Origin of the sequence: Pseudomonas sp. 1D4 (genome assembly GCF_001728925.1) — a bacterium.
GTDB classification, from domain to species: Bacteria; Pseudomonadota; Gammaproteobacteria; order Pseudomonadales; family Pseudomonadaceae; genus Metapseudomonas; species Metapseudomonas otitidis.
Genome location: NZ_LXJQ01000007.1, coordinates 1 through 56,743, shown reverse-complemented (window position 1 = coordinate 56,743; position 56,743 = coordinate 1). Strand labels below are relative to the sequence as shown.

The following is a 56,743-nucleotide window of genomic DNA, read 5'->3' as shown; positions in this document are numbered from 1 at the left end:
GGGGTGTGGGGGCTTCCTGTGGGGCGGCGGGCCGTATCAGCTTCCGGGGCGGCGCTGCAGTCGCAGCGAGCCCGGCGGCGGCTCGTTGAGCACGGCCCAGAACACGCCGAGGTCGGAGATGGCGGCGACGAATTCCTTGAATTCGACCGGCTTGACCACATAGGCGTTCACGCCCAGCTCGTAGGCGCGCTGCAGGTCCGGCTCCTCGCGGGAGGAGGTCAGCATGACGGTGGGAATGCTGCGCAGCTCGGGGGTCTCGCGCACCACCTTGAGCACTTCCAGGCCGTCGACCTTGGGCAGCTTCAGGTCCAGCAGCAGCACGGCGGGGTTGCCGTCGTTGGCCAGCTGGCTGCGCTCCAGGGCGACCAGCGTGAGTTCCAGGTCGTGGGGGTTGTCCTCGACCAGCAGGATGGGTTTGAGCATGGGTAATCACTCAGTGGGTAGGTGACTGTGCTGCGCCCTCAGGGGCAGTGCGAAATGAAATCGGGCGCCCTTGCCCACGCGGCCCTCGGCCCATACGCGGCCGTCGTGGCGTTCGATGATGCGGCGCACACTGGCCAGGCCGATGCCGGTGCCCTCGAACTCTTCCATGCGATGCAGGCGCTGGAACACGCCGAACAGCTTGCCGGCGTAGGCCATGTCGAAGCCCACGCCGTTGTCGCTCACCGTCACCACCACTTCGTCGCCCTCGGTGCGGGCACTGACCTCGATCACCGCCGGGTCGCGGTCGCGGCTGTACTTCACGGCGTTGGCCAGCAGGTTGCGCATGGCCAGGTGGAGGAAGGCGGCATCGGCGATGAGCGTGGGCAGACCGGCGATGCGCCATTGGATGGTGCGGCCCACCAGGTCCGGCTCCATCTCCTTGAGGATGGCGTCCACCAGGGCCTGCAGGTCCACGTCGGAGAAGCGCAGGGCCGCGCGGCCCATCTGAGAGAAGCTCAGCAGGTTGTCCACCAGGGTGCCGGCGAGGCGTGCGGACTCGCCGATGTGGTCAAGGAAACGCAGCCCCCGTTCGGACAGGCGACTGCCTTCGAATTCCCCCAACAGCTCGGCGTAGCCCGCGATATGCCGCAACGGTGCGCGCAGGTCGTGGGACACGCTGTAGGAGAAGGCTTCCAGTTCCTTGTTGGATTTCTTCAGCTCGCTGGCCAGCGCAGCCATCTCCTCGGCCTTGCGCAGGACGATGCCGAGCACGGCGGTGCGCAGCTCCCAGACGCCCTCGATCTCCAGCGGGTCCCAGGGACTCGAGTAGCCGCGCACGGTCTGCTGCCAGCGTTCGAAGCTGTGCCGCGGGCTGAGGCCACCGCTGGGGTCGATGGCCTTTTCCGGGCGCCCGGCCCATTCGACGGTGCGCGCCCGCTCGGGCTTGAACCACACCAGGTAGTGGGAATGGATCTGCGAGATGGCCACGGCCAGCACGCCCGCAGCATGTCGGGCGAGCTCGGGCAGCTCGTCGATGTCGCGGCCGACGTTGTCGCTGTGGAACACGGTGATGCCAGGGCGCTGGGCCAGCCAGTGCACCAGCGCCGTCACCTGGGCCAGGGGCGGCGTCTCGCCCACCAGGTCGCAACGGGCGGCGGAGATGATCGCTGCGCCGCTGGCTCTCGCGAAGCCGAGGAAGGTCTCCGGCTGGGCCAACAGGCCGCCGCTGATGCTGTCGCGGTCGGCCATGGCCGAGAGCATCTGGACGATGTGCTGGCGCAGGCCCAGCAGGTGTTCGGTGCGGTCGTGGGCCTCGCGGCTCTCGATCTGCAGCGAGAGCACGCTGCCGAGCATTTCGCAGGCGGTGCGGGTCTGGAAGCCCACGCCCCGGGGGTGCAGGTCGTGGCAGGAGATCAGTCCCCACAGCTCGCCACGCACCACGATGGAGACGGACATGGAAGCCTGGGTGCCCATGTTGCGCATGTACTGCAGGTGCACCGGCGAGACGCTGCGCAGGGCGGCGAAGCTGAGGTCCAGCGGGCGCCCGGTAAGCGGGTTCTGCGCCGGGTACAGCGGCGAGGGCGTGTAGTGGGCGTCCTCGATCACGCGGATGCGGTTGGCCCGGTACAGCGCACGGGCCTGGGCCGGGATGTCGGAGGCCGGGAAGCACAGGCCGAGGTAGCGCGGGTAGCCCTCGTCGGCCTCTTCGGCCAGCACCAGGCCGTTGCCCTCGGTGTCGAAGCGGTAGGCCTTGACCCGGCCGAAGCCGGTGATGCGCTTCATCTCCTGCACTGCGTGGCGGCACAGCTCGTCGACGTTGTCGGCGTCCTGCAGGCGGGCGATGAAACTGCGCACCAGCGGGTAGAAGTTGCCGTAGGCGGCGATGGCGTCGCTGGCCGGCTCGAACTCGGCGATCAGCACCTGGTCGTGGCGGTGCACCATCATCGCCACCGGGAGCGAGCACTCCTGGCCGATGGCGAAGCGCACGTCCCCGAGGTGGAAGGGATTGGGGTCTTCCAGTGCCAGACCCTGCAGGCGGCCCTGGAGCACGGCGGCGTGCTCGAAGAGGCGCTCGAACGGGAGGCCGATCAGTTCTCCGGCGGGCAGGCCGAGCCAGTCCTGGACGTTCTCGCTGGCCTGCACCACGCAGCCGCGGCCTTCGTCGAAGACCAGCATGAAACCGTGGGGCTGGATGCTGCCCGGGATGTGGATGGGCTCTTTGGCACAGGCTTCGGTCGCAGCCGCCAGGTCCTCGGTGCTGTCGATGGGTGTCACAACGCGATCTCCTTTCGTGCTCTCGCGGCGGGGGAAACCCATACGAATCACCGGGGAATAGACCGGATCTGACGTGAACGAGGGCACAAACTATCAGAACCTCTACCAGCAGTCGTTGCTGGCAAACGATTCTTCCGACGGGCTTCGGAATGGTGGAGTACGGAAATCGCGAAAAATTCCCCCTCAGCGGACCGGCGTCATCACCGATCCGCTGCGCCGGGCCTCAGTTGGCCACAGCGCGACGGTTGAGCAGTTCCAGGCGGCGGCGTTCGACCAGGGTCTTGGCGGCGGTGATGTGGATCGGGCCACCGCAGAAGGTGGGCAGCTCGCGGTCGAGCCAGGTGTCGCCCTCGCCCTTCCAGGTCACTTCGCCGGAGGCCAGCTTCATTTCCCGCTGCATCTCACGGATCACCCTGCGCACCCGCTCGGTGCAGAACACCGCATCGCTCGGGATGGCCTTGCGCAACGGCTCATCGCCGTCCTTGCCCAGGGTCAGCAGCAACATGCCGTCCGGACGCGGGCGGATGGACACTTCGTAACCGGGAAAAGCGTCGAAGAATTCCTTGATGGCGATCTGCATTGTTCGGCTCCCTGTCAGTGGATTGGGCTTTTGGACCCAAGCATTTGCAGGGCGCATGCCAGCCGAACGATAAATCTATCTGTTTGATTTAAAAGGGATTTATTTGTAATGAAGGCAGTTTGATATATGCAGCCTGCACGATGGCACGTTGATCGCCTTGCAAAATGCAAGATCGAACCCACGCCTTGGCGCATCCAGATAAGCGCCTGCTCATCGCCGCCTCCCAGAATCAGGCAACACCTCGGCGGCAAGGTTTCAGCAATGTGATGGCCAGACGGCAATTCGCAGCCTGGGCTTCAGCCCAGGGAAAACGGTGCGGGGCATCCCCGGACTGAAGTCCGGGCTACAGGCAGCACTCGCCCCCGTAGCCTGGGCTTCAGCCCAGGGAAATGGTGTGGGGCATCCCCGGACTGAAGTCCGGGCTACAGGCAGCACCTCGCCCCCGTAGCCTGGGCTTCAGCCCAGGGAAATGGTGTGGGGCATTCCCGGACTGAAGTCCGGGCTACAGGTAGCACCTCGCCCCCGTAGCCTGGGCTTCAGCCCAGGGAAATGGTGCGGGGCATCCCCGGACTGAAGTCCGGGCTACAGGCAGCACTCGCCCCCGTAGCCTGGGCTTCAGCCCAGGGAAATGGTGTGGGGCATCCCCGGACTGAAGTCCGGGCTACAGGCAGCACCTCGCCCTCGTGCCTGGGCTTCAGCCCAGGGAAATGGTGTGGGGCACTCCCGGACTGAAGTCCGGGCTACAGGCAGCACTCGCCCCCGTAGCCTGGGCTTCAGCCCAGGGAGATGGTGAGGGGCATCCCCGGACTGAAGTCCGGGCTACAGGCAGCACTCGCCCCCGTAGCCTGGGCTTCAGCCCAGGGAAATGGTGTGGGGCATCCCCGGACTGAAGTCCGGGCTACAGGCAGCACCTCGCCCCCGTAGCCTGGGCTTCAGCCCAGGGAAAACGGTGTGGGGCGTTCCCGGACTGAAGTCCGGGCTACAGGTAGCACCTCGCCCCCGTAGCCTGGGCTTCAGCCCAGGGAAAACGGTGTGGGGCACTCCCGGACTGAAGTCCGGGCTACAGGCAGCACCTCGCACCCGTAGCCTGGGCTTCAGCCCAGAGAATTGGTGCAGGACATCCCCGGACTGAAGTCCGGGCTACAGGCAACACCTCGCTCCCTAACGCTCCAGCGCCTGCCGCACCACGTCGGCGATGGCCAGGCTGGAGGTGAGGCCGGGGGACTCGATGCCGAACAGGTTCACCAGCCCGGCGATGCCGTGGTCCTCGGGGCCGCTGATGCGGAAGTCCGCTGCGGGCTCGTCGGGGCGGCTGATCTTCGGGCGGATGCCGGCGTAGTCCGGCTGCAGCGCGCCGTCGGGCAGGCCCGGCCAGTAGCGGCGGATGGCGGCGTAGAAGCCGTCGGCGCGGCGTGGGTCGACCTAGTAGTCCTCGGTATCCGTCCATTGCACGTCTGGGCCGAAGCGGGCCTGGCCGCCCAGGTCGAGGGTCATGTGTACGCCCAGGCCGGCGGCTTCCGGCGCGGGGTAAACCAGGCGGCTGAACGGCGCCCGTCCGGCGAGGCTGAAGTAGTGGCCCTTGCACAGGTAGCCACGCGGGACATGGGCGGCCGGCAGCCCGTCGATGCGGCCAGCAAGGCCTGGGGCGCCAAGGCCGGCGGCGTTGACCAGCAGGCGGCAACCGAGGGTGGTCGGGCTGGCGCCGCCTACCGTCAGCTGGAAGCCGTCGCTCTGCACCTGCGCCGACAGCAACGGCGAACCCAGGGCCAGGGCGGCGCCGGCGGCCTCGGCGTCGCCGAGCAGCGCCAGCATCAGGCCGTGGGAATCGACGATGCCGGTGGACGGCGAATGCAGCGCGGCCACGCAATGCAGATCGGGTTCCAGCGCCTGGGCCTGGTCGCGGCTCAGCAGGCGCAGGTCCTCCACGCCGTTGGCCAGCCCCCGCGCCAGCAGGGCCTGGAGCGGGGCCACATGGGCGTCATCGGTGGCGACGATCAGCTTGCCGAGCGCTTGCGCGGCCACGCCGTGGCTGCGGCAGAAGGCCAGGAGCCGATGGCGACCGTCGACGCACAGGCGCGCCTTGAGACTGCCCGGCGGGTAGTAGATGCCGGCGTGGATCACTTCGGAGTTACGCGAGCTGATGCCGGTGCCGATGGCATCGGCCGCCTCGATGATCACCACCTCGCGCCCCGCCTGGGCCAGCGCGCGGGCCACGGCCAGGCCGACCACGCCGGCCCCCACCACCACGCATTCGATATCCACTGCCATCGCTTCGCTCCCTGTCAGGCGGCTGCCCGGCGACGCTGTGCCGGGGCTGGCGCAGCGTGCCAGAGGCGCGGGCCGGACGTCGAGCGCATCGGAAGGCGCCGCCCGAAAAACGAAGCGGCCTGGATGGCCGCTTCGTGGTGGGACGGGATCAGTTCTTCACCCAGTTCTCGAAACGCGCTTCGAGGTCGGCATGGGCCGCCCAGAACGTGACGTTCATCGGCAGGGCATCGCGGATGTTCTGCGGGGCGGTGGGCAGGGTGGCGGCGATCAGCGGGTTGATCATGGCGATCGCCTTGTTGTTCACCGGGCTGTAGGAGATGCCTTCGGCGAAGGCCTTCTGCTGCTCCGGCTGGCTGACGAAGTGGACGAACTTCTTCGCCAGCTCGCCTTTCCACGAGCCCTTGGGCAGGGCCCAGTAGTCGAAGTCGTAGATGTTGCCGCTCCAGGCCATGGCCAGGCTGCGGGTCTCCTTCTGGGCGGTGGCGATGCGGCCGTTGTAGGCGGAGCTCATGGCCACCTTGCCGTCCTGCAGGGCACGCACCGGCTCGGCGCCGGACTTCCACCAGACGACGCTGGACTTGATCTCGTCGAGCTTGCGGAAGGCTCGGTCGACACCGGCGGGGGTGTCGAGCACCTGGTAGACCTCGTTCGGCGCGACGCCGTCGGCCATCAGGGCGAATTCCAGGTTGTACTTGGCGCCATGGCGCAGGCCGCGCTTGCCGGGGTACTTGCGCAGGTCCCAGAAGTCGGCCCAGCCGCGCGGGGCGTCCTTGATGCGGGCGGCGTCGTAGGCGAGCACGGTGGACCAGACGAAGATGCCCACGCCGCAGGGTTGCAGGGTGCCGGGAACGAAGTCGCTGGGGTTGCCCACCAGGGCCGGGTCGATCTTCTCGAACAGGCCCTCTTCACAGCCGCGTGCCAATTCGGGGGCTTCCACCTCCACCACGTCCCAGGTCACGTGGCTGATGTCGATCATGTGCTTGAGCTTGTCGAGATCGCCGTTGTACGAGCCGTGGACCACGGCGTCGCCGGTGCTGGCCTTGAACGGCTTGAAGAAGGCTTCCTTCTGCACGTCCTTGTTGGCACCGCCGAAGGTGATGACCGTGACGAAATCCGCCGAGGCCGGCAGGCAGGTGACTGCCAGCGCCAGGCCCAGGGCGCGTCTTACCGCAACAACCATGGAAAACTCCCTCTTTTGCTGTTGGTTCGCGGGGCACGGCGCTGTGACCGGTCGCCCCTTTATTGTGTTTGTGATGACGGACCGGATGCCTGGCGTCGCGCAGCGAAGCCACCCTCGGCACCCTTGTCGCCGTTGTGAAACGGGGGCCTGTAGTCTGAACCCATCGCTCACCGAAGGGTATGCACTCCGTCACAGTGACGACTGCTTCACAGGCCCTGACGTGCCTGTTTCACGTTTTACGCAGAAAGGGAGGCAGGCCCCTCAGAGGGCCTGGTAGAGCGCGGGGCGGCGGTCGCCGTGGACGTCGTTGCGGCTGCTGATGCGCTTGTCGTCGGCCTGGGCCAGGTCGAGGGTCGCCAGCAGCAGGCGCTCGCCGCCCTCCACCGGGCCGGCCAGGGGAAAGCCGTCGGCATCGACGATCACCGAGCCCTGCACCCAGTCCTGCCCGCGTTCGTGGCCATGGCGGTCGCAGGCGGCGATGAACATGCGGTTCACTGCGGCGTTGGCCTGCACCCGCACCACTTCCGCCGGGCGTTCGCTCTGGGGACGCGGGCCCAGGGGCCAGTTCACCGGGGCACAGAGCAACTGGGCGCCGGCCAGGGCCGGCAGGCGCACCCATTCGGGGAACTCCAGGTCGTAGCAGATCATCAGCCCCAGGCGGCCGTGGACGGTGTCCACCACCGGCGGCGGCGCGTCGCCGGGGATGAACAGGGCCTTCTCGGCATCCCACAGGTGGGCCTTGCGGTAATGCGCGCGCAGGCCGTCCGGGTCCACCAGCACGGCGCTGTTGGCCAGCTCGCCGTCGTCACGGCGCTCGCAGAAGCCGGCGGCGATGACCACCCCCAGCTCCCGCGCCAGGGCCTGCCAGTGGCTGACGGCCGGGCCGTCCAGGGGCTCGGAAAGCGCCAGGGCCTCGGCCTTGTCGCGGAACAGGTAGCCGCTCTGCACCAGCTCCGGCAGGACGATGATGTGCGCGCCCTCCAGGGCCGCACGGCGGATGGCGCCCTCGGCCAGGGCGCGGTTGTGGGCCAGTTCGCCGATGCGCGGCGCCACCTGGCAGCAGGCGACCTTCACCGGGGCGACGGGGCGGGTGTTCATGGGCGGGGGTCCTCCAGACGTTGCGGGTCGAGGGCGGCGAGGCGTTCTTCCTCGCGGCGGTCCTGGTGGCGGCATTGCAGCCAGTAGGCCAGGCCGGCCACCGGCAGGCCGATGGCGAAGGCGATGTCGGCACCGCCCAGGGCGGTGGCGAAGGGGCCGCTCCAGAAGCTCAGGGACATGAACGGCACCATGGCCAGCAAGCCCAGGCCGTAGGCCACCAGGCCGGGGCGCGACCAGCCGCGGTAGACGCCCTCGGGGTTGAAGATCTCGGCGATGGCGTAGCGGCCCTTGCGCACCAGGTAGAAGTCCACCAGGTTCACCGCCGTCCACGGCACGAGGAAGTAGAGCATCAGCAGCACGAAGGTGTTGAAGCTGCCCAGGTAGCTCTCCGGGATCATCCGTGCCACCAGCAGGATCACCAGCGCCACCACGCTGATGCCGGCCACCCGCACGCCCAGGGTCGGGCGCACGCGGGAGAAGGCATCCAGCGCGCTGAGCCCGGTGAGCATGGCGCCGTAGCAGTTGACCGCCATGATGCCCACCAGCGAGGGCACCGCCACCAACACGATGAGGGTGCCGAAGCCGTCGTGCAGTTGGTTGCCCAGCTCGCGCACGCTGCCGATGGCGTCCGGCGCCGGCAGGGCCGAGGCGAGGAAGGCGCCGAGGGACATCAGCCACAGTGCCGAGGCGCCAGCCCCCAGGTAGGTCCAGAAGATGACCTTGCCGGCGGGGGTTTCCTCCGGCAGGTAGCGCGAGTAATCGGAGACGTACACCGAGTAGCTGATCTGGTAGCCGGCGGCCGCCGAGAGCTGCACGAGGAAGGCGCTCCAGCTGAAGCCGCTGCCCTGCAACGCGGCATCGGCGCTGAGCCGGGTCACGGCGAACAGGGTCAGGGCGCCGAACACCGCGATCATCAGCCAGGTCAGCCAGCGCTGCACGGCGTGCAGCAGGTCATGGCCGACGATGGCCAGCAGCACCGCCAGCCCCACCAGCAGCACGTACCAGGGGGTGCGCGCGCCGGGCAGCACGGTGTTGATGGCATCGGTGGCGAGGATGACGTTGAACACGTTGAAGCCGATGTACACGAACACCACCGCGAGGAACGGCACCACTGCGCCGCGCACGCCGAACTGCGGGCGCGACTGGATCATCTGCGGCAGCCCCATGCGCGGGCCCTGGTTGGCGTGGAAGGCCATGAAGAAGGTGCCGATGCACACCCCGATGAGGATCGCCAGGATCGAACCCAGCGCTCCCAGCCCCAGGGCCGGCCCGGTGAAACCGGTGACCAGGGTGGTGAGCACGAAGTTGCCGGTGAACCAGAACGGCCCCTGGTGCCACACCTTGCCGTGGCGTTCGTGGCGGGGCACGTAGTCGATGGAGCGCACCTCGATCATCGGGCGCGCGTCGTGCTGTTGAGTCATGGGAAATCCTCGTCCGGTAGGGAAGTTGAAGGCGCAGCGACGGGCGCGGATCAGGACGAGGGGACGGGGCGCAGGGCGAACGAGGCGTCAGGCATGGCAGTGCTCGGCGTTGTTGTAATGGTTGTGCGCCGGACTCTAGCCAAGCGGTTGCTCGGGATACATCGGACAGGACAAATACTCAGTTGCGGATTCTGCAAACTATCGCGACACAGCAGGGGTAGGGCCCGTATGTGAGCACAGGAGCAAAGGATCATGCCTCATGGCACCGGCCACTCGCCCCATGCAGGCCCCGCATTCCGTCGCGCACGCCGCGCCCGGGGCAGCGGGACGCGGGCCGGCCGTGCTATCGTTGCGCCCCCGCGTCACCCCTGCTCCGGAGCCTTGCCATGAAGTTCATCCATCAACGCGAACACCTCAACGAAGGCGACCTGGTCGTCATCGAGTGCTCGCAGGTCTGCAACATCCGCCTGATGAGCGATGCCAACTTCCGCAGCTTCAAGAACGGCGGCCGCCACACCTACCACGGCGGCGCCTTCGACCGCTTCCCGGCGCGCATCACGGTGCCCAGCACCGGCTTCTGGAACATCACCATCGACACGGTGACCCGCCGCGCCATCAGCGTCACCCGCAAGCCCACCCTGAAGCACTCCATCAAGTTCGTGCGCCGCTCCAGCTCCCACATGGGCTGAGCCCGGCCGGCGCGGAAACATTTTCTTTCACCTGACCCTGTCGGTTTTTCCGCGCTCATCCGTCCTTACTGTTAGGCACTCCTCTCCATGCATCTGCCGCGCCCTTGCCGGGGCGGGCCGGTGCCGAGCGCCCCTTTGGTCGATCCGCCGCCCGCCACCCTGGCGGGCGGTCTTTTTCATCGCCCCGAACAGTCAGGACCGCGCCCCGCCATGTCCAAGAAGTCCCGCTCGCGAACCTGGTTCCTGGTCCACAGCTGGCTGGCCCTGCCGATCTGGTTCTTCGTCTTCCTCGTCTGCGCCACCGGAACCCTGGCGGTGCTCAGTGAGGAGATCATCTGGCTGGCCAACCCCGACGTGCGCGCCACCCGCCCCGCCGATGACGCCCAGCCCCTCGGCTTCGACCAGGTCGTCGCCGCCATCGCCCGCCAGCAGCCGGATGCCGCCATCGAATGGCTGGCCAAGCCGGAGGAAGACCACTTCGCCCTCACGGCGGCGGTCAGCTACCCCGACACCCGCACCGCTACGCTCTACGTCAACCCGTACACCGGGGTGATCCAGGGCAGCAGCCCGCTGTTCGACTTCCGCCAGTTCACCCGCGCCCTGCACGGCTGGTGGCTGGTGCCCTTCACCAACGGCTACAGCTGGGGCTGGTACCTGGTGTCGCTGCTGGCCCTGCCGATGCTCGCCTCGCTGGTCACCGGGCTGGTGGTGTACAAGCGCTTCTGGCGCGGCTTCCTGCGGCCGACCCTGCGCATCCGCCAGGGCGCGCGGATCTTCTGGGGAGACTTCCACCGCCTGGTGGGTATCTGGTCCATCTGGTTCATCGCGGTGATCGCCGTCACCGGCACCTGGTTCCTGATCCGCGCGGTGCTCTACGACAATCACATCTCCATCTCCAGCGAAGGCCCGCCCACGCTGATCGCCCGCGAGGCACTGCCGCGCCCCGAGCCCGGCCAGCCGGTGCCGCGCATCGGCGTGGACCAGGCGGTGGAGGTGGCGACGCGCACCATCCCCGGCTTCGACGTGAGCTTCGTGACCTTCCCGGCGGACGCCTTCACCCCGCTGGAGGTGGGCGGTCGGGGCTGGTACCCGCTGATGTTCCAGACCGCCGAGGTGAACCCCTACGACGGCACCCTGCTGGGCTCGCACCTGCTCGGCGACCGCACTGCCCTGGAGTTCGTCACCGAGTCCATGCGCCCGCTGCACACCGGCGATTTCGGCGGCATCTGGGTCAAGCTGGTGTGGTTCGTGTTCGGCCTGCTGCTGACGATGATGGTGCTCAGCGGCCTGCTGATCTGGAGCAAGCGCACCGTGCTGGCCACCGCCAAGGCCATGAAACGCCCGCCCCGCCCACGGCCCGCCCCGCGCCCCGCCACCGAGGTGACCGAATGACCGGCCCCGTCCGCTCCCGCCCTGCCCGCCTCTGGCTGCGCTGGCGCTTCCACCTGAGTGCCCTGCTGGTGCTCATCCCCCTCGGCTACATGCCCGCCTACTTCCACGAGGCCAGCCTGGAGCGCGGCCTCCAGGGCCTGGGCGAGCGCCCCATCGGCGAGCTGGCGGTCGGCCCCTGGCGCGTGCGCCTGGCGGAATGGGAACGGGGCGAGCCGGTGCGTGAAGGCAAGGCCGGCTACATGAAGGACTTCAGCCTGGCGTTCTGCCGCGAGTGCGACGCTGCGATCAAGGCGGCCTACCTGCGGGTGGGCAAGCCGCGCTACCTGCGCGCGGCCGGCGCCCTCGCCTCGGGCAGCCCCTACCGGCGCCTGGCGGAAGTGCGCATCCCCGAGAACGCCCCGGCGGACGCCGAGCTGTGGCTGACGGTGGAAGGCTGGGACGGCTCGGTGCACCAGGCCGCCCTGCCCCTCGCCCAGGCCTCCCCCGACGTGGTGGCCTGGCTCGGCAAACGCGGAGGTGGCCGATGAAGCGCTGGCTCGGTGCCCTGCTCCTGCTGGCCGGCGGCAACGCCTGGGGCCACGGGATCTATTGCGAATGCCAGGCCCTGGACGCCACGCAGGTGCGCTGCGTGGGCGGTCTCTCGGACGGCACCGCCACGCCGGGGGCGACCCTGGACGTGCTCGACGATGACGGGCAGGTGCTCATCCACGGCACCCTGGGCGAGGACTCCAGCTTCACCTTCGAACGCCCGACCGGGGCGTTCCACGTCCTGCTGGAACTGGGCCCCGGGCACACGGCGGAAGTGGAGCCCGAGGCGATCCGCCCGCGCTGAGCGCGCGGGCGGGAACAGGGTGCTAGCGCGGAGCGATGTGCACCACCATCAGTTGCACGCTCTCCTGCCCGCGAAACTCGTTCACGTCCAGGCGGTAGGCCAGCTCGGCCCAGCGCACGGAGGGGTTCGGCCAGACGTCGCGGTCGATGTTGAAGGCGATGCCGTCCAACTGCAGCGAGCCGCACTCGCTCTTGAGCACCAGCTTCAGGTGGCGCTCACCCACCAGGCGCTGCTGGGCGATCTGGAACACGCCGTGAAACAGCGGCTCGGGGAAGTGCTGGCCCCAGGGACCGGCCTGGCGCAGGGCGCGTGCCAGTTCGAGGTGGAATTCCTGCAGGCTGAGCTGGCCATCGGAGAGCAGGCGGCCGGTGAGGTCGTCCTCGGTGAGCTGGCGGCGCACCTCGGCGTCGAAGGCGCTGGCGAAGGCGCCGAAATGCTCCACCGGCAGCGACAGGCCGGCGGCCATGGCATGGCCGCCGAACTTGCTGATCAGCCCCGGATGGCGGGCGGCGACGGCGTCCAGCGCATCGCGGATGTGAAACCCCGGCACCGAGCGCGCCGAGCCCTTGAGCAGGCCGTCGCCGGCATCGGCGAAGGCGATGGTCGGGCGGTGGTAACGCTCCTTGAGGCGCGAGGCGAGGATGCCAATGACGCCCTGGTGCCAGTCCGGCTCGAACAGGCAGAGGCCGAACGGCAGGTCTTCCAGGGGCAGGTCCTTGAGCTGGGCCAGGGCCTCGCGCTGCATGCCCTGCTCGATCTGCTTGCGGTCCTGGTTGAGCTGGTCCAGCTCCACGGCCATGTCCTGGGCCAGGGCCTGGTCTTCGCAGAGCAGGCATTCGATGCCCAGGCTCATGTCGTCCAGGCGGCCGGCGGCGTTGAGGCGCGGGCCGAGGATGAAGCCGAGGTCGGTGGAGGTGATGCGCGCCGCCGGGCGGCCGGCCACCTCCAGCAGCGCCTTGAGGCCGGGACGGGCACGGCCGGCGCGGATGCGCGCCAGGCCCTGGTGCACCAGGATGCGGTTGTTGGCATCCAGCGGCACCACGTCGGCAACGCTGCCCAGGGCCACCAGGTCCAGCAGCTCGGCGAGGTTCGGCTCGGCCATGCCGCGCCGGGCGAACCAGTCCAGCTCGCGCAAGCGCGCACGCAGGGCCAGCAGCACGTAGAAGATCACCCCGACCCCGGCCATGGACTTGCTGGGGAACTCGCAGCCCGGCTGGTTGGGGTTGACGATGGCGTCCGCCGCCGGCAGTTCCGGGCCCGGCAGGTGATGGTCGGTGACCAGCACCTTGAGCCCGGCGGCCTTGGCGGCGGCCACGCCGTCGACGCTGGAGATGCCGTTGTCCACGGTCACCAGCAGCTGCGGCTCGCGCTGCAGGGCGACGGCGACGATCTCCGGGGTCAGCCCGTAGCCGTACTCGAAGCGGTTGGGCACCAGGTAGTCGACGTGGGCGGCGCCGAGCATGCGCAGGCCGAGCACGCCGACACAACTGGCGGTGGCGCCGTCGGCGTCGAAGTCACCGACGAAGAGGATGCGCTGGCGTTGCTCCAGGGCCTCCACCAGCAGCGTCACCGCGGCGTCGATGCCCTTCATCTGGGCGTAGGGGATGAGCCGCGCCAAGCCCTTGTCCAGTTCCTCCGCGCAGCTCACGCCACGGGCGGCGTAGAGGCGGGTCAGCAGGGGCGGCAGGTTGCCCAGGTCGGGCAGTGTGGTGGGCAGGGGGCGGGGCTCGATGCGCATGGGAGTCCAGTGTTCAGCAGAGGCTTGCGAGGTGGGCGGCCATCGGGTCAGAGGGAAGTGGCGGCACGGGCGGCCTGGTCGTAGAGACCGGAAAGCGCTCGCAGCATGCCGGCCAGGCGGTGGATCTCCTCAGGATCGATGTTGAGGTTCTCGAACGAGGCGATCAGGCATTCACGCCGAATCTCGGCGTACTCCTTGCAAAGGGCCCGCCCCTTCTCGGTGGTGCGGTAGAACACTTCCTTGCCCTGCTTCTCGCCCTCGACCAGTGCCAGCCTGGCCAGCTTCTTCAGGGCGTAGGTCACCGTGTGGGTGTCTTCGATATTCAGCAGCAGGCAGATATCCGCCTGGCGCTTTGCGCGGTCTCGACTGGTGAGGCTGTGCAGCACCATCACATCCAGGGCACTCATCTCCAGTTCGCCGGCAGCGCGCATGCAACGCCCCATCCAGCGTGAGAACGCGTTGCTGGAAATGATGATGGCGTACTCGAGTTCGGAGAGCTCTTCGGACTGCTCGGCCAGGTGGGCCGAGGCCACGATGGAGGAGCGTTGAGAGCGGACGGATTTGGCGTCGACCATCTTGCGATCCATGGCTGCGGACGGCCACTTGGGTGCCTCTGAAACGTCGGCGAGGCCGTCAGTGCAAGGCAGAAACAGGCGAAAAAGCGCAGTTACGCAGGGTAAGTGAGCATTTGACCGGACTCGTGCATGAGCCTGTTTTCAACGCCGCAATGACAACGCAGGTCGTCTTTAGAGGTGCCCGCCTGGCCGCGGGTGAATTGGGTGGGCAAGCATACAGCAAAGGTGACGTCGCGTCGGAATGGCGCGCCGGGGAAACAATAAAAACATATTGATATTTTATCTGCGTTTTATCATCGTAATGCCGGCGAGATTCCCACCCGACCTGTCGGGCCATGTGAAGACAATCAGAGGAACCCGATGAGCCGCCTACTCCTGAACTGTGACATCGGCGAAAGCTATGGCGCCTGGACCATGGGCCTTGATGCCGAAGTGATGCCCCATATCGACTGCGCCAACATCGCCTGCGGCTTTCACGCCTCGGAGCCGCTCACCATGCGCCGAACTGTCGCGCTGGCCGTGAAGCACGACGTGCGCATCGGTGCTCATCCCGCCTACCCGGACCTGGCCGGGTTCGGGCGCCGCTCGATGGCCTGCAGCCCCGACGAGATCGAAGCGATGTTGCTGTACCAGATCGGAGCGCTGGATGGCATCTGCCGTGCCCAGGGCACGCGGGTCAGCTATGTGAAGCCCCACGGCGCGCTGTACAACGACATGATGCGGGAGCCGGCCAAACTGCGTGCAGTGATGCGCGCCGTCGTCGCCTACGACGCCAGCCTGCCGCTGATGCTGATGGCCACGCGCGATGACCGGGCGGCACAGGCCATGGCCGACGAAATGGGCCTGCAACTGTGGCTCGAAGCATTCGCCGACCGCGCCTACGACGCCGACGGGCGGCTGCTGTCACGCAGCCAGCCGGATGCGGTGCATGAGGATGCCGATCGCGTGGTGGCACAGGCGCTGGCCCTGGCGCGCGGCGAAGCGTTGCGCGCCAGCGACGGCAGCGCCCTTTACCTGCGCGCCGACACCCTGTGCGTGCATGGCGACAATGCCGGCTCGGTGGCCGCCGTACAGCGCATCCGCGAGGCATTGCGGAACCTGGAAGCATGACGCCACGCATCGAAGTGGCCGGTGTCGACAGCCTGATCCTGCGGCTGTTCGAGCGGATCGATGAAGGCAACATGCCCTGGTTGCTGGCGGCAACCGCGCGCCTGCGCGAGACGTTCGGCGCCGCCCTGGTGGACCTGGTGCCCTCCTACACCACGCTGTTGCTGCAATACGACCTTGTGCAACTGGATGACCGGCAGGCCCGCGAACGCATCGCCCAGGCGTTCGAGGACGTGCACCCGATGGCCGAGGCGAGGGGGCGCGAACAGCAAGTGCCGGTCTGGTATCACCCCAGTGTCGGCCCCGAACTGACGCGAATCGCGGAGCGCAGCGGGCTGGGTATCAGTGGTGTGATCGCACGCCATAGCGCCCGCACCTACCCGGTGTTCGCCCTGGGGTTCGCGCCGGGCTTCGCCTTCATGGGGCTGGTCGACGCCTGCCTGGCCAGCCCACGCCTGGAGACGCCGCGCCAGCGTGTCGCCGCCGGTAGCCTGGGCATCGCCGACCGACAGACCGCCATCTATCCGGTGGAGTCCCCCGGCGGCTGGAACCTGATAGGGCGTAGCCCGGCCCTGCTGTTCGACCGCCGACTGGAAGGCTACAGCCTCTTGCGCCCAGGCGACCGGGTGCGTTTCGTACCGGTCGAGCGGGACGAGTTCATACGTCTGGGCGGCGACGACAGCCCGTTCGAGGTCACCCCATGAGCCTGTTGATAGAGCGTTGTGGAGCCCTTGCCACGCTGCAGGACAGCGGGCGCTTCGGCGTGCGGCACCTCGGCGTGACCCAGGGCGGCAGTGCCGACTGGTACTCCCACTACTGGGCCAATTGGCTGCTGGGCAACGAACTGGCAGCACCGGTGATCGAAATCGTGCTGGGCAACTTCGCCCTGCTCGCCCAGCAGGATGGCTGCCTGGCACTGGCCGGCGCAGACCTGGGGGCCAGCCTCGATGGCGAGCCCCTGATGCCGTGGCGGAGCTTTTGCATCGCCAAGGGGCAACGCCTGCGCTTCGCCCAGCCACGCCAGGGGGTCAGGGCCTACCTGGCAGCGTCCGGCGGCTTCGCCGTCGAAACGGTTCTCGGTAGCTGCGCCACCGTGGCTCGCGAGGGCCTCGGTGGCCTGCGGGGTGACGGTCGCCCCTTGGCCCCCGGTGACACCCTGCATTGGCGAGCAGCGCCAGCGTGCCGACGCTCCATGCCATCGGTGCGGATTCCCTCGCTCGACGGGACGCCGCGCCTGGACGTGGTACTCGGCGCCCAGATCGGCGACTTCAGCGGTCAGAGCCTCTTCGATGCCTTCAACCATGAATGGCAGGTGGACGCGCGGGCCGACCGCATGGGCGTCCGCCTGACTGGGCCGGCACTCGTTGGGGCGCACCAGGCGATGGTGTCCGAGGGCGTACCGCTGGGGGCGATCCAGGTGCCCAGCGACGGCCAGCCCATCATCCTGCTCAACGACCGCCAGACCATCGGCGGCTACCCGCGCCTGGGCGCCCTGACCCCGCTGGCAGTGGCGCGTCTGGCGCAATGCCTGCCCGGCAGCCAGGTGCGCCTGCGCCCCATCGCCCTCTATGAAGCACAGGGCCAGCAGCGCCAGTTGCTGGCCGAATGGCAACGCTGCCCCACAAGAGCCACGCCATGAGCCTCGCGGACCTGCCACCCGCGCAATTGCGCCAACGGATTCGCACGGGTGACTTCAAAGGCCCGGCCATTGGCCTGGCCAATGGCTATGCCCAGGCCAACCTGCTGATCGGCGGTGACCGAGCGGCTTGAACCACCAGATGGGCGCTTCACTGACCTGCCCACCTCCAGAACAACAACAACGAGAAGGTAATTCATGCAATCGACCCCGCCCTCCGCCGGGAATGCTTCCGGCAGTCAGCGCCATGTCCTTCGCGGCGCCGTGTTCATCATGGCGACCTCATCCATCGGCCCTGCCTTCCTGACCCAGACCTCGCTGTTCACCGAGAAGTACCTGGCCAGTTTCGCCTTCGCCATCGTCCTCTCGCTGCTGATCGACATCGGCGCCCAACTCAACATCTGGCGGGTCATCACCGTCGCCAACCTGCGTGGCCAGGACATCGCCAACCGCGTACTGCCAGGCACCGGCCATCTGATCTCGGCCCTGATCGTGCTCGGTGGCATCGCCTTCAACATCGGCAACATCGCTGGCGCCGGGCTGGCCATGAACGTCATCTTCGGAACGCCCCCCCTCATCGGTTCCCTGCTGGCCGCCGCCGCGATCATCGCCCTCTTCCTGCTGCGCAACGCCAAGCAGGTGATGGACGGACTGATGCAGTTCTTCGGCCTGGTGATGCTGGGGATGATCGGCTACGCCATGCTGCAATCCAGTCCGCCCCTGCAAGACGCCCTGCTGCACAGCGTCCAGCCCGACGATCCACTGATCCTGCTGCTGCCGATCATCACCCTGGTTGGCGGCACGGTCGGCGGCTACATCTCGTTTTCAGGCGGCCATCGTCTGGTGGAAGCCGGCATCACCGGCATCGAGCATGTCGGCGCGGTAACCCGGGCGGCCGTCGCCGGCATCCTGACCACCGGGATCGTGCGCATCTGCCTGTTCCTTGCCACGCTCGGCGTGGTCAGCCAGGGCCTGAAACTGGACCCGGGCAACCCCGCAGCTTCGGTGTTCGGCCACGTCATGGGAACCATCGGCTACAAGGTGTTCGGCGTGGTGCTGTTGGCGGCGGCGCTGTCGTCGGTCATCGGAGCGGCCTACACCAGCGTCAGTTTCATGTATTCGCTGCACCCCGGCATCCGCACGCACAACCAGCGCGTGGTGATCGCCTTCATCGCCTGCTCCACGCTGATCTACTGCCTGGTCGGGCAGCCGGTGAAGGTGCTGGTGGTGGCGGGCGCACTCAACGCACTGGTGCTGCCCCTGGCGCTCGGCTGCATCCTGTGGGCGGCCAAGAAACCGGCCATCGTCGGCCAGGACTACCGGCACCCGGGCTGGATGCTGGCCTTCGGCGTCCTGGCGATCGTCGCAACGGCCATTGGCGTGGGCCTGTCGTTCAACTCACTGCTGAGCTTCTGGCAGGCCTGAGCACGAGGCCGGCGGCTCGGCGGACCTGCTCAACCCCGTTCGCCGGCCAGCCATTCCAGCGGCACGTCGTGCTGGCCGCGCTCGTCGGTGATGAACAGCGAACCGTCGCTGATCATCAGGATCCAGCCGATGGAGCGCGGCAGGTCGCGGGCCAGTTCTTCCAGGGCTTCCTGACCGACGGCGACGACGTTGATGTTCTTCAGGTTGCGCACGCTGTCCAGCACCTTGGTCTGCCACACTCGCAGGCTGCCGTAGGCCAGCAGGCTGAAGCGCTCACAGCGGCGCGAGCACCAGGTGATGCGCTCGGCATCGGGTTGGCCGACTTCGATCCAGTGCAGCACGCGGTCGTCCAGGCTCTTCTCCCACAGCGCCGGCTCGTCCACGTCCGACAGGCCACGGCCGAAGGCCAGTTGCTCGTGGTACCAGAGGCCGTAGGCGATCAGGCGGACCGCCAGGCGCTCCTCCGTCTCGGAGGGGTGCCGGGCCACGGTGAAGCGCAGGGTCTCGTAGACGCCACGGTCCAGGTCGGTGAGGTTGAGTTCGACTTTGTAAGGCGTCGCTTGGAGGGCCATTAAGGGCTTCCTGGTTGGCGAAAAAAGGCGGCAAGTCTACCTTGAAAGCGCCCCCCGTGCCCGGCCCGTACAGCGGCCCGCGAAGCGGAAATGGGCAATCAGTCCCAGGTATGCGCGGCGCGGGTTGCCAGGCCCGGCGACGGCCTTTATAAGACCGACGCCGCGCCCGGCCGGGCGTGTGGAACACGGGAAAAGGAAGCCTATGGAACTACTCATTGTCCTGGTCGTCATCGTGGGCATCGCCGCCGTGCTGTACTTCGTCAACCGCGACGACGGCAGCCTGGAAGCCTATCTGCAGGAGGCTGGCCAGGTGAACCGCACGGCCCTGCTGAGCCTGTTCGAGCCGCGCCTGGCGCTGGAGATGGCCCAGGGCCTGCAGGGCGAGGCCCGCCAGTTGGCGTTGCACCAGGTGGCCCCGGCGCTGCTGCGTGCCGGTGAGGAGCAGGCTGCCCTCGCCGCCCTGGCCGAACTGCGCGACGGCTACCAGCAGAGCGCCCTGGACAACATGCTGGAACACTACCTGGAGGCCCAGGACCCGCACGCGGCCCTGTCCCTGCTGGAGCGCCTGGAGCGCCCGCTGCCGGAGTCGCCGCTGCTGCAGATCCCGCTGCTGCTCGCCTGCGGCCAGGACGCCCAGGCCCGAGCCCAGCTCGACACCCTCACCCAGCAACAGGAACAGGGCACCGGCCAGAGTCTGTCCGGCCCGCAGAACCTCATCCTCGCCGGGCTGCAGCGTCGCCTGCAGCAACCCCAGGCGGCCCTGCGCAGCCTGGAGCGGGCCTGGGAGCTGCTGGCCCACCCGGAGCCGGACACCAGCCTGCCCACCCATGACCTGAAGACGGTGCTCACTGGCCTTGCCGAACTGGGCGAGGTGCCCCGCGCCCTGGCGCTGGCCAGGCAACTGCCGATGGAGGAACAGGGCCAGGCCGTGCTGGCGCTGATGGAGGGTGGCCAGACCGAGGCCGCCTTCGAACTGCTGGCCGACCTGGGCGAGCAGACCGGCTACTTCACCCACACCGAGCTGATGGACCACGCCCTGGCCACGGCGCAGCCGGATACCGCGCTGCGGGTGGTGGACTGTGCGCCGGTGCATCACTACGACGAGCTGCTGATGCGCCTGGTGGGCTGGCACGCCGAGCAGGGCGACCTGGCCCAGGCCAACGCCCTGCTGGACTCCCGCGCCCACGAGCCGGGCCAGCGCATCTGGCTGCTGCTCACCCTGTGGGAACACAACCTCAGCCGGCACCCGACCTGGGCCGACGAGCTGCGACGCCAGGCGCTGGCCGAGCTGGAGCGGATTCGCGGCGAGGACAACTGGGGCTGGCTGCGCCTGTTCGCCCTGGAAGGCTGGCTGCGTCAGCAGGCCGCCCTGCCGGTACACCAGCGCGACGCCTACGGGGTGCGCGCGCACCTGGAGGAGATCGAACAACTGAATGCCGCGCTGGACCTGGACGGCCGCGTGACCAAGCTGGCCGAGCAGGCACCGCTGCTGCGCGACCTGGGCGAAGTGCCCCGCGCCCAGCGTTGGGTGGAGGCCTGCCTGCTCGATGTGGACGATCCGCAGCAGACCGAAGCCCTGGAGTACGAAGAGGGCCTCACCCCCAGTCTGGAGGCCATCGGCCTGGCCTACCTGGCCCTGGGCGACACCGCCAAGGCCCAGGCCTTGCAGGGTCGACTGCAGGCGATGCAGAGCCTCGAACGCAGGCTGGAAGAAGCCCTGCTGCTGGACCACATCCGGCACGGGCGCTTCGAGGACGCCATCGCCAGCCTGTCGCTGACCAACCTGATGCGGGAGGAGAACCCCCTGGCCCAATTGCACCAGGCCATCGACCGGCTGCAGACGGACGACCCGCAACGGGCCGCCACCCTGCACCAGCAGTTGATGGCGACGCTGAACAACGGTCTGGTCCAACCCCTTCCAGTGGCAGCCTGAAGGCCGCCCATCAATAGAGGCCGGCGGCTCAGGCCGCCGACTCGCCGCTTGGCGTGGCCACGACCTCGCGGTAGCACTCCACGCGGTTGCGCCCCTGGGCCTTGGCCCGGTAGAGGGCCTTGTCCGCCAGGGACAGCAGCCGCGACAAGTCGTACCCCGCTTCGCCGCTGCCGGCCACGCCGATGCTGACGCTGAGTGGCCCCGGCGCCTCGGGGCAGCTCTCGGCGAACTCGTGGCGGATGCGTTCGGCCACCCGCATGGCGGTGGCGCCATCGGCATCGGCCAGCAGGCAGGCGAACTCTTCCCCACCGATGCGCCCGAACACGTCGTGCCGACGCATGCGTGCGGCAGCGATGCGGGTGAAGCCCACCAGGGCGGCGTCGCCGCTGGCGTGGCCGAAGGAGTCGTTGAGGCGTTTGAAGTTGTCCAGGTCGCAGAGCAGCAGCATCACACCCTCCCCACGCCGTGCGCAACGCTCCAGCAGGGCCTGGCCGGAGTCCATGAAGGCGCGGCGGTTGCCGATGCCGGTCAGCGGGTCGCTGTAGGCGGCGTGCTTGTACTGCAGCTCGGCCCGCTCACGGACCATGGCCAGGGTGACGAAGGCGACGCCGATGGCGTACAGCAGCGTCTCGAACACCAGAATCGCAAAGAAGGGGCTGGCCTGCCCGTTGGCCAGCCGCTGGAACGGCTCACCACGATCCACCACCAGGCGCACGCCGTAGGTCGCTACGTGCATCAGGTGCAGCGCCATGGCCGGGGCGATGGACACCTGCAGGCTGCGCCGGGCGCGCCACAGCTCGAAAGCGGCGAGCGCGGTGTAGGTGATCATCAGCACGCAACTGAGCATGATCCGCGCCGGCAGCGAAGCGTAGAACGCCGGCACGGCGCAAAGCGCCAGCCACAGCAGCGGCCCGGCAAGGAAACCGGCGAAATGAATGGGCCGACCGGCGAACACCCGCATGGAGGTCCAACTGGCGGCGCAACTGAGTTGCAGCAGCAGGTTGCCGATGATGATCGGCACCCAGTCGATGCCCAGGCCGCGCAGGCTGCCGAGCACGGTGCAGAAGGCGCCGAGCAGCAGGGTCAGGCTCAGGTAGCCGAGGGTCGGCTCAGGGGTGCCGCGACGCCAGGCCCGCCCGGCGAGGATGCCGAGCAGGGCGAGAATGTAGACGTCCACCAGCACCAGGGTGGGGATGTGAAGGTCCATCTGCACTGTCCAGGGACGGGGAGCAACCGGCGACCGGCCTGGTGAAGGCGGCGCACGGGAAAGGAGTGGTCAGCCGTAATGCGAACGGCGTCGCACTTTACTCCCCGCATGTGACAGCGTCACGCGCGGCGTTTCAGCGGGGGGCGTAGCGACCCCAAAGGCTCTCGAATTCCGCCAGGTAGCGCGCCACCAGGTGGGCGTTGTCGATCACCAGCAGGTTCTCCTCGTTGCTGGTGCTGGCGCTGCGGGTCCAGTTGAAGCTGCCGTTGAGCAGCAGACGGCCGTCGAACAGGGCGAACTTGTGGTGCATGTGGAAGGGGCTGTCGTCGATGCGCACGTCGACCCCGGCGTGGCGCAGGGCCTGGATGTCGCTGCCCTCGTCGTGCTGTTTTTCGTTGTCGCTGATCACCCTTACACGCACACCGCGCCCGTGGCAGGCGACGATCTCGCTGCTCAGTTGGTCGTCGGAGATGGTGTAGACGCAGATGTCCACGCTATGCCGGGCCTGGCGGCACAGCTCGCGGATCTTGCGCCGGCACTCCTCGCCGGGGCTGAAGTGGGCACTGGCCAGGGTCGGGGCGACGGTACTGGCCAGATCGAGGGTGCGCACCACCTGTTCCAGCCACTTGAGCGCCGGCTGCAGGTTGGCCGGGTCGGCCCGGCACAGCTCGCGCACCAGGTCGAAAGCGCGGTTGCGCAGGTAGCGCACCTGATCCGGGCCCAGCTCGCTGCCCAGTTCGCGCAGCTCGTCGCGCTCCTCGTTGCTCAGTTTCAGGTCCTGCAGGCTGTCACGCAGCTGCTGGTCGAGTCCTGCGAAATCCATGGCGACCTCCGGGTCAGGTGGGCGTGCCGTCGGTGCCGGGCGTCGGCAGGGCGCCACCCAGTTCGTTGAGGCGGTTGGCGATGTCGGTGATGCGGTGGTGGGTGCGCAGGTCGACGTCGATCTTCTTGTCCATGATGCGGATCAGCGGCATGAAGCTGTTCTCCAGGCTGTCGGCCAGGCTCAGCAGGACTTCGCGCACGCCTTCCTGAGCCGGGGCGGTGACGTCCACCTTGAGCGCGGCAGGCGGTTGCACCAGCGTCTCCAGGCGCTCCAGCAGGGTCTCCCATGGCACCTCGGCCGCGGCTGCGGGGGCGTCGCGGTGGGCCAGCCCGCGCACGCTCTCCACCAGGTCGTTGAGCTGGGCCACCACGCGGGTGCCGACGTCACTGTCGCTGCCGCCCATGGATTTGTTGCGCATGAAGTCGCGCTTGATCCGGGCCCAGCGCTCGGCCTGTTCGGCGCTCTGGTTGCCGCGCAGTTCGGCGAGCTTGAGCAGGTTCTCCTCGGCGCCGGTGGTGAGCAACTGGGATTCGCCCTGGTAGTGGTCGGCCAGCAGTTGCATCAGTTCGGCGTCGTTCATCACGGCCGAGACCTTCTCCGCCATCTTGTTCATGTTGCGGTAGCTGCCCTGCAGCTTGAACGGCGGCTCGGTGCGGTAGGCGTCGGCCTGGGCGGCGCTGGCGATGTACTGCTGGTTGACCTTGAGCACCACGTCGCGCACCTGCATGAGGCGTTGCAGGGTGGTGGTGATCTCGTTGATCTCGGCGCCGCTGTAACTGTGGCTCAGTTCGTTGGCGGAGAAGGGCTTGCCCTCGGCCTTGGCGACGAAGCGGTAGACGTCGGCCATGTCGCGGGTGGCCAGGGGTGCCAGCACCGGGTTGGAGGTCAGGGCGTTCTCGATGTAGCTGAGAGCGAAGGCGTCCTGCATGCCGCCCAGGGTGTCGCCGAGGTTATAGATGTCGGCGCGGTTGGCGAGCATGTCGGGGATCTTGAACACCTCGCCGGACTCGGTGTAGGGGTTGCCGGACATCACCACGCAGAACTTCTTGCCGCGCATGTCGTAGGTCTTGGTGCGGCCCTTCCACACGCCCTCGATGCGCCGGGTGCCGTCGCAGAGGGAGATGAACTTCTGCAGGAATTCCGGGTGGGTGTGCTGGATGTCGTCGACGTAGAGCATCACGTTGTTGCCCATCTCCAGCGCCAGGTTGAGCTTCTCCAGCTCCTGGCGCGAGGTGGCGTCGGGCGCCTGGGCCGGGTCGAGGGAGCGCACCTCATGGCCCAGGGCCGGGCCGTTGATCTTCATGAAGATCAGCCCCAGGCGGTGGGCGACATACTCCATCAGCGTCGTCTTGCCGTAGCCGGGGGGCGAGATGAGCATCAACAGGCCCATCAGGTCGGTGCGCTTGTTCTCGCCGACGGTGCCCATCTGCTTGGCCAGGTTGTCGCCGATGATGCCGAGGTAGACGTCGTTGATCAGTTTGTTGCGCACGAAGGAGGTCAGCGGGCGCGGCTTGAACTCGGCCAGGCGCAGGGCCTCGCGCTGGCGGGTGACCAGTGCCTGGCGCAGCGCCTGGTACTGGCGCAGGCCAGGCAATACGTGCTCGCGGTGCTCGCGCAGGCGGCCGAAGAAGTCGTCCACCGCCAGCGCCAGGCTGTGGTCCTGGATGCGCGAGTGCTCGCCCATCAGGCCGCTCACGCTGAAGCGCAGGTCCACTTCGGTGAAGCGCTGCGGGAAGTCGGCGCGCAGCAACGCCAGGGCGACGGCTTCGGCGCGGTAATCGGCGAGGCCGGCAAAGCCCTCTTCGCCGCAGAGGCCGTCGAGCCAGTGGCCGACCAGCGCCCACTGGGCCGCCGGGCGCCCGTCAAGGCGACCCACGGCGGCCTGGTAGTCGTCCCACATGCGCGCGCCTTGCAGGCGCAGCTTGAGCCCTTCGTACAACTGGCGGGCGTACTTGCTGAAGGTGAATTCGATGCGCTCGGCGGCCAGCTCCTGCACCAGGTATTCGGCGGCCTCGGCGACCTGGCCCGGCTGCAGCGGTAGCGGGTGCTCGGCGAGGAAGGCCTGCAGGGCGTCGGTCACTTCGGCCCGCAGCGCCAGCAGGCCATCGGCGCGGCCGAACAGTTGCTGGATGTGCCGGCTGGTGCGGGCACGCTCGGGCCAGGCGGTGCCGCTCTCACCCTGCCGCGCGGCATCCCAGAACAGCGTGGCGAAGGCTCGGGGCACGGCGCCGAAGCGCAGCAGCCCGGCGCTTTCGCGCAGGGGCAGCAGGTGCTGGAGGATGGCGGCGGCGTCGTGGTCGTGGATGCCCTTCTCGTAGCCGTCGCGGTAGCGCGGGGCGGCGAAGTCGCGCACCACCCGCGCCAGTTCCTCGGGCTGCGCCAGCAGGGCCTTGAGGCCGTCCAGGCTGAGGCCTTCGCGCTGCCCGTCGGCGGCGTCGAGCACTTCGCCGGCCAGGTACTCGGCGCGATAGAGGCGCTCGGACTCGGACTCCAGCGCCACCTGCCAGAAGGCCTTGAGGGCGTCCAGTTCGGGGTCGTGCAGGGGTTCGAGGAAGTCGGTGCCGGTGAGGTGCAGGTAGAGCCCGTCGCCACGGGGCAGCAGGGTCAGGTCCAGTTCCTGGGTGTTGACACTGAAGCGGTGGCGCGGGCCGAGCTTGATGACGTTGCCGCCGGCTTCGAACAGTTCGCTCTTGTCGCGCAGGGCACGCACGGCCTGGTCGCGGGCCCCCTTGAGGCGGGCCTCGACGTCGTCGGCCTTGACGCTGTCGTTGAGTTCGCGCAGGCGCTGGGCCAGTTCGCGCAGCTTGAGGATCAGCGGGTCGGCGGCGAAGAAGGCGTTGAGCTCCTCGGCCTGGGTGAACCTGGCGGTGCGCCGGCCGAGGCTGTCGAGGATGCGCCGGGCGGCGTCCTGCAGGCCCTGGGCCTTGCGCTGGCGCTCGTCGAGCAGGGATTGCTTGTGGGCCTCGAAGGTTTCCAGCAGCTCCTCGCGCTTGCTGAGGATGTCGCCGAGGAACTGCTCGTGGTCGCCGAAGCGGCTTTCCAGTTCCTCCAGTTGCACCAGCAGGCGCGACAGTTGCTCGTCGCAGCGTTCGGGGTCCTGGGCCTGGGCCAGAGCGTTGACGATACCCTGGCCGAACAGCTTGAACTGGGCACCGAACTGGGCCACCGATTCGGTGGAACCGAGGGCCTTGCGGCGCTGCTCGGCGCGGGCCTTGGCCTGGTTGAGGCGGGCGTAGATCTCGGAGATGGACTCGATGATGCGGGTGCGCTGGGTGGCGTCGTCGATCTGCAGCGAGCCCATCAGGTTGGACAGCATGTCCAGGTCGCCGGCCATGGCCTGCAGGGCCTCCAGCGGCGGGGCCAGGAGGGCGACGGTCTCGGCCTTCTGCGCCTCGACGTCCAGCGCTTCCAGGCGGGTGACGAAGGGCTGCAGGGCCTGGTCGCTGGCGAGGAAGGTGGCGGTGGCGGCAGCGGTGCGCGCCTGGGCCTCCTGCAGCTCGGCTTCCATGGCGTCGATGCGGGCGACGTCGATGTAGCGGTAGTCACGGATGGTCAGCAGCAGGCCGCGCTGGGCGGTGATGCCGTTGAGGGCGTCGACGTAGTCCTGGGCCTGTTCCCAGCCGGCGGCCTGGAGGCGCCCGAGCAGGGCCTTCTGCTGCGCTTCGGCACCGGCCATGGCCTGGTCGGACTGGCGGCGGATGCTTTCGACCTTCTCGTATTCGTCCAGCACCCGTTCGGCGGTGGCGGCCACTTCCCGCAGCAGCGGGGCGAGCCCGTCGAGTTCGTCGCTGCCGAGCCAGTGGTAGACGTCGAACAGGCGGCGGGTGCCCTGGCAAAGCTGGGTGTAGCGCTGCACCGAGACGGAGGGGGTTTCGATCTCGCGGCACAGGCCGTAGAGGTCGGAGACGCCGCGCACCAGCTCGGCGTTGCCGATGCGCCCGAAGAAGCCGCTGCGGGCCGGTTGGCGAGCGGCGTACTCCTCGGTGAAGAACGGGGTCTGCCAGATCTGCATGGGGTGGATGCGGGTCGGCTCGTCGCCCTCGGCGGCGAAGATCACCATGCGTCCGTCTTCCAGGCGCGCGTAGCCGTGGCCGAACAGCGGGTTCTGCAACTGGCGGCTGATGAGGTTGTAGGTGAGCAGGACCGAACGGCCCTCCTCGGGGTGGTAGAAGATGTACTGCACGTCCTCGCCGTTGGGCGAGCGCACGCTGCGCTTGAAGCGCATGCCGGCCATGGAGGCGTCGAAGGTCTTGTATTCGCCGTTCTGCAGGTAGCAGCCGCCGGGGAAGATGATGCCGTGGTCTTCGGGTAGCTGGACGCAGGCCTGGCCGATGGCGTCGATGCGCTCCACCTGGCGGGTCAGGCTGTTGTAGACCAGGTAGCGCCACTGCTCCTCGCGGTAGGGCAGCACCTTGAGCAGCACCAGGCTGCCGAGGCGGGCGAATTCGATCTGGGCGTCGTCGAGGGACTGGGTCTTGTCCAGCACCTCTTCGCGGTAGATGCCGAGGCCGTCCTCGGTGTTGTTCTCGACCTTGAGGGTGAGGTCGCCGCCGATGGTCTCGACGAACACGGTGTCGAGGATGTTCAGGTGCGGGTGGCGGCCCTGGACCACCATCTCGCGGGTGGCCTTTTTCCATTCGAAGTCGAAGGGCGACGGCAGGGCGATGTCGCGCTCGCCACGGTTGTCGATGTAGCGCACGTCGCGCCCGTCGCTGGAGAGGGACCAGCGGAACACGCGGATGTCGGTGATGCGCTCGCCGATCTGGAAGCTCGCCAGCAGCTTGCCGTCGCGGATGGCCAACTGCAGCAGGCGGGTGTTCTTGTAGTAGGTGTAGAGCTCGTTGAAGTCGTTGAGGAAGCCCTGGGCGGCGAGGAAGGTGCCTTCCAGCGGCACCGGCTCGGCGTCATGGCCCTCCTCCCCTTCCACCAGGCGGTAGAGGGAGAAGACGTCGGCGATGCCGGTTTCCTTCCTCAGGCCGATGAAGACGTTGTAGCCGAACAGCAGGCAGTCGCCGACCTGGACGATGTCACGGGCGATGCAGTTGTTCTCGGTGCGGATGCGTACCCGACCGATGACGTCCATGCGGCTGTCGCCGAAGGCTTCGAGGCGGCGCTGGTTGAGGCTGTCGGTGGTCTGCCGCAGGCGCTGCCCCTGGTCCTGCAGGCGCTTGTGCAGCACCTCGTAGGCGCCGCCTTCGGCGACGGCCTTGTCCAATACATCCTGTGCGGGGGTTGCGGCGGTGACATCCGACATCATGTTCTTCCTGAATCTGCTGGGTCTGCGAACAGGGCCCCTCGGGTGGAGGGGCCGGGTACGCGGGGGCGCGGGGCCTGGGCTCAGGCGCCGATCTTGCGGGCGACCTCGGCCATCTGCTCGCGCAGGGTGGGGTCGACTTCCTCGGGCCTGACGTGGGCGAGGATCTTCTTCAGCACGCGCTTCTCGTTGTCGTCGATGACGCCGTCGCGCTCGGCGATGGCCAGCAGGGCGGCCAGTTCGTGCACGTCCAGACGACCGTCGTTGGCGAAGCAGTGGATGGAGCGGAAGGACAGCTCAAGGTAATCACGGGATTCGGCCATGGCGGGATTCCTCTTGGCGGGTAGGCGGGCCCGGCCCCTTTCGCAAGGCGGGGCGGACCCTGTGCGCGGTGTCGGGCCCCGGGGGTTCCGGGGCCCGCTCGATCAGGCTTCGGCCGCCGGTACGGCGTCAGCCTTGGCTGCGACGGCCGGGGTGCGACCGTTGAGCAGGCGGGCGAGCACGTCCTGTACCACGGGGCTCTTGCCCACCACGCCTTCGATGGCCTTGCCCACGGAGAGCGATTTGGCGAAGGAGTTGAAGAAGTCGCCTTCGCCACCGACGATCTCGATCTTCGCCTGGGCCATGGCGGTGGCGAGCACTTCGGCCTGGTCCTTGGCGATGTCCTTGTTGGCGGCGATGGCGGCCATGGCTTCCTCGAAGCTCTTCTCCAGCTGCATGCGGAACTCTTCGTGCTGGCGGGCGCTGTCGCTGAGGGCGTCGAGGGCGCTGAACTTCTTGCCCAGGCCTTCGGCCTCGGCACTCAGGCGCTGCAGCAGGATGTCGGCTTCAGCGCTGCCCTGGTCGTGGGTGGCCTTGGCCTTGGCGGCGCCGAGCTGTTCTTCACCACGGGCCTGGGCACCGAGCTTCTCTTCCAGCACCTTGGCTTCGGCAAGACCGTCCTTCTCCTTGGCGGCGGCCTGGGCTTCGAGGATGCGGGCTTCGGCGAGGCCCTTCTCCTGCTCGCCACGGGCTTCGGCAATCAACTGTTCGGCGCGTACGCGGGCATCGGCGAGGCCGTCCTTCTCCTTCGCGGCGGCGGTCGCTTCCAGCACACGGGCATCGGCCAGGCCGGGGGCGGCACGCTCGGCCTCGATGCCTTCGGCCATGCGCTTCTTGGCTTCGGCCTGCTTGGCCGCGGCTTCCAGCTCGGCCTGGGCCAGGTTGTTGATCTCGACGGCCTTGTGCTTGGAGCGGGTTTCGTCGGCTTCGGCCTGCTTGACCTGGCGCACCAGCTCCTGCTCGGCTTCGGCCTGTGCCTGGAGCACGATGACCTGCTTGGCGCGCTCGGCCTCGGAGACCTCACGCACTTCCTTGATGCGCTCTTCTTCCTGGGCGACGGTCTTCTCGACGGCGACGCGCTCGCGGATCACGTTGGCGATGTTCTTGCGCTGTTCTTCCAGCGCCTTTTCCTTTTCGATGCGCTGCAGCTCGACTTCGCGCTCGCGGGCGACCACTTCCAGGTCCTTGGCACGGGTGACCTTCTCCACTTCGATGACCACGGCGCGCTGGCGGTTCTGCTGGGCCACTTCCACTTCGCGCTGGTGGTTCTCGACGCGGATGTCGATTTCCTGCTGGGCCTGGATACGGGCCTGCTCGGCCTTGAGGCGCTCCTCTTCCTTGACCTTGGCGGTCTCGGCCTCCTCGCGGGCGCGGATGGTTTCGATCTCGCGCTTCTGCCGGGCCTCGGCATCGGCCTGCTGGCGTTCGAGGGCCAGGGCGGCTTCGCGGGTCTCGACGTTCTTCTTCTGGATCGCCAGTTCCTGGTTGCGCTCCAGTTCGTTGGTGATGACGTTCTGGTTGGCGGTCAGCTCGGTGATCTTGCGAATGCCTTCGGCGTCGAGGATGTTGCTCGGGTCGAGGGAGTGCTTGGCGGTCTGCTCCAGGTAGTCGATGGCGACGTCTTCCAGCACGTAGCCGTTCAGGTCGTTGCCGATCACTTCGATGATGCGGTCGCGGAAGTCCTGGCGGTTCTCGAACAGCTCGACGAAGTCGAACTGCTTGCCGACGGTCTTCAGCGCTTCGGAGAACTTGGCGTTGAACAGTTCGTTCACCGCTGCCCGGTCGGAGGCGCGGTCTACGCCGATGGCCTTGGCCACCTTGAGCACGTCCTGCTGGGTTTCGTTGACGCGCAGGTAAAAGGCGACGGTGATGTCGGCGCGCATGTTGTCACGGCAGATGAGGCCGTCCTTGCCACGGCGGTCCACTTCCAGGGTGATCAGCGAGATGCGCATGAACTCCTTGAGGTGGATGACCGGGTACACCAGGGCGCCGGTGAAGTGCACCTTGGGGGTGGAGGACATGTCGTTGACGATCAGTGCGGTGCCCTGCGGGACCTTGATGTAGAAGGCCTTGAACAGGGCCAGGAGCCCGACGACCACGAGGACGACGAGACCGGCGCCGATCAGGATGGGCAGCAGCGAGGCTAGGTTCATTGCAATCATTCTCCTTTGATGCTGAGGCACACCGGGGGTCAGAGGCCCCGGAATTCGTCCTCGGTGATGACCCGATAGGCGTGCTGCGCCTCCAGGTATTCCAGTAACACGACGCGATCGCCGCGTTTGAGCCCGAGGGCTTGGTCGGCACGGACCTTGAGGATCAGCCCGGCGCCACCGTCCTCCAGCACGGCCTCACCCTGCTCGTGGGTGACGCGGCCACTGCGCACCACGGCCGTCTGGCCGATGACGCTGCGGGTGCTGGTGGCCTCGGCCTTGAGGAACAGCGGGCGCAGGGGGCGGCACAGGGTGGCGGCGATGGGCACGGCCAGTACCAGGGCGCCGATCATCACCACCAGCCCGAGCGGGTAGCGCAGCCAGCCGAGGGGCAGTTGACCGAGCAGCCAGAGTTCGACGAAGTAGCTGATGAACCAGCCGAAGAAGAACAGCAGGGTCAGCACCAGGGTGACCGGCACGCCGTTGAGCTTGAGCTTCGACAGCAGGCCGGCGAGTCCTTCGGCGTTGCCGTTGCCTTCGAGCAGGGAGTCGGCCTCGACGTCCAGCAGGTCCACCTCCAGCAGGCCGAAGGCGACCACGGTCCAGTAGATGACCGCGATGAGCAGCAGGAAGCTGAACACCACGGTGGGGAATGAGAGGGCGGTGATCAGGAAGAGGTCCATCGTTCGTTTCCAGTCCTTGAAACAGGGCGGGGGGGCCGCAGTCGGGTGGATCAGCGCCGGTCCCGGAGCCTCGCCAGGACGCTGTCGGCGCTGCTGGGGCCGGTGGCGATGCCGGCGGCACGCAGGCGTGCCTCCAGGTCGTCGCCGCGCTCGGCGCTGGCCAGTTCTTCGGCCGCCTCCAGCCGCGCGGCGCGTTCGGCCTGCTGGCGTTTGAGCCGCTCCAGCGAGTCCAGGGCGGTGCCCAGACGGCTGTGGGTATCGCCCTGGCGCTGGGCCACGGCCTGCTGGGCACGCTGCACGCTTTCGGTGGCCTTGACCGTGTCCACCTGCTGCTTGAGGTGGCGCATATTGGCCTCTGCCTGGGTCACGGCCTTGCGCAACTGGGCGACCTGGGCGCTTAGGCCTTCGGCCTGGGCGCGCTCGCTCTGGTGCTGTGCTTCCAGCTCGGCGATCTTCTCCGCCACTTCGCGGGCCAGGACCTCGTTGCCGCTTTCCAGGGCCTTGAGGGCATAGCCTTCGTATTCGTCGACCTTGGCCTGGCACTGGGCGGCGCGCTCGTCGGCGAGCTTCTGCCGGGCCATGACGCCGGCCAGGGCTTCGCGGGCCTGACGCAGGGCCTGGTCGGCGTCGCGGATCTCCTGGTCGAGGATGCGCAGGGCCTGGCTGTCCACCAGCGCCTCGCCGGCTTCGCCGAGGCCGCCGCGCAGGGCGTCGATCAGCTTGCTCCATACGTTCATGGGTTTCTCCGGGGTCAGGCCTGGGGCGCCAGGTAGCCTTCGTAGGCTTCCGTGGCGCGGATGACGTTGCTGGCCAGAGTCTCGATCTCGAACAGCACGTTGGACAGGATCGAACGGGCGCTCAAAGCGCCGAACATGATGTAGCAACGCTCGCCGCCTGGTCGCGTCTCCAAACCGATGCTGGATAGCGGAAAGAGCTGGCGGCTGAGCAGGATTTCTTCGTTGAAGCGCGCCACGTCACGGACTTCGGACTGCGGCCAGAGCAGCGACTCGACGAGGATCTGCTCACCCTGCACGGCGAGGAACAGGGGCAGGTCGCCGAACTCGCGCATGGTCACCAGCAGGCTCGGTTCGGCGCCTTCGATCAGCTCCACCTGAGCCTCGCCCTGGCGGAACAGCTCGGTGGCGGCCAGGGCGTCGCACAGCGCGCGGGCGTTCCAGATCTGCGGCATCTCCATCGCATTCTCCTGTTCCAGGTGAACCGGCCCCGGCTGGGGCTGGCGCAGCGTCCGCTCCACCGCGAGCAGCGCGCGGGCGTTCTCGGGGAGGATCCAGACCTCTTTCTTGACCAGCCCCTGGTCACGCAGGCGCTGGCGGAAAAGTCGCTGGTAGTGGGCGGATGATTTCTGCATGGGGACGGAGCCTAGACCATCACATGTGATCTCGCAACAACTCACATGTAATAGACGAGACGATTTCCCCCCGATTGACGGACCCCGATTAGACCTGTCGACGCCGGCCAGGGACAGCACGGATGTCCCGGGGCGCGACCGGGTTCGCGTTACGCCGGTGGCTGCCAGGGGCGAAGGGATCGTCTAGGCTAGCGCGACCTTTTCCACTGCCCTCCCGGACGACCATGGACACCTCCCGCAAGCCCCTCGCCGGCCTGAAAGTGATCGAACTCGGCACGCTGATCGCCGGCCCCTTCGCCTCCCGCCTGTGCGCCGAGTTCGGTGCCGAGGTGATCAAGGTGGAGTCGCCCGACGGCGGCGACCCGCTGCGCAAGTGGCGCAAGCTCTACGAAGGCACTTCGCTGTGGTGGTTCGTGCAGGCGCGCAACAAGAAGTCCATCACCCTCAACCTCAAGCATGCCGAGGGCCTGGAGGTGCTCAAACGCCTGCTGGCGGAGGCGGACATCCTCATCGAGAACTTCCGCCCCGGCGTGCTGGAGAAACTGGGGCTGAGCTGGGAGGTGATCCACGCGCTGAACCCGAAGCTGGTGATGGTGCGCCTGTCCGGCTTCGGCCAGACCGGGCCGATGAAGGACCAGCCGGGTTTCGGCGCGGTGGGCGAGTCCATGGGCGGGCTGCGCTACATCACCGGCTTCGAGGACCGCCCGCCGGTGCGCACCGGCATCTCCATCGGCGACTCCATCGCCGCGCTGTGGGCGGTGATCGGCGCGCTGATGGCCCTGCGGCACCGGGAGGTGAACGGCGGGCTCGGCCAGGTGGTGGACGTGGCGCTCTACGAGGCGGTGTTCGCGATGATGGAGTCGATGGTCCCGGAGTTCGACGTATTCGGCTTCATCCGCGAACGCACCGGCAACATCATGCCCGGCATCACCCCCTCCTCCATCCACACCAGCGCGGACGGCCGGCATGTGCAGATCGGCGCCAACGGTGATGCGATCTTCAAGCGCTTCATGCTCGCTATCGGCCGCGAGGACCTGGCCAACGACCCACAACTGGCCAGCAACGACGGCCGCGATGCGCGCCGCGACGAGCTCTACGGGGTGATCGACCGCTGGGTGGCGGCACTGCCGCTGGAGCAGGTGCTGGAGACGCTGAACCGCGCCGAGGTGCCGGCCAGCCGCATCTACTCCGCCGAGGACATGTTCAGCGACCCGCAGTTCCTCGCCCGGGAGATGCTGCTGCAGGCCCGCCTGCCGGACGGCCAGCCGTTCCGCATGCCGGGCATCGTGCCCAAGCTCTCGGACACGCCCGGCTCGGCGGACTGGATCGGCCCGGAGCTGGGCCAGCACAACGCCGAGGTGCTCGGCGAACTGGGCTACGACATGGCCCGCATCGACGCCCTGCGCGCCGCCGGCGCAATCTGACACCCCTACACCGCCTTTAGCCCTCTCTCCGCGCGCCCCATCCATCGGGGCGCCGTCCGCCCCTTGAGGGGCACCTTCACAAACCCGGGAAACCTTTCGTCCTGCTTGCTCCAGCCGGCCTGGCAAGGGCTGCCCCTGCAGCACCGCCACCGGCCCCAACAAGGAAAGGTACGAGCATGGCGAGCAACCCGGACGCGAGCCTCGAGACAGGCACGCCGCATCATGTATGGAAACTTCTGATCGATCATGAACCCCTGCTGCGCAGACGCTGCCAGCAACTCACTGCAAACCGGCAGGATGCCGAGGACGCCCTCAGCGAACTGCGCCTGCGACTCTTCACCCTGCTGCTGCGCGAGCCCCAGCGCCTGGAGCGCATCGAGAACCTCCCAGCCTGGTTGCGACGAGTGGCCAGCAACCACTGCATCGACCGGCTGCGCAGCACCCCGGCCACCTGCAGCCTCGACTGGCTGGACCTGCACCCGGCCGACACCGCCAGCGGTAACGACCCGGAGCACCAGGCCTGTCTTCACGAGGCGATAGAGACCCTCGGCAAGGCGCTTCGCCAACTGCCGCCCAACCTCGGCGATGCACTCTGGCAGCATTGCGTGGACGGCATGGCCTACGGCGACCTGGCGCGTCACCTGCAGATCAAGGAGCCCAACCTGCGCAAGCGGGTGCAACTGGCCCGCGATCAACTGAGGCAGCAGGTGGGCGGTTTGTGCCAGGGGCTGCAGCCCTGAGAGGGCGCCACGGAGAGCCCACCTCGCACGCGAGGTGGGCCAACGATCAGAAGTTACCGATGGGATAGGCCGTGTTCAGCGTCCAGAGCCCACCGATCTGATTGACGAAGCCCCCAATGGTAAAGGGGTTGCCCGCCTCGCCGGTGCAATATCCGGCCGCCCCCACCGCTGGGGCGGAAGGCCCGGCGAAGGCACCGCCAGCTCCCCCGATGACACTGAAGGGGTGGGTGTACGCGTAGCGGATCGAGGCGACTACCTGCACTTGGCTGCAACTGTCCGGAAAGAAGGTTGAAGAACCCGCCCCCCCCTTCGGCACCATCACACCGGCGGCATTGGCAATCTGGATGCCACCACCCAGGTAGCGATAAGGGCCGGGATGATTGATGCCGGGCTGGACGATGTACCGCACGCCCCCCGTGATCTGGGCGGCGAGAGGGGCCGCGGCGCGTGTACCTAACTGCGGGTCATGACCCGCTGGGCGAGCATGGAAACCCACCGCGCCCCCTCCTGCATTGACCTCGCCACAGAAGATGTGGCGCTGGTTGATCTGCGGGTTCATACGGCTGTTGGCGAGGCCGCCACCGATCTGAACCGGCACCGGGTTGACCCCGGCGGCACCGGCAGAGCAGTCGATCTGGGCGAGGGCCGGGAGGCTGCAGCAGGCGGCCAGCAGGCCGAGCGGCAATACGTTAACGAAGCGATCCATGGCATTTCTCCTTGACTGGACTGGGCGAAAAGTGCCCAGCAGGCAAGACGCAATGCGGCTGCATCCGTGAAGGCGGCACCGACATCCCGCACGCAACGAAATGGCACTTCACAGCCGCCCTTGCCGGCCGTCAGGAACACAGACCCGGGCATTCGCCGGGGTCACAACGGAACCAAGGAGAAAAGGACATGACGACTTTCAACGTGAACTTCAATGTGGACGACATGGAAGGCAAGACCGTGCTGGTCTTCCTCAAGCCGCAGAACCCGCAGCGCGACTACCGCGTCCACGCCTGGCAGGTGCTCACCGGCTCGGCCGGTGCCACGGAGTCCTTCGACTACGAGGCGGTGATCGAAACCGACGTGAGCAGCCTCGGCGAGAAGGCCGGCAACCAGATCATCTCTGGGCGTCGCCCCATCCTGCCCGGCCAACTGCTGCAGGCGGTCAGCCCGAGCGGCCTGTCGCCGCAACTGGAGCCGGCCTCCACGTCGCTGGCGCTGGAGAAGCTGACGCCCCAGCAGTGCGGGGTGATCAACAAGACCAACCCCTACACCCAGTTCGACAGCAACTGGTACGTCAACGGCCGCCCGGTGGTGACCATGCCCAAGGTGGACTCGCGCATGACCGTGAGTTTCGAGTACGAGCCCAACTTCTACTTCATGGTCGCCACGCCGCCCATGATCGGGCAGACCTACATCGTGCAGAACTTCTCGGACATGACCCGCTACGTGGCGCCCATCACCGCCACCGAAGTGGACGTGACCCTGACCCGCCCGAGCGGCCTGTGGACCTTCGACTTCATCGCCCGCTGAAGCCCTGGCGTCCCGAATGAAGAAGCCCCCGGCGAGTGATCGCCGGGGGCTTCTTCGCGTCTGGCTTCCTGCGGCATTCACCCTGCATGACGTGGGATGGCTCGGAACAGAGGGCGCGCGGCGCCGAAGCCCGCAGCACCTGGGCTAGGATCAGGGGCCGACGTCAGCACTGCGCCGCACGGGCGCCAGGAGAGGTGAAAAATGGAACGTTTTACCGAGGATCTGGCCCGACTGGATCACTTCATACTGCGCGCACTGCGCTTCCAGGCGATGGCCCTGGCCTTTCTGATGCTGGGCCTGCTACCGGGAATCGTGGGCTTCTACATGCTGGAGGGTCTGGGTTGGCATGAGGCCACGCTGAACGCCCTCTCCATGCTGGGCTCGGTAAGCCTCGCCCACCCACCGAGCAGCCTGGCCGGCAAATACTTCGCGGCGCTGTATGGGTTGTTCCTGGACAGCGTCTTCCTGGTGGCGCTCGGCGTGGTGGTCACCCCGTTCGCCCACCGTCTGCTGCATCGCTGGAACCTGGCCAACGACTGAGGCCGTCATCAACCGTTGCACGTATCTGGACAAGGCCGGCCCCCTGAGAGGTGCCGGCCTTTTTCAGGTTGCATCTGTGAACAGCCATCAACCGGCAACGGGGTGGGGACTGGCCCATGATCGGTGCCTGCCCCGTTGCACACGGGGCCTGACGGAGACAGGGAGAAAGGACATGAAATATGAAATCAAGATCCTCTATCAGAGCCAGCAGGGCAGCGATTATGTGATTTTCCAGAAACCGCCCCAGCTGCCGAACGCCCCTTGGCCCATGGCCTGGCAGGTGATACGCGACATCAGGGAACCGGACATGAAGATCAATTACAGCATCGACTATGACGTCTATGTGCCCGGACAGCGCGCCGTCTCCACGCCGGTGGACATGACAGACTGGGGAGCGCCACTGGAGTTGGAGAACAGCGTGCCTGCAGTGACGGAACAGGACGCGCAGGGGAAAGAGAGCACGGACTGATCCGCCCCGGAACAACAAAAAGCCCCTGGCGATCACTCGCCAGGGGCTTTTTCATGGCCGTTGTCAGCTCAGAGCGGCTTGCCGCGGTTGCCGTGCGCCGCAACGAAGGCCTGGACCTGCTTGAGGTCGTTGGCCAGCACGGTGCAACGCTCTTCGCGTTGGAACAGGTCGGACAGGTGCGCCGGCAGCGCCGGGGCCTGGCCAACGCCGGCCTTCTCCACCGCTTCGGGGAACTTGACCGGGTGCGCGGTGCCCAGGGTGACCATGGGAGTGGACAGGCTGCGGCGGCATTCGCGGGCGGCACGTACGCCGATGGCGGTGTGCGGGTCCAGCAGCTCGCCGCACTCCTTGTAGACATCGGCGATGGTCTCGCAGGTCTGCTCGTCGGTAACGGCGAGGGAGTCGAACAGCTTGCGCGCTTCGGTCCAGCGGTCCTGCTCGACGCTGAAGCCGCCCCCCTGCTTGAAGGTGTCCATCAACTGGGCGATGGCGGCGCCGTTGCGGCCGTGCAGGTCGAACAGCAGGCGCTCGAAGTTGGACGAGACCATGATGTCCATGGACGGCGACAGGGTCGGGTGCAGGGTTTCCTTGACGTACTGATTGCCGCTCATGAAGCGGTGCAGGATGTCGTTGCGGTTGGTGGCGACGATCAGCTGGCTGATCGGCAGGCCCATGTTGCGCGCCAGGTAGCCGGCGAAGATGTCGCCGAAGTTACCGGTGGGCACCGAGAAGGCCACGGAACGCGCCGGGCCGCCCAGCTGCAGGGCGGCGTGGAAGTAGTAGACGATCTGGGCCATGATCCGCGCCCAGTTGATCGAGTTCACGGCCACCAGGCGGGTGCCCTTGAGGAAGCCCTGGTCGGCGAAGCTGGCCTTCACCATTTCCTGGCAGTCGTCGAAGTTGCCTTCGATGGCGATGTTGTGGATGTTCTCGCCGAGGATGGTGGTCATCTGCCGGCGCTGCACCTCGGACACGCGGTTGTGCGGGTGCATGATGAAGATGTCGACGTTGTCGCAGCGGCGGCAGCCTTCGATGGCGGCCGAGCCGGTATCGCCGGAGGTGGCGCCCATGATCACCACGCGCTCGCCGCGCTTGGCCAGGACGTAGTCCAGCAGGCGGCCGAGCAGTTGCAGGGCGAAGTCCTTGAAGGCCAGGGTCGGGCCGTGGAACAGCTCCAGCACCCACTCGTTGCCGTTGAGCTGGCGCAGCGGCGCGACGGCGTTGTGGGCAAAGACGCCGTAGGTTTCCTCGAGGATCTTCTTGAAGTCGGCGTCCGGGATGCTGCCGGTCACGAAGGGGCGCATCACCTGGAAGGCCAATTCGTGGTAGGGCAGGCCGGCCCAGGAGGCGATTTCTTCCTGGGTGAAGCGCGGCAGGTTTTCCGGGACGTAGAGGCCGCCGTCGCTGGCGAGGCCGGCCAGCAGGACGTCTTCGAAGTTCAGGGCCGGGGCCTGGCCGCGGGTGCTGATATAGCGCATTTCTTCAAACCTTCGGTTCGAGCCGCCGGCAGCGCGGTGTCCGGCGGCGTCTGAGCACCGGGCGGGCCTGCGCGCGGGCGGCTCCGAGTTAATTGAGCTGTTCGACGCGGATGCGGACTACGCTGCCCACCACGTCGTCGAGGGCTTCCAGTGCGGCGATGGCGTCGTTAACGCGCGCTTCGACGACCCGGTGGGTAACCAGAATCATCGGCACCAGGCCATCCTGCTCTTCGACTTCCTTCTGCATGATGGATTCGATGTTGATGCCACGTTCGGACAGGATGGTGGCCACCTGGGCCAGTACGCCCGGGTGGTCCTTGGCCTGGATGCGCAGGTAGTAGGCGCTCTCGCAGGCTTCGATCGGCAGGATCGGGTGATCGGACAGCGCATCCGGCTGGAAGGCCAGGTGCGGTACGTGGTTCTCCGGGTCGGCAGTCAGGGCGCGGACCACGTCCACCACGTCGGCGACCACGGCGGAGGCGGTGGCCTCCATGCCGGCACCGGCGCCGTAGTAGAGGGTGCTGCCGGCGGCATCGCCGTTGACCATCACGGCGTTCATCACGCCGTTGACGTTGGCGATCAGGCGGTCGGCCGGGATCAGGGTCGGGTGCACGCGCAACTCGATGCCGCTGCTGGTGCGGCGGGCCACGCCCAGGTGCTTGATGCGGTAGCCCAGGGCTTCGGCGTAGTTGACGTCGGCGCTGGTGAGCCTGGAGATGCCCTCGGTGTAGGCCTTGTCGAACTGCAGCGGGATGCCGAAGGCGATGGAGGCGAGGATGGTCAGCTTGTGAGCGGCGTCGATGCCTTCGACGTCGAAGGTCGGGTCGGCTTCGGCGTAGCCCAGGGCCTGGGCTTCCTTGAGGACGTCCTCGAAGGCACGGCCCTTCTCGCGCATCTCGGTGAGGATGAAGTTGCCGGTGCCGTTGATGATGCCGGCCAGCCAGTTGATGCGGTTGGCGGCCAGGCCCTCGCGGATCGCCTTGATCACCGGGATGCCACCGGCAACGGCGGCTTCGAAGGCGACGATGACGCCCTTCTCGCGGGCCTTGGCGAAGATCTCGTTGCCGTGGACGGCGATCAGCGCCTTGTTGGCGGTGACCACGTGCTTGCCGTTCTCGATCGCCTTGAGTACCAGGTCGCGGGCAAGGGTGTAGCCCCCGATCAGTTCGATGACGATGTCGATCTCAGGGTTGTTGGCCACGTCGAAGATGTCGGCGGTGATGGGGGTGGCACCGGTTTCGCACTTCGGGTTGGGGCGACGGGCAGCGATCTGGGCAACCTCGATTCCACGCCCGGCACGGCGGGCAATCTCCTCGGCGTTGCGTTTGAGTACGTTGAAAGTGCCGCCACCGACGGTCCCCAGGCCACAGATGCCTACTTTTACCGGCTTCACGCTGAACTCCCCATTTCACTGCGAAAAACGGCCGGCGAATCGCCGGCCGTATAAAAGAACCGCACTTTACGAAGCGCCCGATTGTTGGTCAATCGAGCCGGCGCCCTCGCCTTACTTGGCGTCGAGCGCGAGCTTGGCCAGTTGCGGCGCGGGCTGGTAGCCCGGAATCAGTTGGCCGTTGCCGAGAACGATGGCGGGGGTGCCGTTCACGCCGATCATCTGGCCCAGTTCGAACTGCTTGGCCACCGGGTTATCACACTTGGCGGCAGGCACGTCGAGGCGGGACTTGGCCTGGTTCATGGCGGCCTGGCGGTCCTTGGCACACCAGACATTGACCAAGGTGTTGTAGCCGTGGCTGCCGATGCCCTGGCGCGGGAAGGCGACATAGCGCACTTCGACGCCGCGACGGTTCAGCTCGGGTACTTCGCTGTGCAGCTTCTGGCAGTAGCCGCAATCGGTGTCGGTGAAGACGGTGATGTGGGCCTTGGCCGGCTGGTCCTTAGGCGCAAAGACCACCATTTCCCCGGCGGGGATCGCGTTGATCTCCTTGGCGATGGAGCGGCTTTCGGACTGCTCGGTGAGGTTCACCGGCTTGCCGTTCTGCACGTGATACAGGTAACCCTGCATCAGGTACTGGCCATCGGCGCTGGTGTAGAGCATGCGGCCGCCCTTGAGCTGGACCTGGTAGATGCCGTCCAGCGGGCTTTCGCCGATGGACTCGACAGGCAGGCCAAGGTCAAGGCTAGCGAGGGTCTTGCGAATGGCCTGGTCCGGATCGTCGGCAAGGCTGATGGAGCTGACCAGGCCGAGGGCCATGGCTGCGAAAAGGCGGGTCACACGCATGGTTACTCCTGTGGAGCGGCGACTGTCGGATAGGTGCGAAAGCCTAACACAGAAGGCCTGCAGGGCCGTGCGGAGGAGCCGAACGGTGGCCCGTCGGGGACGGCTGGGCGGTGCTGTGAAGGCTGCGCGGAGGTTGGAACCGGTGCGGGCGGCCAGGTTCCCTGGTGCAGGCCTCGGAGGATGCAGGCGGCTGCCTTGGGGGGGTGTAGGCAAAAAGCGGAGCGAAGTAGAGCGCCGTGCAAGACGTCCCTGTCGAAGCCGCATCGCTCAGTTGAACCCCGGCCCGGCCATCCATGGCCGGTCGTTCGCCGGGGCGACGCAGAGCGGAGAAAAGCACCCTGCAAGACATCCCTGTCGGGGCCGCATTGCCCAGTTGAACCCCTGCCCGGCCATCCATGGCCGGTCGTTCGCCGGGCGACGCATGCGTCGCTTGATCCGGCTCACCCCCTCGGGTGGTGGCGGGCGTGGAGGTCCTTGAGGCGGGCCTGGGCGATGTGGATGTAGATCTGCGTGGTGGACAGGTCGGCATGGCCGAGCAGCATCTGCACCACCCGCAGGTCGGCACCGTGGTTGAGCAGGTGGGTGGCGAAGGCGTGTCGCAGGGTGTGGGGCGACAGGGGCTTGAGGATGCCGGCCACCTTCGCCTGGTGCTTGATGCGGTGCCAGAAGGTCTGGCGGGTCATCCGCTCGCCGCGCAGGCTGGGGAAGAGTACGTCGCTGGGCTTGCCATCCAGCAAGAAAGGCCGCGCTTCGCGGACGTAGCGCTCGATCCAGGCGATGGCTTCCTCGCCCAGCGGCACCAGGCGCTCCTTGCTGCCCTTGCCGAAGACCTTGACCACGCCCTGGCGCAGGTTCACCTGTTCCAGGGTCAGCCCCACCAGTTCGCTGACCCGCAGGCCGCACGCATAGAGCACCTCCAGCATGGCGCGGTCGCGCAGGCCGATGGGGTCCTCCAGGTCCGGCGCCTCCAGCAGGGCTTCGACGTCGGCCTCGGACAATGACTTGGGCAACGGTCGCCCCAGCAGGGGCATCTCCACCTGCAGGGTCGGGTCCTCGGCGATCTCGCCCTCGGCCAGCAGGAAGCGGTAGAAGCCTCGCGCGCCGGACAGGAAGCGTGCCGTGGAGCGGGCCTTGTAGCCCTGCTCCAGGCGCCAGGCGAGGTGGTCCAGCAGCACGTCGCGCCCGGCCTCCGCCAGGTTGCAGCCGCGCTCGTGCAGCCAGCCGTTGAAATGCGCCAGGTCGCTGCGATAGGCGGAGCGGGTGTGGGGCGAAAGGCCTTTCTCCAGCCAGAGGGCGTCGAGAAAGCGGTCGATCAGGGGGTGGTCGAGTGCAGGCATGGGGAACGCTGGTGGGATGAACGGCGTCTAGTCTTCCACAAGGTTCCCGCCCCTCACCAGCGACAAGGAGTCCTGATGGACGAAACCCGCATCCTCCTGGACCTCGGCGGCATCGGCCTGGCAGCGCTGTGCAGCCAGTGGCTGGCCTGGCGCCTGCGCCTGCCGGCGATTCTCTTTCTGTTGCTGTCCGGCATCCTCGCCGGGCCGGTGCTCGGGGTGCTGGACCCGGGCGCGCTGTTCGGCCCCCTGCTCTTCCCGCTGACCTCGCTGGCAGTGGCGCTGATCCTCTTCGAAGGCAGCCTGACGCTGCACCTGTCGGAGTGGCGCGAGATCGGCTCAGTGGTCCGCCGCATGGTGACTCTGGGGGCGCTGACGACGTGGGTGGTGATCGCCGCAGCCACGCACCTGTTGCTGGGCTTCTCGTGGGAACTGGCGGTGCTGTTCGGCTCGCTGACGCTGGTGACCGGACCAACGGTGATCGTGCCGATGCTGCGGGTGGTGCGGCCCCGGGCCTCGGTGGCGAACATCCTGCGCTGGGAAGGCATCGTCATCGACCCCATCGGCGCACTGGCGGCGGTGGTGACCTTCAGCTTCATCGTCAGCCGCGACCAGGGCGGCTGGAGCCAGAGCCTGGCGACCTTCGCCGGGGTGATCGGCTGCGGCACGCTGCTCGGTGTGCTGGGCGGCTGGGCGCTCGGCGTGGTGCTGCGCCGCCACTGGCTGCCGGAGTACCTGCACAACCTGGCGGCGTTGGCGGCGGTGCTGGGCGTGTTCATCGCCTCCAACCTGCTGATGCACGAGTCGGGCCTGCTGGCGGTGACACTGATGGGGATGTGGCTGGCGAACATGCGTGGGGTCGATGTGAAGCCGATCCTGCACTTCAAGGAAAACCTCAGCGTGCTGCTGATATCGGGGCTGTTCATCCTGCTCGCGGCGCGGCTCGACCTGAAGGCCCTGCTGGCCCTGGGGCCGGCGACGCTGGTGCTGCTGGCGGTGATCCAGTTCATCGCCCGGCCACTCAATATCGGCCTGAGCACCCTGGGCTCGCCACTGGGTTGGCGCGAGCGGGCACTGCTGGCGTGGATAGCACCACGGGGCATCGTGGCAGCGGCAGTGTCCGCCATCTTCGCCCTGCGCCTGCAGGAGCAGGGCGACACGAACGCGCAGTTGCTGGTGCCACTGACCTTCCTGGTGATCATCGGCACGGTGGTGCTGCAGAGCGCCACCGCCCGCCCCCTCGCGCGCCTGCTGGGGGTAGCCGAGCCCGCACCGGCAGGTTTCCTGATCATCGGCGCCAACCCGGTGGCACGGGCGCTGGGCAACGCCCTGCACCAGCTCGGCAGCCGGGTGCTGCTCACCGACTCCAGTTGGGAGAACATCCGCGCGGCGCGCATGGACGGCCTGCCCACCTACTTCGGTAACCCCACCTCCCAGCATGCGGACGCTCATCTGGACCTGGTCGGGCTCGGGCACCTGCTGGCGCTGTCTCCATCCAGCGAGATGAATGCCTTGGCCTGCATGCGCTTTCGCCACGACTTTGCCGAGCCCCGCCGCTTCACACTGCCCAGCGGGGCAGAAAGCCGCCGCAGCGACAAGCACCGCAGCAGCGAGAACGTCCGCGGCCGTGAACTAGGCCTGCCGGCAATCACCTATCCACAGTTCGCCAGCCGCCTCGGTCGTGGAGCGGAGGTCCGCATCACCACGCTGACGGAGGCCTTCGACTGGCCGGCCTACCAAGCCCTGCACGGCACTCGCGCCACGCTGCTGCTGGCCCGCGACACCCGAGGCTGGGTGCATATCGCAGGGCCTTCGCAAGCCCTGGAACCCCAACCTGGTTGGAGTCTGGTGGCCCTGGTGGATGCCGACGGCACTAACGGTGCGGGCACATAGACCAGCGGCGATGTAAGCCTATCCTTCGTTGGGTGACAGCCTCTTCCCACAGGAGGATGATTTCACCTTGCCACCATCCCTGCCTTGGTCCCGCTCCCATGTCCAACCATCAGAACTCGCGTCTTGGCCAGATCCTGGTCAACAAGGGACTGATCACCACCCAGCAGCTGGATGCTGCCATCAAGGTCCAGCTCACCAGCGACAAACGCCTGGGCGAGGTGCTCATCGAGCAGGGCCTGCTCAGCAAGCGACAACTGGAGAAGGCGCTCAAGCGCCAGAACAACCTGCGACTGGCGGCGACGCTGGTGGCGGCGCTGCTGAGCCCCTTCCAGATGGTCAGCGCCCAGGCCCAGCAATTGCCCAGCGCCATAAGCCAGGACTACGTGCCGCCCGGCATGCAGCCGCTGAGCGAGGCAGAGATGAGTAGCGTGAGTGCCCAGGGCCTGGACGATGTGCTGCAGGGGTTGTTCGTGCAGGCGGAGGCAGGCGACGGCATCGCCACGGTGCAGAGCCTGGCGCGCCTGGTGATGCCGGTGCTGAACAGCCTGGAGGCGGAAACCTCGATGAAGGGCGTGGTCTACGACACCTCGCGACTGACCTCGACGATGAACGCCGACGGTTCCATCAACGTGCGCCTGCCCAGCTCCATCGGCGAGCTGCGCTTCGACAACATCCGCGTGGCCGGCAGCGGCCCGAACGCCGGGAGCTTCGGCAGCCTGACGCTGCACGACATCGACCTCTCCCAGGCGTCCCTGAAAATCGCCATGCGCCCCTGAGGCACCCGCTGACTCAGTCGGCGGGGATCGCCGTTTCCGGTAGCACCGGCACCGGGCGCTTGTCATCGTCGATGGCGACGAAGCTGAACACGCCACTGATGGCGCGCTCGCGTCCGGCCTCGTACATCCCTTCGACGAACACCTCGACCTCCACCTTGAGGCTGGTGTTGCCCACCTTCACCACACGCCCGATCAGCTCGACGATGGAGCCGGCGGGGATCGGGTGCTTGAAGTCGATGCGGTCGGTGGAAACCGTCACCAGCGGCAGCCGGCAGAAACGGGTGGCGCAGATGAAGGACACCTCATCCATCCAGGCCAGCGCCGTACCGCCGAACAGGGTGTTGTGGTGGTTGGTGGTCGGCGGGAACACCGCCTTGGTCACACGGCTCTCGGACAGGGCGATGCGCCGTTCTATCTCTCGTTCTCTCGGGGTCATGCCACGACTACCTCGGTGAATCCCACTGTGGCGGCCACGTTTCGGTGACGGCGGGCCTTGCATACACACCCTGCGATGCACGCAGGGCTTCCACGCCCCTGTCGATGATCGGCAGGAACACCCTCCCCTACGGCCAGGCCGCGGGGTGCGGATTATTCCACAGCCACGCCCCCACGACGTGGTGAGGGCCCCGGCGGGGGTGTCCCTCCCAGGAGAGCGTCCGGTTCCGGCAACTGACAACAGGCTTTCCCGAAATCCACTCCAGTATCAGCCTGGTCTTTCGCCCCTTGCAGGCAGTTGCGTGGGACACGCTCGGAATAACCAGAACTTCCGACTTCAGGTAGGCAACATCCGATCAAAAAGCGGGAAAAACCTGAAACATGCTCATTACCCCTCCCCCTGCATAGGCCCGACCGGAGCACTGGGATATTTTCTTTGCGCGGCGCCCCGGTCTGCAGTTCAGATCGCCTGCCACCACTAGGAAACGACCATGTGCCTCAGTCTGCTCAAGCCCCTCGTGCTCCTCGCACTCACCGTGCCCCTGCTGGCGCAAGCCGCTTCCCAGTCGATTCCACTCGGTGCCCGCCCCCTCGTACTGGAAGAGGACATTGTCCTGAACCCCGAGGAGCGAACCTGGCTTGCCGAGCGCGGGGAACTGCGGCTGGCCATCGCCGATGACCTCCCCCCTTTCGACATCACCTCCAGCGGCCGGGACTTCGAAGGGATCACGGCAGACGTAGCCGGCCTGCTGTCCCGCCAGTTGCAAGTGCCGGTCCGCGTCGAGCGCTACCCCAGTCGGGGTGCCGCCTTACGCGCCGTGATCAATGGCGAAGCGGACCTGCTCAGTACGTCCAACGACTTCGAGGAGCGTGAGCAGGCGCTGGCCCTGAGCCTGCCCTACGCACCCGACCAACCCAGCCTCGTCGCCCGGCAGCAGGACAAGCGCGACTGGCCACAGGATCTCGCCGGCATGCGGATCGCCATCGTTGGCAACTACCTGCCTCTGGACATGGTGCAGAACCGCTATCCGGACGCCATCCTGACGCTCTACCCCTCCACCAGTGCGGCCCTCAACTCTGTGATCGATGGCGACAACGAGTTGTACATGGGGGACCTGATCAGCGCGAACTATCAAATCAACCAGGTCTATGACGACCACCTGCACATCGTCCGCCTGGCGGACCTGAAGGCCAGCGGCATCAGCTTCGCCAGTGCCCGCAACAACACCCGCCTGCTAGCGCTTGTGGACAAGGTTCTGCAGCGTTTGCCCGCAGGTAACCGCACCCCGCTGCTCAAGCGCTGGAGCGGCGGCGCCAGCCCAAGCCTGCTGGACCCGGAACTGCCACTCACAAAAGAGGAGCGTGCCTGGCTGGCGACACACCCCGTCGTGCGCGTGGCTACCTATGGCAACTACGCGCCGGTGTCGTTCTTCGACAGTGAGGGCAACTACCACGGCATCACAGCCGACATCCTCGACGAAATCCGCGTCCGTACCGGCTTGCGTTTCGAGATAGTCCGCACCCTGCAGCACGAAGACATGATGAATGCCGTGCTGAATGGTGAAGCCGACATCGTCGGCGCCGACGGCATGGCGCGCATCCGCCAGCGGGACCTGGCCTACTCGCGCCCTTACATGCATGTGCCGTTCGCCACCATCACCCTCAATAACGCGCAATCCCCCTCCCGACTCCGTGAGTTACACGGCCAGCGTCTGGCGGTGGTCCGCGGTTACTTCCTCAGCGATTACATCCGTAACCGCTACCCCGGCATTCGCCTGGTGGAAACCAATACCCTACTGGACGGCCTCGTGGCGGTCGCCAACGGCGACGCGGAGGGCGCAGTGATGTCTACCATCGTTGCCGAGTACTACATCCGCCGGATGTTCTCGGAGCAGTTGCGCATTTCCGAACTCATCGATGTGCCCCAGGAGAGCATTACCTTCGCCATGCGCAAGGAAGACAGCCTGCTGCAATCGATCCTCGACAAGGCAACTGCAGCCATCCCCCCGGATGAGCTGGCGGTGTTGGTCAAGCAGCGCTGGCGCTCGAACGTCGAGATAAGCGGCACCCGCAGCACCGTGAACCGCGAACTGATCCTGCAGATCCTCTCCATCTCGGCGCTGTTGTTGCTGGTGTCACTGGGCTGGATTTTCTATCTCAGGCGCCAGATTGGGCGGCGGAAGCAGGCTGAACAGGCCCTCAACGACCAGTTCCACCTGATGGAGGCACTGATCAATGGCACACCGCACCCGATCTACGTCCGCGATCGCGACGGCCGCCTGCTGATGTGCAACGACAACTACCTGCAGGCACTGGCCCTCAGGCGCGATGAAGTGATCGGGCAGCCACCGCCAGTCGCCAAGCTGGGCAGCGAGGCCCAACGCCAGACGTTGCTAGATGACTACCGCAAGGTGACCGAGTCTGGCGAACCGCTGCGCTGCGACCGGGAGCTCTATAGTCAGTCCGGCCCGTTCAGCATCTACCACTGGATCGAGCCATACCGGGACTTCCGTGGGGAGATCAAGGGCGTGGTCAGTGGGTGGATCGACATCAGCGAGCGCCTTCAACTGGTGGAAGACCTGCAAGCCGCCAAGGAGCGGGCCGATGACGCCAACCGGGCCAAGAGCACCTTCCTCGCCACCATGAGCCATGAGATCCGCACACCGATGAACGCGGTGATCGGCATGCTTGAACTGGCCCTCGAACGAGCCGACCAGGGCCAGTGGGACCGGGCCGCCATCGAGATCGCCCACGGCTCAGCACGAGACCTGCTGGAGCTCATCGGCAACATCCTCGACATCGCCCGTATCGAATCCGGGCGCCTCAGCCTGTCTCCGGTACGCAGCAACCTGCGGGAGCAGACCGAAGCCGTGATCCGGGTGTTCGACGGCCTGGCTCGGCAGAAGAATCTGCGCCTGACCCTGGAGTTCGATCACCGCGCAGGCGTCGACGTGCTGGTGGACCCGGTGCGCTTCCGCCAGATTCTTACCAACCTGGTGGGCAACGCCATCAAATTCACTGACACGGGCGGCGTCTCCATCGAGATCCAGGCCAAGCCGCGACCGGACAGACGCCTGGGCATTCTGCTCAAGGTGGAGGACAGCGGCAGGGGCATTTCAGACGAAGACCAGAGCCAGCTGTTCCAGGCTTTCAGCCAGGGCAGCGTCGGCGCCGACGAGGCGCGCCGGGGAACCGGACTGGGCTTGGTGATCTGCCGTGTGCTCTGCGAAATGATGGGCGGCACCATTCGCCTCGAAAGCGAACTGGGCCGGGGCACCCGCATCTGGGTAGAACTGGACCTGCTGGAGCTGGACCCACTTCCGCGCCAGGCAAGACAGGAGGAAGAGGACGCTCCCGTGGCACGGCAAGTGCCACTGGATGTGCTGGTGGTGGACGACAACCCCGCGAACCGCGAATTGCTCAAGCAGCAACTGGCCTTCCTCGGTCACCGCGTCGTCGAGGCAGTGGACGGTCGTGACGGCCTGGAACGCTGGAGCAAGGAGCACTTCGATCTGGTGATCAGTGACTGCAACATGCCGGTGATGAACGGTTACGCCCTGGCCCGCGCGGTCCGGGAGGAGGAAGTCCGCCGCGAAAGCGGCCGGGTACATTTCATCGGCTACACCGCCAACGCCCAGAACGAAGAACACGAGCGCTGCCGCAAGGCAGGTATGGACGCCTGTCTCTTCAAGCCCATCAGCCTTCGCCAGTTGGCCCGGCAGTTGGCCACCCTGCACCCCACACCGGAGCGGGAGTTGCCGGACATGCCGTCGCTCCCGAAAATACCGACGACGCACCCGGAAGGCCTCTTCGGCATGCAGGAGTTCCTGCAGTTGGCCGGCAGTGACCCGGCACTGCGCCAGCGACTGCTGGACACCCTGCTCACCGCCAATCGCGAGGACCTCGGCCAGTTGCATCACAGCCTGGCAGAGAGGGACTGGGAGGAAGTCTCCGCCGCCGCTCACAAGATCAAGGGAGCCGCACGGATCGTCCATGCCGCCCCCCTCGTCGGCTGCTGCGAAGCCCTTGAAGAAGCCTGGACAGCGCAGCAACCCGAAGAGGTGTTGGAGCCCCTTGCCCTCGCCGTTGCCCAGGAGGTCGAACGCCTGGAGCAGGCACTGCTGGAGTTCTGCGCCGAACCGGTATGAACCCCGCCGGGGCGTGCCTCAGGCCGCCTCGGGACATCGGTTAAGCGGCTCTCCAGGCATCGGCAGCCACTGGCAACCTGGCCAGGAGATGGACGCTTCGCCCACCGCAACACCAGCGCATGCGCTCGACGCCCTGTTCGCTCGAGCGACGGTTAAGAACGGTTGCTGCGAAGCAACAAAAAGCCCGCCGCGGTCTCCCGGGGCGGGCTTTTCTGTGGAAGCGAGGTCTTAGACCAGCTTCTCCTTGATACGAGCAGCCTTGCCGGACAGCTCGCGGAGGTAGTACAGCTTGGCCTTGCGCACGTCGCCGCGGCGCTTGACGATCAGGCTGTCAACCAGGGGGGAGTAGGTCTGGAAGGTACGCTCAACGCCAACGCCGTTGGAGATCTTGCGAACGGTAAAGGCACTGTTCAGGCCGCGGTTACGCTTGCCGATGACCACACCTTCGAAGGCCTGCAGACGGGAACGCTCGCCTTCCTTCACCTTCACTTGCACGATCACGGTGTCGCCAGGGGCGAACGCCGGAATCTCTTTGTTCATTTGTTCAGCTTCGATCTGCTGAATGATCTTGTTGGTCATCGCTGTGCTCCTAAGGCAGGCTTTTCGGGCGTGCCATCGATACGTTAACTATCGTCCCGCTGGCGGATGTACTCCTCCAGCAGCTTTTTCTCTTCTCCAGAAAGCGAGCGGCAATCCAGAAGATCGGCCCGACGTTCCCAGGTGCGCCCAAGCGCCTGCTGCAAACGCCATCGCCGGATGTGTTCGTGGTTGCCGCTGAGCAGCACTTCAGGAACACGTCTATCCGCGTACACCTCAGGTCGGGTGTAGTGAGGACAATCGAGCAGTCCATCCGTGAAGGAGTCCTCCTCGGCGGAATCCGCGTGGCCCAGCGCGCCGGGCAGCAATCGCGTTACCGCGTCGATCAGCACCATGGCCGGCAGCTCACCGCCGGACAGGACGTAATCGCCAATCGACCATTCCTCGTCGACATGCGTCTCGATGAAACGCTCGTCAATGCCTTCATAGCGACCGGCGATGAGGATGAGGGCTTCCTCCTGCGCCAGTTCGCGCACGGCCGCCTGCCTCAGCTGGCGCCCCTGCGGCGAAAGGTAGATCACCTTCGCCCGATCTCCCGCTGCGGTCTTGGCGGCTGCCAGTGCCCGTTCCAGCGGTTCGATCTTCATCACCATCCCGGGGCCACCACCGAAAGGCCGATCATCCACCGTCTGGTGGCGATCCTCGGTGAAGCTCCGTGGGTTCCAGCAGTTGAGCTTCAGGAGCCCCTGCTTGACCGCGCGGCTGGTGATGCCGTACTCGCTGATGGCGGCGAACATCTCCGGGAAGATGCTGATGACTTCGACCTGCATGCTTTTCATGTCATGCGGCTCAGAAGTCGGCGTCCCAGTCCACCCTCATTTCACCTGCATCCAGATCGATCGCTTGCACGCATTGCTCCGTGTAGGGCAACAGGCGCTCGCGGTCATCCAGACTGCCGGTGCAGGGCTTGACCACCATCACGTCGTTGGCGCCGGTCTCCAGCAGATGATCGACCTTGCCGAGCAGTTGCCCGTCCTGGTTGATCACGGAGAGACCTTCCAACTGGTGCCAGTAGAACTCGTCTTCCTCAAGTTCAGGCAGCTCGCTTTCGGGAACACGGATCTCGAAACCCGCGTAGGTCCTGGCGACATCGCGGTCGTCCAGCCCTTTCAGCTTCACTACCAGGAACTTGCCTTGGACACGTCCGCTGGCAACTTCAACTTGCTTGACCTCGCCGTCACGCGTGAGCGTCCAGCGGGGGTAATCGAGCACGTTATCCAGTGGGTCCGTGAAGGAATACACCTTCACCTCGCCACGTACGCCGTGCACCGAGAAAATCTTGCCGAGAACGATCAGTTCATCGGCGGCGGCCGGCGTCGCGCTCATGGGAGTTGCTTAGGCAGCAGCCTTGGCAGCTTCCTTCAGCAGCTGAGCAACACGCTCAGACGGCTGGGCGCCTTGGCTCAGCCAGTAGCTGACGCGCTCCTGGTTGACGGACAGCTTGACTTCGGAACCCTGGGCAACCGGGTTGAAGAAACCGATGCGCTCAACAAAGCGGCCATCGCGCGCGTTGCGGCTGTTGGTCACGGTCAGGTGGTAGAAGGGGCGCTTCTTGGAGCCGCCACGGGCAAGACGGATGGTTACCATTGAACTTCGTTCCTGTAGGTCGGTGCTTTTCAAGCGTGTGTGCACACATGGGCCATGGGCCCGAAAGGCCGCATATTCTAAGGATTATCCGGCCGAATGCAAATCTGTTTGTACGCGCCACCTGTCGGCGGCCCCGAAAACCGCGCCCCGGGCGGGCCTGGAGGCGCTGGCGCCTCACCACGGCTGGCGGAGAGGACCGCTGGCGCGGTCTTACATCTTCGGCATGCCGCCAGGGAACATGCCGCCCATGCCACGCATCATGCGCGACAGGCCGCCCTTGGCGGTGACCTTCTTCATCATCTTCTGCATCTGCTTGTGCTGCTTGATGAGTCGGCCGACGTCCTGCACCTGGGTGCCGGAGCCGAGGGCGATGCGGCGCTTGCGCGAGCCGCTGATCATCTCGGGATCACGGCGCTCGGCAGGCGTCATGGAATTGATGATGGCTTCCATCTGCTTGAACTGCTTCTCGGCGGCATTCTGCGCCCCGCCCATCTGCGACAGGTTGACGCCACCGAGCATGGGCAGCTTGTCCATGAGGCTGCCGAGGCCGCCCATGTTCTTCATTTGCTGCAACTGGTCACGGAAGTCTTCGAGGTCGAAGCCCTTGCCCTTCTTGATCTTCTTGGCGAGCTTTTCGGCCTTCTCGCGGTCGAGGCCCTGTTCAGCCTGCTCGATCAGGCTGAGCACGTCGCCCATGCCGAGGATGCGCGACGCCACGCGATCGGGGTGGAACGGATCGAGCGCTTCGCTCTTCTCGCCCATGCCGAGGAACTTGATCGGCTTGCCGGTGATGGCGCGAACCGAAAGCGCAGCACCGCCACGGGCGTCACCGTCGACCTTGGTCAGCACCACGCCGGTCAGCGGCAGCGCGTCGTTGAAGGCCTTGGCGGTGTTGGCCGCGTCCTGGCCGGTCATGGCGTCGACCACGAACAGGGTCTCCACAGGCTTGATCGCCGCGTGGACCTGCTTGATCTCCTCCATCATCTCGCCGTCGACATGCAGGCGACCGGCGGTGTCGACGATGACCACGTCGATGAACTTCAGCCTGGCTTCGCGGATCGCCGCCTGGGCGATGTCCACCGGCTTCTGGCTGGTGTCGGAGGGGAAGAAGGTCACCTCCAGATCATTGGCCAGGGTTTCCAGCTGCTTGATCGCCGCCGGGCGGTAGACGTCGGCGGACACCACCAGGACCGACTTCTTCTTGCGCTCCTTGAGGAAGCGCGCGAGCTTGCCGACGGTGGTGGTCTTGCCCGCGCCCTGCAGGCCGGCCATGAGGATGACCGCCGGCGGTGCGGCATTCAGCGCCAGGTCTTCGTTGGCGGCGCCCATCAGGTCGACCAGCTCGGCCTGGACGATCTTCACGAAGGCCTGACCCGGGGTCAGGCTCTTGGAGACCTCGGTCCCGACCGCGCGCTCCTTGACCTTGTTGACGAAGTCCTTGACGACGGGCAGTGCCACGTCGGCTTCGAGCAGCGCCATGCGCACTTCGCGCAGGGTGTCCTTGATGTTGTCCTCGGTCAGCTTGGCCTTGCCGGTGACGTGGCGCAGCGTCTGCGAGAGGCGGTCTGTGAGATTTTCGAACATGCGCGATCCTTTCAGGCCCTGACGGCCCCGGGTGAGCTTGCGGCAGGCGGCGGAGTATAGCGAAGAGCGGGCGGCGCCGACACCGCCAGCGGTCTTTCGTGAGCACGCCGTTCTGTGCCACACTCAGCGCCTTTCGGGCTTGCCTTACAAGGACTTATGCACCCTCTGCTGCCCAGCCTCCTGGCTGCCTTCCTCTATGGAGGCGCCGCCATCCACCAGGGCCTTCGCCTGCGCGAGCGCAAGACGCCGGACAAGCGCATGCTGACCGTGCTCGGTCTGCTGGCCCTGACCAGTCACGCTACTGCGTTGTTCTTCCAGCTCATCGCACCGGCCGGCCTGACCCTCGACTTCTTCAATGCTGCGAGCCTCATCGCCGCTGCCGTGATCGGCCTCACACTGCTCGCCTGCAGCCGCATGCCGGTGGAGAACCTGCTCCTGCTGCTGTATCCGCTCGGCGCGCTCACAGTGCTGCTGGCGATGTTCGTACCCTCGGGCACGGTGCAACCGATCGACGAGGAGCCCGGCATCCTCGCCCACATCCTGCTGTCGATCCTGGCCTACGGCATGCTCACCATCGCCGTGTTCCAGTCCCTGCTGCTGCTGCTCCAGGACTACCAGCTCAAGCACAAGCACCCGTCCGGACTGATCCGCAACTTCCCCGCCCTGCAGACCATGGAGAGCCTGCTGTTCGGCTTCCTCTGGGCCGGCTGGTGCCTGCTGTCGCTGTCGCTGATCTCGGGCTGGCTGTTCGTCGAGAACCTTTTCGCCCAGCACCTGGCGCACAAGACCGTCCTCTCCTGTTTTGCCTGGGTGGTATTCGCCGTGCTGCTCTGGGGCCGCCACCAACTGGGCTGGCGTGGCCACAAGGCGATCCGCTGGACCCTGGCGGGCTTCTGCCTGCTGATGCTGGCCTACTTCGGCAGCAAGCTGGTCCGCGAATTCATCCTGCACATCTGAGATGCCCGACCCCAGCCTTATCCTTGGCCTGTTCCTCGGCCTGCTGATCGCCTCGGCAGGCGCCTGGGCGCTGTCGCGCCACAAACCGGCTCCCGAGCGCATCCAGGAGGAAGAGAGTCCCCAGCAACGCCTGCCCCAGGCACTGACCCGTGCCCTGCAACGGGTCACAATCAGCGAGATCATGGTTCCGCGCAGCGAGATCCAGGGCATCGACATCGCCCAGTCGCCGGAGCGCATCCTGGAACAACTGCGGGCCACCACTCACACCCGCCTGCCGATGTACCGCGAGGACATCAACCAGGTGGAAGGCATGCTGCACATGCGTCAGGTAGCGCGACTGCTGCCCAAGACCGGGATCACCGCCGACGAGTTGCTCGCCGTGTGCCGGGAAACCTACTTCATCCCCGAGAGCACACCACTGCTGACCCAGTTGGTGAACTTCCAGAAGGAGAAGCGCCGCGTTGCCATCGTGGTCGACGAGTACGGCGACGTGGTCGGCCTGGTGAGCCTGGAGGACATCTTCCAGGAGCTGATCGGCGAGTTCGGCAGCCTGGAGGACTTCGCCCCCACCCGCACCATCATCCCGGCCGAGGACGGCAGCTACGAACTCGATGGCAGCCTGCACCTGCGCGAACTCAACCGTCTGCTCGGCTGGCACCTGCCGTGCGACGGCCCCAAGACCCTCAACGGCCTGATCACCGAATCCCTGGAACAACTGCCCGATGCCAGCGCCTGCCTGAAGATCGGCCGCTACCGCCTGGAAATCCTCGAATCCGGCGAGAACCGGATCCAGCGCGTGCGTGCCTGGCGAACCTGACCGCCTTGCCGGTTTTTTCCCGGCCTTTCTATAATCGCCCCCGGCTCATCCAGCCCCTCTCGCGCATCGGCTACCCGCCCCGCCACGGCCAGATCCGGCCCACTGAGACCACACTGCCCCATCGCCACCCGCCACGATGGAGCAGTCGCAAGGCCCCGAGGCCGGCTATCCGCCGCCCCGCCCCCTCAGCCCACACGCCAAAAACAGAGGCGTCGCACCGCTCCGACGCCCGCCAGGGGACACCTGCATGACTTCCACCGCCTGCACCGAGGCTCCGGCCACCTCCCCCGCGAACTCGCCCGCCCGCGTCGCCACAGCCAGCTTCATCGGCACTGCCATCGAGTTCTACGACTTCTATATCTACGCCACCGCCGCCGCTCTGGTGATCGGCCCGGTGTTCTTCCCCCAGGGCTCGCCGACGGCGCAGATGCTTTCGGCCTTCCTCACCTTCGGCATCGCCTTCCTTGCCCGACCGCTGGGCTCGGCCCTGTTCGGGCACTTCGGCGACCGTATCGGGCGCAAATCGACCCTGGTGGCCTCGCTTCTGCTGATGGGGGTTTCCACCACCCTGATTGGCGTGCTGCCCGGCTACGACAGCATCGGCGCCTGGGCACCGATCCTGCTGTGCCTGCTGCGCTTCGGCCAGGGCCTGGGGCTGGGGGGCGAATGGGGCGGTGCGGCCCTGCTGGCCACCGAGAACGCGCCGCCGGGCAAGCGCGCCTGGTTCGGCATGTTCCCCCAGCTCGGCCCCTCCATCGGCTTCCTCGCCGCCAACGGCCTGTTCCTCTCCCTGGCGCTGCTGCTCAGTGACGAGCAGTTCCGGGCCTGGGGCTGGCGCATTCCGTTCCTGCTCAGCGCGGTGCTGGTGATGGTCGGCCTCTATGTGCGCCTGAAGCTGGAGGAAACCCCGGTCTTCGCCCAAGCCCTGGCCCAGCATCGCCAGGTGAAGCTGCCGGTGGTGGAAGCCTTTGCCAGCCACTGGCGTCCGATCCTGCTGGGCGCCCTGGCGATGGTGGTGTGCTACGCGCTGTTCTACATCTCCACGGTGTTTTCCCTAAGCCACGGCGTGGCGAGCCTCGGCTACAGCCGCGAGAGCTTCCTCGGCATGTTGTGCTTCGCGGTGCTGTTCATGGCGGCGGCCACCCCGCTCTCGGCCTGGCTCAGCGACCGCTTCGGGCGCAAGCCGGTGCTGATCAGCGGCTGCGTGCTGGCGATACTCTCCGGCTTCACCATGGAGCCACTGCTGACCCAGGGCTCCCC

Annotated in this window: 47 protein-coding genes and 3 pseudogenes; 21 read left to right on the top strand and 29 right to left on the bottom strand. The window is 66.9% G+C overall.

The window, feature by feature from the left end; all coding sequences use genetic code 11:
- Window positions 1-36 precede the first annotated feature (36 nt).
- The 7 genes and pseudogenes from A7D27_RS05545 to A7D27_RS05515 all read right to left on the bottom strand — a co-directional run bounded on the left by A7D27_RS05545 (window position 37) and on the right by A7D27_RS05515 (window position 9,244).
- Window positions 37-423, bottom strand: a complete 387-nt coding sequence (locus tag A7D27_RS05545; protein WP_069564318.1) for a response regulator — start codon at window positions 421-423, stop codon at window positions 37-39.
- 6 nt (window positions 424-429) lie between these two features.
- The gene (locus tag A7D27_RS05540) at window positions 430-2,688 is read right to left on the bottom strand and encodes an ATP-binding protein (RefSeq protein WP_371914807.1); all 2,259 of its coding nucleotides are present in this window, start codon (window positions 2,686-2,688) and stop codon (window positions 430-432) included.
- Between the two features lie 232 nt (window positions 2,689-2,920).
- A complete protein-coding gene (locus A7D27_RS05535; protein ID WP_069564316.1) occupies window positions 2,921-3,277 on the bottom strand; it encodes a DUF3509 domain-containing protein in 357 nt (118 codons plus the stop codon).
- A gap of 1,161 nt (window positions 3,278-4,438) precedes the next feature.
- Window positions 4,439-5,545 (bottom strand): annotated as a pseudogene (locus A7D27_RS05530) (NAD(P)/FAD-dependent oxidoreductase).
- 148 nt (window positions 5,546-5,693) lie between these two features.
- Entirely contained in the window at window positions 5,694-6,725 is a 1,032-nt protein-coding gene (locus A7D27_RS05525; RefSeq protein WP_139134054.1) for an ABC transporter substrate-binding protein, read from the bottom strand.
- A gap of 261 nt (window positions 6,726-6,986) precedes the next feature.
- A complete protein-coding gene (locus A7D27_RS05520; RefSeq protein ID WP_069564315.1) occupies window positions 6,987-7,823 on the bottom strand; it encodes a nitrilase family protein in 837 nt (278 codons plus the stop codon).
- Window positions 7,820-9,244: a cytosine permease gene (locus tag A7D27_RS05515; protein ID WP_069564314.1), complete on the bottom strand. Its 1,425-nt coding sequence runs from the start codon at window positions 9,242-9,244 to the stop codon at window positions 7,820-7,822. The genes A7D27_RS05520 and A7D27_RS05515 overlap by 4 nt, the downstream gene beginning before the upstream one ends.
- Window positions 9,245-9,630: 386 nt before the next feature.
- On the opposite strand from A7D27_RS05515, the gene A7D27_RS05510 reads away from it, so the two are divergent.
- The 4 genes from A7D27_RS05510 (at window position 9,631) to A7D27_RS05495 (ending at window position 12,157) form a co-directional block, all read left to right on the top strand.
- On the top strand, window positions 9,631-9,933 hold the full coding sequence (locus tag A7D27_RS05510; protein ID WP_044400048.1) for a DUF1883 domain-containing protein: 303 nt from the start codon (window positions 9,631-9,633) through the stop codon (window positions 9,931-9,933).
- A gap of 210 nt (window positions 9,934-10,143) precedes the next feature.
- A complete protein-coding gene (locus tag A7D27_RS05505; protein WP_069564313.1) occupies window positions 10,144-11,325 on the top strand; it encodes a PepSY domain-containing protein in 1,182 nt (393 codons plus the stop codon).
- Window positions 11,322-11,852: a thiamine pyrophosphate-binding protein gene (locus A7D27_RS05500; protein ID WP_069564312.1), complete on the top strand. Its 531-nt coding sequence runs from the start codon at window positions 11,322-11,324 to the stop codon at window positions 11,850-11,852. The genes A7D27_RS05505 and A7D27_RS05500 overlap by 4 nt, the downstream gene beginning before the upstream one ends.
- Complete coding sequence (locus tag A7D27_RS05495) at window positions 11,849-12,157, top strand: hypothetical protein (protein WP_069564311.1); 309 nt, start codon at window positions 11,849-11,851, stop codon at window positions 12,155-12,157. The genes A7D27_RS05500 and A7D27_RS05495 overlap by 4 nt, the downstream gene beginning before the upstream one ends.
- A 22-nt stretch (window positions 12,158-12,179) precedes the next feature.
- Here the strand turns inward: A7D27_RS05495 and recJ are convergent, their stop codons facing one another.
- Both recJ and A7D27_RS05485 read right to left on the bottom strand, forming a co-directional pair.
- On the bottom strand, window positions 12,180-13,895 hold the full coding sequence (gene recJ / locus A7D27_RS05490) for a single-stranded-DNA-specific exonuclease RecJ (protein ID WP_069564310.1): 1,716 nt from the start codon (window positions 13,893-13,895) through the stop codon (window positions 12,180-12,182).
- A gap of 47 nt (window positions 13,896-13,942) precedes the next feature.
- Complete coding sequence (locus A7D27_RS05485) at window positions 13,943-14,470, bottom strand: winged helix DNA-binding protein (protein WP_069559260.1); 528 nt, start codon at window positions 14,468-14,470, stop codon at window positions 13,943-13,945.
- Window positions 14,471-14,830: 360 nt separating this feature from the next.
- Here A7D27_RS05485 and A7D27_RS05480 point away from each other — a divergent pair, with 360 nt between their 5' ends.
- From A7D27_RS05480 to A7D27_RS05465, 5 genes and pseudogenes are all read left to right on the top strand, one after another.
- Window positions 14,831-15,580 (top strand): 5-oxoprolinase subunit PxpA, encoded by a 750-nt coding sequence (locus A7D27_RS05480; RefSeq protein ID WP_069564309.1) that lies wholly within the window; start codon window positions 14,831-14,833, stop codon window positions 15,578-15,580.
- Window positions 15,577-16,281, top strand: coding sequence for an allophanate hydrolase subunit 1 (locus A7D27_RS05475; protein ID WP_069559262.1), 705 nt, complete (start codon window positions 15,577-15,579; stop codon window positions 16,279-16,281). Before A7D27_RS05480 ends, A7D27_RS05475 begins: the two co-directional genes overlap by 4 nt.
- On the top strand, window positions 16,278-17,216 hold the full coding sequence (locus A7D27_RS05470; protein ID WP_069559263.1) for a biotin-dependent carboxyltransferase family protein: 939 nt from the start codon (window positions 16,278-16,280) through the stop codon (window positions 17,214-17,216). The genes A7D27_RS05475 and A7D27_RS05470 overlap by 4 nt, the downstream gene beginning before the upstream one ends.
- Window positions 17,213-17,326, top strand: a pseudogene (locus A7D27_RS27650) (DUF1445 domain-containing protein); the annotation flags it as partial. The gene A7D27_RS05470 and the pseudogene A7D27_RS27650, both read left to right, overlap by 4 nt.
- Before the next feature lie 85 nt (window positions 17,327-17,411).
- The gene (locus tag A7D27_RS05465) at window positions 17,412-18,638 is read left to right on the top strand and encodes an NRAMP family divalent metal transporter (protein WP_069564308.1); all 1,227 of its coding nucleotides are present in this window, start codon (window positions 17,412-17,414) and stop codon (window positions 18,636-18,638) included.
- A 29-nt stretch (window positions 18,639-18,667) separates the two neighbouring features.
- Here A7D27_RS05465 and A7D27_RS05460 read toward each other — a convergent pair whose 3' ends face one another.
- The gene (locus tag A7D27_RS05460) at window positions 18,668-19,210 is read right to left on the bottom strand and encodes a YaeQ family protein (RefSeq protein ID WP_069564307.1); all 543 of its coding nucleotides are present in this window, start codon (window positions 19,208-19,210) and stop codon (window positions 18,668-18,670) included.
- Window positions 19,211-19,412: 202 nt separating this feature from the next.
- Between A7D27_RS05460 and A7D27_RS05455 the strand changes: the two genes are divergently transcribed.
- Entirely contained in the window at window positions 19,413-21,143 is a 1,731-nt protein-coding gene (locus A7D27_RS05455; RefSeq protein WP_069564306.1) for a hypothetical protein, read from the top strand.
- A gap of 28 nt (window positions 21,144-21,171) precedes the next feature.
- On the opposite strand, the gene A7D27_RS05450 is transcribed toward A7D27_RS05455, so the two are convergent.
- The 8 genes from A7D27_RS05450 to A7D27_RS05415 all read right to left on the bottom strand — a co-directional run bounded on the left by A7D27_RS05450 (window position 21,172) and on the right by A7D27_RS05415 (window position 32,950).
- The gene (locus A7D27_RS05450) at window positions 21,172-22,350 is read right to left on the bottom strand and encodes a GGDEF domain-containing protein (RefSeq protein WP_069564305.1); all 1,179 of its coding nucleotides are present in this window, start codon (window positions 22,348-22,350) and stop codon (window positions 21,172-21,174) included.
- Window positions 22,351-22,483: 133 nt separating this feature from the next.
- A complete protein-coding gene (locus A7D27_RS05445; RefSeq protein WP_069559268.1) occupies window positions 22,484-23,173 on the bottom strand; it encodes a phospholipase D-like domain-containing protein in 690 nt (229 codons plus the stop codon).
- Between the two features lie 13 nt (window positions 23,174-23,186).
- Window positions 23,187-28,427 carry a DNA repair ATPase gene (locus A7D27_RS05440; RefSeq protein ID WP_069564304.1) on the bottom strand — a complete coding sequence of 1,747 codons (5,241 nt, stop codon included), beginning with the start codon at window positions 28,425-28,427 and terminating at the stop codon, window positions 23,187-23,189.
- 83 nt (window positions 28,428-28,510) lie between these two features.
- On the bottom strand, window positions 28,511-28,750 hold the full coding sequence (locus A7D27_RS05435; RefSeq protein WP_069559270.1) for a hypothetical protein: 240 nt from the start codon (window positions 28,748-28,750) through the stop codon (window positions 28,511-28,513).
- 102 nt (window positions 28,751-28,852) lie between these two features.
- A complete protein-coding gene (locus A7D27_RS05430) occupies window positions 28,853-30,901 on the bottom strand; it encodes a flotillin family protein (RefSeq protein WP_069559271.1) in 2,049 nt (682 codons plus the stop codon).
- 38 nt (window positions 30,902-30,939) lie between these two features.
- Entirely contained in the window at window positions 30,940-31,581 is a 642-nt protein-coding gene (locus A7D27_RS05425; protein WP_069564303.1) for an OB-fold-containig protein, read from the bottom strand.
- Window positions 31,582-31,631: 50 nt separating this feature from the next.
- Window positions 31,632-32,318 carry a PspA/IM30 family protein gene (locus A7D27_RS05420; protein WP_069564302.1) on the bottom strand — a complete coding sequence of 229 codons (687 nt, stop codon included), beginning with the start codon at window positions 32,316-32,318 and terminating at the stop codon, window positions 31,632-31,634.
- Between the two features lie 14 nt (window positions 32,319-32,332).
- On the bottom strand, window positions 32,333-32,950 hold the full coding sequence (locus A7D27_RS05415; RefSeq protein ID WP_069559274.1) for a YjfI family protein: 618 nt from the start codon (window positions 32,948-32,950) through the stop codon (window positions 32,333-32,335).
- A gap of 224 nt (window positions 32,951-33,174) precedes the next feature.
- Here A7D27_RS05415 and A7D27_RS05410 point away from each other — a divergent pair, with 224 nt between their 5' ends.
- Both A7D27_RS05410 and A7D27_RS05405 read left to right on the top strand, forming a co-directional pair.
- Complete coding sequence (locus A7D27_RS05410; RefSeq protein WP_069564301.1) at window positions 33,175-34,374, top strand: CaiB/BaiF CoA-transferase family protein; 1,200 nt, start codon at window positions 33,175-33,177, stop codon at window positions 34,372-34,374.
- A 176-nt stretch (window positions 34,375-34,550) separates the two neighbouring features.
- Window positions 34,551-35,114: an RNA polymerase sigma factor gene (locus tag A7D27_RS05405; protein WP_069564300.1), complete on the top strand. Its 564-nt coding sequence runs from the start codon at window positions 34,551-34,553 to the stop codon at window positions 35,112-35,114.
- Window positions 35,115-35,160: 46 nt separating this feature from the next.
- Here A7D27_RS05405 and A7D27_RS05400 read toward each other — a convergent pair whose 3' ends face one another.
- Entirely contained in the window at window positions 35,161-35,820 is a 660-nt protein-coding gene (locus A7D27_RS05400) for an EndoU domain-containing protein (RefSeq protein ID WP_069564299.1), read from the bottom strand.
- A 188-nt stretch (window positions 35,821-36,008) separates the two neighbouring features.
- Here A7D27_RS05400 and A7D27_RS05395 point away from each other — a divergent pair, with 188 nt between their 5' ends.
- From A7D27_RS05395 to A7D27_RS05385, 3 genes are all read left to right on the top strand, one after another.
- Entirely contained in the window at window positions 36,009-36,632 is a 624-nt protein-coding gene (locus A7D27_RS05395) for a hypothetical protein (protein WP_044405879.1), read from the top strand.
- 201 nt (window positions 36,633-36,833) lie between these two features.
- Entirely contained in the window at window positions 36,834-37,172 is a 339-nt protein-coding gene (locus A7D27_RS05390) for a hypothetical protein (protein WP_069559278.1), read from the top strand.
- Window positions 37,173-37,344: 172 nt separating this feature from the next.
- Entirely contained in the window at window positions 37,345-37,641 is a 297-nt protein-coding gene (locus tag A7D27_RS05385; protein WP_069564298.1) for a hypothetical protein, read from the top strand.
- 68 nt (window positions 37,642-37,709) lie between these two features.
- Here the strand turns inward: A7D27_RS05385 and thrC are convergent, their stop codons facing one another.
- The 4 genes from thrC to xerD all read right to left on the bottom strand — a co-directional run bounded on the left by thrC (window position 37,710) and on the right by xerD (window position 42,692).
- Entirely contained in the window at window positions 37,710-39,119 is a 1,410-nt protein-coding gene (gene thrC / locus A7D27_RS05380; RefSeq protein ID WP_069564297.1) for a threonine synthase, read from the bottom strand.
- 88 nt (window positions 39,120-39,207) lie between these two features.
- On the bottom strand, window positions 39,208-40,512 hold the full coding sequence (locus A7D27_RS05375) for a homoserine dehydrogenase (RefSeq protein ID WP_069559281.1): 1,305 nt from the start codon (window positions 40,510-40,512) through the stop codon (window positions 39,208-39,210).
- Window positions 40,513-40,623: 111 nt separating this feature from the next.
- A complete protein-coding gene (locus tag A7D27_RS05370; RefSeq protein WP_069559282.1) occupies window positions 40,624-41,355 on the bottom strand; it encodes a DsbC family protein in 732 nt (243 codons plus the stop codon).
- 440 nt (window positions 41,356-41,795) lie between these two features.
- The gene (xerD, locus tag A7D27_RS05365) at window positions 41,796-42,692 is read right to left on the bottom strand and encodes a site-specific tyrosine recombinase XerD (protein WP_069564296.1); all 897 of its coding nucleotides are present in this window, start codon (window positions 42,690-42,692) and stop codon (window positions 41,796-41,798) included.
- 75 nt (window positions 42,693-42,767) lie between these two features.
- On the opposite strand from xerD, the gene A7D27_RS05360 reads away from it, so the two are divergent.
- Window positions 42,768-44,582, top strand: a complete 1,815-nt coding sequence (locus A7D27_RS05360; protein ID WP_069564295.1) for a sodium:proton antiporter — start codon at window positions 42,768-42,770, stop codon at window positions 44,580-44,582.
- A gap of 98 nt (window positions 44,583-44,680) precedes the next feature.
- Window positions 44,681-45,358, top strand: coding sequence for a hypothetical protein (locus tag A7D27_RS05355; RefSeq protein ID WP_069564294.1), 678 nt, complete (start codon window positions 44,681-44,683; stop codon window positions 45,356-45,358).
- A 13-nt stretch (window positions 45,359-45,371) separates the two neighbouring features.
- Here A7D27_RS05355 and A7D27_RS05350 read toward each other — a convergent pair whose 3' ends face one another.
- Complete coding sequence (locus A7D27_RS05350; protein WP_069559286.1) at window positions 45,372-45,794, bottom strand: acyl-CoA thioesterase; 423 nt, start codon at window positions 45,792-45,794, stop codon at window positions 45,372-45,374.
- 490 nt (window positions 45,795-46,284) lie between these two features.
- Between A7D27_RS05350 and A7D27_RS05345 the strand changes: the two genes are divergently transcribed.
- Entirely contained in the window at window positions 46,285-49,941 is a 3,657-nt protein-coding gene (locus A7D27_RS05345; protein ID WP_069564293.1) for a transporter substrate-binding domain-containing protein, read from the top strand.
- 228 nt (window positions 49,942-50,169) lie between these two features.
- Here the strand turns inward: A7D27_RS05345 and rplS are convergent, their stop codons facing one another.
- The 5 genes from rplS to ffh all read right to left on the bottom strand — a co-directional run bounded on the left by rplS (window position 50,170) and on the right by ffh (window position 53,709).
- The gene (rplS, locus tag A7D27_RS05340; protein WP_069559288.1) at window positions 50,170-50,520 is read right to left on the bottom strand and encodes a 50S ribosomal protein L19; all 351 of its coding nucleotides are present in this window, start codon (window positions 50,518-50,520) and stop codon (window positions 50,170-50,172) included.
- Window positions 50,521-50,564: 44 nt separating this feature from the next.
- Window positions 50,565-51,317 carry a tRNA (guanosine(37)-N1)-methyltransferase TrmD gene (gene trmD / locus A7D27_RS05335; protein ID WP_069564292.1) on the bottom strand — a complete coding sequence of 251 codons (753 nt, stop codon included), beginning with the start codon at window positions 51,315-51,317 and terminating at the stop codon, window positions 50,565-50,567.
- Window positions 51,318-51,327: 10 nt separating this feature from the next.
- On the bottom strand, window positions 51,328-51,864 hold the full coding sequence (rimM, locus tag A7D27_RS05330) for a ribosome maturation factor RimM (RefSeq protein WP_044405908.1): 537 nt from the start codon (window positions 51,862-51,864) through the stop codon (window positions 51,328-51,330).
- A 9-nt stretch (window positions 51,865-51,873) separates the two neighbouring features.
- A complete protein-coding gene (rpsP, locus tag A7D27_RS05325) occupies window positions 51,874-52,125 on the bottom strand; it encodes a 30S ribosomal protein S16 (protein ID WP_044405910.1) in 252 nt (83 codons plus the stop codon).
- A 210-nt stretch (window positions 52,126-52,335) separates the two neighbouring features.
- On the bottom strand, window positions 52,336-53,709 hold the full coding sequence (ffh, locus tag A7D27_RS05320) for a signal recognition particle protein (RefSeq protein WP_069564291.1): 1,374 nt from the start codon (window positions 53,707-53,709) through the stop codon (window positions 52,336-52,338).
- Between the two features lie 156 nt (window positions 53,710-53,865).
- Between ffh and A7D27_RS05315 the strand changes: the two genes are divergently transcribed.
- From A7D27_RS05315 to A7D27_RS05305, 3 genes and pseudogenes are all read left to right on the top strand, one after another.
- Complete coding sequence (locus A7D27_RS05315) at window positions 53,866-54,666, top strand: inner membrane protein YpjD (RefSeq protein WP_069564290.1); 801 nt, start codon at window positions 53,866-53,868, stop codon at window positions 54,664-54,666.
- A gap of 154 nt (window positions 54,667-54,820) precedes the next feature.
- A pseudogene (locus A7D27_RS05310) lies at window positions 54,821-55,483 on the top strand (transporter associated domain-containing protein); the annotation flags it as partial.
- Between the two features lie 247 nt (window positions 55,484-55,730).
- The coding region (locus A7D27_RS05305; RefSeq protein ID WP_069564288.1) for an MFS transporter at window positions 55,731-56,743 on the top strand (1,013 nt) is incomplete at its 3' end.

Excerpts from the sequence above, each read along its gene's own strand:
- A7D27_RS05545 (WP_069564318.1), bottom strand. The coding sequence starts at position 423 with ATGCTCAAACCCATCCTGCTGGTCGAGGACAACCCCCACGACCTGGAA.
- A7D27_RS05535 (WP_069564316.1), bottom strand. The coding sequence starts at position 3,277 with ATGCAGATCGCCATCAAGGAATTCTTCGACGCTTTTCCCGGTTACGAA.
- A7D27_RS05525 (WP_139134054.1), bottom strand. The coding sequence starts at position 6,725 with ATGGTTGTTGCGGTAAGACGCGCCCTGGGCCTGGCGCTGGCAGTCACC.
- A7D27_RS05520 (WP_069564315.1), bottom strand. The coding sequence starts at position 7,823 with ATGAACACCCGCCCCGTCGCCCCGGTGAAGGTCGCCTGCTGCCAGGTG.
- A7D27_RS05515 (WP_069564314.1), bottom strand. The coding sequence starts at position 9,244 with ATGACTCAACAGCACGACGCGCGCCCGATGATCGAGGTGCGCTCCATC.
- A7D27_RS05510 (WP_044400048.1), top strand. The coding sequence starts at position 9,631 with ATGAAGTTCATCCATCAACGCGAACACCTCAACGAAGGCGACCTGGTC.
- A7D27_RS05505 (WP_069564313.1), top strand. The coding sequence starts at position 10,144 with ATGTCCAAGAAGTCCCGCTCGCGAACCTGGTTCCTGGTCCACAGCTGG.
- A7D27_RS05500 (WP_069564312.1), top strand. The coding sequence starts at position 11,322 with ATGACCGGCCCCGTCCGCTCCCGCCCTGCCCGCCTCTGGCTGCGCTGG.
- A7D27_RS05495 (WP_069564311.1), top strand. The coding sequence starts at position 11,849 with ATGAAGCGCTGGCTCGGTGCCCTGCTCCTGCTGGCCGGCGGCAACGCC.
- recJ (WP_069564310.1), bottom strand. The coding sequence starts at position 13,895 with ATGCGCATCGAGCCCCGCCCCCTGCCCACCACACTGCCCGACCTGGGC.
- A7D27_RS05485 (WP_069559260.1), bottom strand. The coding sequence starts at position 14,470 with ATGGTCGACGCCAAATCCGTCCGCTCTCAACGCTCCTCCATCGTGGCC.
- A7D27_RS05480 (WP_069564309.1), top strand. The coding sequence starts at position 14,831 with ATGAGCCGCCTACTCCTGAACTGTGACATCGGCGAAAGCTATGGCGCC.
- A7D27_RS05475 (WP_069559262.1), top strand. The coding sequence starts at position 15,577 with ATGACGCCACGCATCGAAGTGGCCGGTGTCGACAGCCTGATCCTGCGG.
- A7D27_RS05470 (WP_069559263.1), top strand. The coding sequence starts at position 16,278 with ATGAGCCTGTTGATAGAGCGTTGTGGAGCCCTTGCCACGCTGCAGGAC.
- A7D27_RS05465 (WP_069564308.1), top strand. The coding sequence starts at position 17,412 with ATGCAATCGACCCCGCCCTCCGCCGGGAATGCTTCCGGCAGTCAGCGC.
- A7D27_RS05460 (WP_069564307.1), bottom strand. The coding sequence starts at position 19,210 with ATGGCCCTCCAAGCGACGCCTTACAAAGTCGAACTCAACCTCACCGAC.
- A7D27_RS05455 (WP_069564306.1), top strand. The coding sequence starts at position 19,413 with ATGGAACTACTCATTGTCCTGGTCGTCATCGTGGGCATCGCCGCCGTG.
- A7D27_RS05450 (WP_069564305.1), bottom strand. The coding sequence starts at position 22,350 with ATGGACCTTCACATCCCCACCCTGGTGCTGGTGGACGTCTACATTCTC.
- A7D27_RS05445 (WP_069559268.1), bottom strand. The coding sequence starts at position 23,173 with ATGGATTTCGCAGGACTCGACCAGCAGCTGCGTGACAGCCTGCAGGAC.
- A7D27_RS05440 (WP_069564304.1), bottom strand. The coding sequence starts at position 28,427 with ATGTCGGATGTCACCGCCGCAACCCCCGCACAGGATGTATTGGACAAG.
- A7D27_RS05435 (WP_069559270.1), bottom strand. The coding sequence starts at position 28,750 with ATGGCCGAATCCCGTGATTACCTTGAGCTGTCCTTCCGCTCCATCCAC.
- A7D27_RS05430 (WP_069559271.1), bottom strand. The coding sequence starts at position 30,901 with ATGAACCTAGCCTCGCTGCTGCCCATCCTGATCGGCGCCGGTCTCGTC.
- A7D27_RS05425 (WP_069564303.1), bottom strand. The coding sequence starts at position 31,581 with ATGGACCTCTTCCTGATCACCGCCCTCTCATTCCCCACCGTGGTGTTC.
- A7D27_RS05420 (WP_069564302.1), bottom strand. The coding sequence starts at position 32,318 with ATGAACGTATGGAGCAAGCTGATCGACGCCCTGCGCGGCGGCCTCGGC.
- A7D27_RS05415 (WP_069559274.1), bottom strand. The coding sequence starts at position 32,950 with ATGCAGAAATCATCCGCCCACTACCAGCGACTTTTCCGCCAGCGCCTG.
- A7D27_RS05410 (WP_069564301.1), top strand. The coding sequence starts at position 33,175 with ATGGACACCTCCCGCAAGCCCCTCGCCGGCCTGAAAGTGATCGAACTC.
- A7D27_RS05405 (WP_069564300.1), top strand. The coding sequence starts at position 34,551 with ATGGCGAGCAACCCGGACGCGAGCCTCGAGACAGGCACGCCGCATCAT.
- A7D27_RS05400 (WP_069564299.1), bottom strand. The coding sequence starts at position 35,820 with ATGGATCGCTTCGTTAACGTATTGCCGCTCGGCCTGCTGGCCGCCTGC.
- A7D27_RS05395 (WP_044405879.1), top strand. The coding sequence starts at position 36,009 with ATGACGACTTTCAACGTGAACTTCAATGTGGACGACATGGAAGGCAAG.
- A7D27_RS05390 (WP_069559278.1), top strand. The coding sequence starts at position 36,834 with ATGGAACGTTTTACCGAGGATCTGGCCCGACTGGATCACTTCATACTG.
- A7D27_RS05385 (WP_069564298.1), top strand. The coding sequence starts at position 37,345 with ATGAAATATGAAATCAAGATCCTCTATCAGAGCCAGCAGGGCAGCGAT.
- thrC (WP_069564297.1), bottom strand. The coding sequence starts at position 39,119 with ATGCGCTATATCAGCACCCGCGGCCAGGCCCCGGCCCTGAACTTCGAA.
- A7D27_RS05370 (WP_069559282.1), bottom strand. The coding sequence starts at position 41,355 with ATGCGTGTGACCCGCCTTTTCGCAGCCATGGCCCTCGGCCTGGTCAGC.
- xerD (WP_069564296.1), bottom strand. The coding sequence starts at position 42,692 with ATGCCTGCACTCGACCACCCCCTGATCGACCGCTTTCTCGACGCCCTC.
- A7D27_RS05360 (WP_069564295.1), top strand. The coding sequence starts at position 42,768 with ATGGACGAAACCCGCATCCTCCTGGACCTCGGCGGCATCGGCCTGGCA.
- A7D27_RS05355 (WP_069564294.1), top strand. The coding sequence starts at position 44,681 with ATGTCCAACCATCAGAACTCGCGTCTTGGCCAGATCCTGGTCAACAAG.
- A7D27_RS05350 (WP_069559286.1), bottom strand. The coding sequence starts at position 45,794 with ATGACCCCGAGAGAACGAGAGATAGAACGGCGCATCGCCCTGTCCGAG.
- A7D27_RS05345 (WP_069564293.1), top strand. The coding sequence starts at position 46,285 with ATGTGCCTCAGTCTGCTCAAGCCCCTCGTGCTCCTCGCACTCACCGTG.
- rplS (WP_069559288.1), bottom strand. The coding sequence starts at position 50,520 with ATGACCAACAAGATCATTCAGCAGATCGAAGCTGAACAAATGAACAAA.
- trmD (WP_069564292.1), bottom strand. The coding sequence starts at position 51,317 with ATGAAAAGCATGCAGGTCGAAGTCATCAGCATCTTCCCGGAGATGTTC.
- rimM (WP_044405908.1), bottom strand. The coding sequence starts at position 51,864 with ATGAGCGCGACGCCGGCCGCCGCCGATGAACTGATCGTTCTCGGCAAG.
- rpsP (WP_044405910.1), bottom strand. The coding sequence starts at position 52,125 with ATGGTAACCATCCGTCTTGCCCGTGGCGGCTCCAAGAAGCGCCCCTTC.
- ffh (WP_069564291.1), bottom strand. The coding sequence starts at position 53,709 with ATGTTCGAAAATCTCACAGACCGCCTCTCGCAGACGCTGCGCCACGTC.
- A7D27_RS05315 (WP_069564290.1), top strand. The coding sequence starts at position 53,866 with ATGCACCCTCTGCTGCCCAGCCTCCTGGCTGCCTTCCTCTATGGAGGC.